48 protein-coding genes (1 of these 48 only partly in view) are annotated in these 54,300 nt (G+C 70.9%); 33 read left to right on the forward strand and 15 right to left on the reverse strand.

What is annotated here, in order from left to right:
* A protein-coding gene (mnmE, locus tag D9R14_RS16840; RefSeq protein WP_121624505.1) for a tRNA uridine-5-carboxymethylaminomethyl(34) synthesis GTPase MnmE crosses the window boundary here: on the reverse strand, window positions 1-29 show its beginning. 1,276 nt of this gene lie to the left of the window's left edge; only the first 29 of its 1,305 coding nucleotides appear in the window; its start codon is at window positions 27-29; its stop codon lies beyond the left edge, outside the window.
* 136 nt (window positions 30-165) lie between these two features.
* Between mnmE and D9R14_RS16845 the strand changes: the two genes are divergently transcribed.
* Window positions 166-2,181 (forward strand): thioredoxin domain-containing protein, encoded by a 2,016-nt coding sequence (locus D9R14_RS16845; protein ID WP_121624506.1) that lies wholly within the window; start codon window positions 166-168, stop codon window positions 2,179-2,181.
* Between the two features lie 188 nt (window positions 2,182-2,369).
* Here the strand turns inward: D9R14_RS16845 and dnaQ are convergent, their stop codons facing one another.
* From dnaQ to D9R14_RS16870, 5 genes are read right to left on the reverse strand one after another with little or no spacing between them, the layout of a single operon-like run.
* Window positions 2,370-3,101, reverse strand: a complete 732-nt coding sequence (gene dnaQ, locus D9R14_RS16850; protein WP_121624507.1) for a DNA polymerase III subunit epsilon — start codon at window positions 3,099-3,101, stop codon at window positions 2,370-2,372.
* Between the two features lie 12 nt (window positions 3,102-3,113).
* Window positions 3,114-3,710: a dephospho-CoA kinase gene (gene coaE, locus D9R14_RS16855; RefSeq protein ID WP_121624554.1), complete on the reverse strand. Its 597-nt coding sequence runs from the start codon at window positions 3,708-3,710 to the stop codon at window positions 3,114-3,116.
* Window positions 3,711-3,713: 3 nt separating this feature from the next.
* Window positions 3,714-4,562 carry a shikimate dehydrogenase gene (locus D9R14_RS16860; protein WP_121624508.1) on the reverse strand — a complete coding sequence of 283 codons (849 nt, stop codon included), beginning with the start codon at window positions 4,560-4,562 and terminating at the stop codon, window positions 3,714-3,716.
* 10 nt (window positions 4,563-4,572) lie between these two features.
* Window positions 4,573-5,178, reverse strand: a complete 606-nt coding sequence (locus tag D9R14_RS16865) for a Maf family protein (protein WP_121624509.1) — start codon at window positions 5,176-5,178, stop codon at window positions 4,573-4,575.
* A gap of 6 nt (window positions 5,179-5,184) precedes the next feature.
* Window positions 5,185-6,030: a pyruvate, water dikinase regulatory protein gene (locus tag D9R14_RS16870; protein ID WP_121624510.1), complete on the reverse strand. Its 846-nt coding sequence runs from the start codon at window positions 6,028-6,030 to the stop codon at window positions 5,185-5,187.
* A gap of 344 nt (window positions 6,031-6,374) precedes the next feature.
* On the opposite strand from D9R14_RS16870, the gene hemE reads away from it, so the two are divergent.
* From hemE to rho, 3 genes are all read left to right on the forward strand, one after another.
* Entirely contained in the window at window positions 6,375-7,421 is a 1,047-nt protein-coding gene (hemE, locus tag D9R14_RS16875; protein ID WP_121624511.1) for a uroporphyrinogen decarboxylase, read from the forward strand.
* 41 nt (window positions 7,422-7,462) lie between these two features.
* Window positions 7,463-7,888 (forward strand): protoporphyrinogen oxidase HemJ, encoded by a 426-nt coding sequence (hemJ, locus tag D9R14_RS16880; protein WP_121624512.1) that lies wholly within the window; start codon window positions 7,463-7,465, stop codon window positions 7,886-7,888.
* A gap of 442 nt (window positions 7,889-8,330) precedes the next feature.
* Window positions 8,331-9,602 carry a transcription termination factor Rho gene (rho, locus tag D9R14_RS16885; protein WP_121624513.1) on the forward strand — a complete coding sequence of 424 codons (1,272 nt, stop codon included), beginning with the start codon at window positions 8,331-8,333 and terminating at the stop codon, window positions 9,600-9,602.
* Window positions 9,603-9,680: 78 nt separating this feature from the next.
* Here the strand turns inward: rho and D9R14_RS16890 are convergent, their stop codons facing one another.
* Window positions 9,681-10,517: a helix-turn-helix transcriptional regulator gene (locus D9R14_RS16890; RefSeq protein ID WP_121624514.1), complete on the reverse strand. Its 837-nt coding sequence runs from the start codon at window positions 10,515-10,517 to the stop codon at window positions 9,681-9,683.
* A gap of 92 nt (window positions 10,518-10,609) precedes the next feature.
* Here D9R14_RS16890 and D9R14_RS16895 point away from each other — a divergent pair, with 92 nt between their 5' ends.
* The 6 genes from D9R14_RS16895 to olsA all read left to right on the forward strand — a co-directional run bounded on the left by D9R14_RS16895 (window position 10,610) and on the right by olsA (window position 15,049).
* Window positions 10,610-11,503: an SDR family oxidoreductase gene (locus tag D9R14_RS16895; RefSeq protein WP_121624515.1), complete on the forward strand. Its 894-nt coding sequence runs from the start codon at window positions 10,610-10,612 to the stop codon at window positions 11,501-11,503.
* Between the two features lie 234 nt (window positions 11,504-11,737).
* Entirely contained in the window at window positions 11,738-12,298 is a 561-nt protein-coding gene (locus D9R14_RS16900) for a NifU family protein (protein WP_121624516.1), read from the forward strand.
* Between the two features lie 130 nt (window positions 12,299-12,428).
* A complete protein-coding gene (gene tsaB, locus D9R14_RS16905; RefSeq protein ID WP_121624517.1) occupies window positions 12,429-13,112 on the forward strand; it encodes a tRNA (adenosine(37)-N6)-threonylcarbamoyltransferase complex dimerization subunit type 1 TsaB in 684 nt (227 codons plus the stop codon).
* Window positions 13,109-13,588: a ribosomal protein S18-alanine N-acetyltransferase gene (gene rimI / locus D9R14_RS16910; protein WP_121624518.1), complete on the forward strand. Its 480-nt coding sequence runs from the start codon at window positions 13,109-13,111 to the stop codon at window positions 13,586-13,588. The genes tsaB and rimI overlap by 4 nt, the downstream gene beginning before the upstream one ends.
* Before the next feature lie 145 nt (window positions 13,589-13,733).
* Window positions 13,734-14,108 carry a Fur family transcriptional regulator gene (locus tag D9R14_RS16915; RefSeq protein WP_121624555.1) on the forward strand — a complete coding sequence of 125 codons (375 nt, stop codon included), beginning with the start codon at window positions 13,734-13,736 and terminating at the stop codon, window positions 14,106-14,108.
* 56 nt (window positions 14,109-14,164) lie between these two features.
* Complete coding sequence (gene olsA, locus D9R14_RS16920; protein ID WP_184759622.1) at window positions 14,165-15,049, forward strand: lyso-ornithine lipid O-acyltransferase; 885 nt, start codon at window positions 14,165-14,167, stop codon at window positions 15,047-15,049.
* 54 nt (window positions 15,050-15,103) lie between these two features.
* Here olsA and D9R14_RS16925 read toward each other — a convergent pair whose 3' ends face one another.
* Window positions 15,104-16,012, reverse strand: coding sequence for an alpha/beta fold hydrolase (locus tag D9R14_RS16925; protein WP_245420853.1), 909 nt, complete (start codon window positions 16,010-16,012; stop codon window positions 15,104-15,106).
* Between the two features lie 129 nt (window positions 16,013-16,141).
* Here D9R14_RS16925 and pdxY point away from each other — a divergent pair, with 129 nt between their 5' ends.
* The 16 genes from pdxY to D9R14_RS17005 all read left to right on the forward strand — a co-directional run bounded on the left by pdxY (window position 16,142) and on the right by D9R14_RS17005 (window position 33,397).
* Window positions 16,142-16,993: a pyridoxal kinase PdxY gene (pdxY, locus tag D9R14_RS16930; protein WP_121624520.1), complete on the forward strand. Its 852-nt coding sequence runs from the start codon at window positions 16,142-16,144 to the stop codon at window positions 16,991-16,993.
* A 119-nt stretch (window positions 16,994-17,112) separates the two neighbouring features.
* Window positions 17,113-18,009: a PhzF family phenazine biosynthesis protein gene (locus D9R14_RS16935; RefSeq protein ID WP_121624521.1), complete on the forward strand. Its 897-nt coding sequence runs from the start codon at window positions 17,113-17,115 to the stop codon at window positions 18,007-18,009.
* A 173-nt stretch (window positions 18,010-18,182) separates the two neighbouring features.
* Window positions 18,183-19,283, forward strand: a complete 1,101-nt coding sequence (locus D9R14_RS16940; protein ID WP_121624522.1) for an alkene reductase — start codon at window positions 18,183-18,185, stop codon at window positions 19,281-19,283.
* A complete protein-coding gene (locus D9R14_RS16945; protein ID WP_121624523.1) occupies window positions 19,283-20,029 on the forward strand; it encodes an NUDIX hydrolase in 747 nt (248 codons plus the stop codon). Before D9R14_RS16940 ends, D9R14_RS16945 begins: the two co-directional genes overlap by 1 nt.
* Before the next feature lie 26 nt (window positions 20,030-20,055).
* Entirely contained in the window at window positions 20,056-20,982 is a 927-nt protein-coding gene (locus D9R14_RS16950) for a hypothetical protein (RefSeq protein WP_121624524.1), read from the forward strand.
* A gap of 111 nt (window positions 20,983-21,093) precedes the next feature.
* Window positions 21,094-21,939, forward strand: coding sequence for a helix-turn-helix domain-containing protein (locus D9R14_RS16955; RefSeq protein WP_121624525.1), 846 nt, complete (start codon window positions 21,094-21,096; stop codon window positions 21,937-21,939).
* A 119-nt stretch (window positions 21,940-22,058) separates the two neighbouring features.
* On the forward strand, window positions 22,059-25,010 hold the full coding sequence (locus D9R14_RS16960) for a xanthine dehydrogenase family protein molybdopterin-binding subunit (RefSeq protein ID WP_121624526.1): 2,952 nt from the start codon (window positions 22,059-22,061) through the stop codon (window positions 25,008-25,010).
* A complete protein-coding gene (locus D9R14_RS16965) occupies window positions 25,007-25,831 on the forward strand; it encodes an FAD binding domain-containing protein (RefSeq protein ID WP_121624527.1) in 825 nt (274 codons plus the stop codon). The genes D9R14_RS16960 and D9R14_RS16965 overlap by 4 nt, the downstream gene beginning before the upstream one ends.
* Window positions 25,819-26,328, forward strand: a complete 510-nt coding sequence (locus tag D9R14_RS16970) for a (2Fe-2S)-binding protein (protein ID WP_121624528.1) — start codon at window positions 25,819-25,821, stop codon at window positions 26,326-26,328. The genes D9R14_RS16965 and D9R14_RS16970 overlap by 13 nt, the downstream gene beginning before the upstream one ends.
* Window positions 26,321-27,853, forward strand: coding sequence for an AMP-binding protein (locus D9R14_RS16975; RefSeq protein WP_121624529.1), 1,533 nt, complete (start codon window positions 26,321-26,323; stop codon window positions 27,851-27,853). Before D9R14_RS16970 ends, D9R14_RS16975 begins: the two co-directional genes overlap by 8 nt.
* 31 nt (window positions 27,854-27,884) lie before the next feature.
* The gene (locus D9R14_RS16980; RefSeq protein WP_121624530.1) at window positions 27,885-28,688 is read left to right on the forward strand and encodes an enoyl-CoA hydratase/isomerase family protein; all 804 of its coding nucleotides are present in this window, start codon (window positions 27,885-27,887) and stop codon (window positions 28,686-28,688) included.
* Window positions 28,689-28,769: 81 nt separating this feature from the next.
* On the forward strand, window positions 28,770-29,948 hold the full coding sequence (locus D9R14_RS16985; RefSeq protein ID WP_121624531.1) for an ABC transporter substrate-binding protein: 1,179 nt from the start codon (window positions 28,770-28,772) through the stop codon (window positions 29,946-29,948).
* A 73-nt stretch (window positions 29,949-30,021) separates the two neighbouring features.
* Entirely contained in the window at window positions 30,022-30,912 is an 891-nt protein-coding gene (locus D9R14_RS16990) for a branched-chain amino acid ABC transporter permease (RefSeq protein ID WP_121624532.1), read from the forward strand.
* Window positions 30,905-31,948, forward strand: coding sequence for a branched-chain amino acid ABC transporter permease (locus D9R14_RS16995; RefSeq protein WP_121624533.1), 1,044 nt, complete (start codon window positions 30,905-30,907; stop codon window positions 31,946-31,948). Before D9R14_RS16990 ends, D9R14_RS16995 begins: the two co-directional genes overlap by 8 nt.
* A complete protein-coding gene (locus D9R14_RS17000) occupies window positions 31,945-32,688 on the forward strand; it encodes an ABC transporter ATP-binding protein (protein WP_121624534.1) in 744 nt (247 codons plus the stop codon). Before D9R14_RS16995 ends, D9R14_RS17000 begins: the two co-directional genes overlap by 4 nt.
* A gap of 1 nt (window position 32,689) precedes the next feature.
* Window positions 32,690-33,397 carry an ABC transporter ATP-binding protein gene (locus D9R14_RS17005; protein WP_121624535.1) on the forward strand — a complete coding sequence of 236 codons (708 nt, stop codon included), beginning with the start codon at window positions 32,690-32,692 and terminating at the stop codon, window positions 33,395-33,397.
* Window positions 33,398-33,479: 82 nt separating this feature from the next.
* Here D9R14_RS17005 and lysA read toward each other — a convergent pair whose 3' ends face one another.
* From lysA to argH, 3 genes are all read right to left on the reverse strand, one after another.
* Window positions 33,480-34,748, reverse strand: a complete 1,269-nt coding sequence (gene lysA, locus D9R14_RS17010; RefSeq protein ID WP_121624536.1) for a diaminopimelate decarboxylase — start codon at window positions 34,746-34,748, stop codon at window positions 33,480-33,482.
* A 126-nt stretch (window positions 34,749-34,874) separates the two neighbouring features.
* A complete protein-coding gene (lptM, locus tag D9R14_RS17015; RefSeq protein WP_245420854.1) occupies window positions 34,875-35,162 on the reverse strand; it encodes an LPS translocon maturation chaperone LptM in 288 nt (95 codons plus the stop codon).
* A gap of 187 nt (window positions 35,163-35,349) precedes the next feature.
* Window positions 35,350-36,741: an argininosuccinate lyase gene (argH, locus tag D9R14_RS17020; protein ID WP_121624537.1), complete on the reverse strand. Its 1,392-nt coding sequence runs from the start codon at window positions 36,739-36,741 to the stop codon at window positions 35,350-35,352.
* Between the two features lie 14 nt (window positions 36,742-36,755).
* On the opposite strand from argH, the gene tlpA reads away from it, so the two are divergent.
* The 5 genes from tlpA to D9R14_RS17045 all read left to right on the forward strand — a co-directional run bounded on the left by tlpA (window position 36,756) and on the right by D9R14_RS17045 (window position 44,810).
* Window positions 36,756-37,550: a thiol:disulfide interchange protein TlpA gene (tlpA, locus tag D9R14_RS17025; RefSeq protein WP_342634794.1), complete on the forward strand. Its 795-nt coding sequence runs from the start codon at window positions 36,756-36,758 to the stop codon at window positions 37,548-37,550.
* Between the two features lie 353 nt (window positions 37,551-37,903).
* The gene (gene wecB / locus D9R14_RS17030) at window positions 37,904-39,121 is read left to right on the forward strand and encodes a non-hydrolyzing UDP-N-acetylglucosamine 2-epimerase (RefSeq protein ID WP_342634795.1); all 1,218 of its coding nucleotides are present in this window, start codon (window positions 37,904-37,906) and stop codon (window positions 39,119-39,121) included.
* Between the two features lie 2 nt (window positions 39,122-39,123).
* Entirely contained in the window at window positions 39,124-41,502 is a 2,379-nt protein-coding gene (locus tag D9R14_RS17035; protein ID WP_121624539.1) for a cellulose biosynthesis cyclic di-GMP-binding regulatory protein BcsB, read from the forward strand.
* An 85-nt stretch (window positions 41,503-41,587) separates the two neighbouring features.
* On the forward strand, window positions 41,588-43,705 hold the full coding sequence (locus tag D9R14_RS17040; RefSeq protein WP_121624540.1) for a glycosyl transferase family protein: 2,118 nt from the start codon (window positions 41,588-41,590) through the stop codon (window positions 43,703-43,705).
* A gap of 175 nt (window positions 43,706-43,880) precedes the next feature.
* Entirely contained in the window at window positions 43,881-44,810 is a 930-nt protein-coding gene (locus D9R14_RS17045) for an alpha-amylase family protein (RefSeq protein ID WP_210210868.1), read from the forward strand.
* Window positions 44,811-44,896: 86 nt separating this feature from the next.
* Here D9R14_RS17045 and purH read toward each other — a convergent pair whose 3' ends face one another.
* The 3 genes from purH to D9R14_RS17060 form a co-directional block, all read right to left on the reverse strand.
* The gene (purH, locus tag D9R14_RS17050; RefSeq protein WP_121624541.1) at window positions 44,897-46,486 is read right to left on the reverse strand and encodes a bifunctional phosphoribosylaminoimidazolecarboxamide formyltransferase/IMP cyclohydrolase; all 1,590 of its coding nucleotides are present in this window, start codon (window positions 46,484-46,486) and stop codon (window positions 44,897-44,899) included.
* 142 nt (window positions 46,487-46,628) lie between these two features.
* Window positions 46,629-48,368, reverse strand: a complete 1,740-nt coding sequence (locus D9R14_RS17055; RefSeq protein ID WP_245420856.1) for a heparinase II/III family protein — start codon at window positions 48,366-48,368, stop codon at window positions 46,629-46,631.
* Between the two features lie 176 nt (window positions 48,369-48,544).
* A complete protein-coding gene (locus D9R14_RS17060) occupies window positions 48,545-49,942 on the reverse strand; it encodes an RsmB/NOP family class I SAM-dependent RNA methyltransferase (protein WP_121624543.1) in 1,398 nt (465 codons plus the stop codon).
* Window positions 49,943-50,159: 217 nt separating this feature from the next.
* Here D9R14_RS17060 and D9R14_RS17065 point away from each other — a divergent pair, with 217 nt between their 5' ends.
* Both D9R14_RS17065 and D9R14_RS17070 read left to right on the forward strand, forming a co-directional pair.
* Entirely contained in the window at window positions 50,160-51,455 is a 1,296-nt protein-coding gene (locus D9R14_RS17065) for an adenylosuccinate synthase (RefSeq protein WP_121624544.1), read from the forward strand.
* A 37-nt stretch (window positions 51,456-51,492) separates the two neighbouring features.
* On the forward strand, window positions 51,493-52,851 hold the full coding sequence (locus tag D9R14_RS17070; RefSeq protein WP_121624545.1) for a hypothetical protein: 1,359 nt from the start codon (window positions 51,493-51,495) through the stop codon (window positions 52,849-52,851).
* Between the two features lie 168 nt (window positions 52,852-53,019).
* On the opposite strand, the gene mutS is transcribed toward D9R14_RS17070, so the two are convergent.
* A partial coding sequence (mutS, locus tag D9R14_RS17075; RefSeq protein ID WP_121624546.1) for a DNA mismatch repair protein MutS occupies window positions 53,020-54,300 on the reverse strand: 1,281 nt, incomplete at its 5' end.

The raw sequence follows: 54,300 nt of genomic DNA on the forward strand, positions 1-54,300 counted from the left end.
GCGAAGATGGTGTCCTCGAACGTCGCCATGGGCGCCCCATTTCGGTCCGCCCGCGCGATTGCGGCGGCCGGTCGCGCCCTTATATCTGACGGACGGGCACCATCGCAGCCCGATGCATTCTTCCGCCGCCTTTCCCTTCATCCATTGCTGCCGGGGACCATTGCCATGAGCGCCAACCGCCTTGCCGCCGAGACCAGCCCCTATCTGCTCCAGCACAAGGACAATCCGGTGGAGTGGTGGGCCTGGGGGCCGGAGCCGTTCGCGGAGGCGAAGCGCACCGGCAAGCCGGTCCTGCTCTCGGTGGGCTATGCCGCCTGCCACTGGTGCCACGTGATGGCGCACGAGAGCTTCGAGGACGCGCAGATCGCCGGCGTCATGAACGCGCTGTTCGTGAACATCAAGGTGGACCGCGAGGAGCGGCCGGAGGTGGACCAGATCTACATGTCCGCCCTGCACCAATTGGGCGAGCAGGGCGGCTGGCCGCTGACCATGTTCCTCGACGCGGACGGCAATCCGTTCTGGGGCGGCACCTATTTCCCGCCCACCGCGCGCTATGGCCGGCCCGGCTTCGCCGAGGTGCTGCAGCAGATCTCCGAGGTCTATCGCGACACTCCGGACAAGATCCGCGCCAACACCGAGGCCATCGTCGCGCGCCTCCACAAGGCGGCGCAGCGCAAGGACGGGGTGGCCATCGGCCTCGCCGAGATGGACAAGGCCGCGACCCAGCTCATCGAGGTGTTCGACCGCGCGAACGGCGGCCTCAAGGGTGCGCCGAAATTCCCCAATTCAAGCCTGCTGGAGCTGATGTGGCGGGCCGGCGCGCGCACAGGCAACCCGCAGATGCGGGCGCTCGCCGCCTTCACGCTCAACCGCATGAGCGAGGGCGGCATCTACGACCATGTGGGCGGGGGCTTCGCGCGCTATTCGGTGGACGAGATCTGGTTCGTGCCCCACTTCGAAAAGATGCTCTACGACAACGCCCAGCTGCTGGAGCTGCTGGCGCTGGCCCATCGCGACACCGGCGACGCGCTGTTCCTTGACCGGGCCCGGCGCACCGTGGGCTGGCTGGAGCGGGAGATGCTGACGCAGAGCGGCGCCTTCGCGGCGAGCCTCGACGCCGACAGCGAGGGCCACGAGGGCAAGTTCTACGTCTGGCAGTTCCATGAGATCGAGACGCTGCTGGGCGCCGAGGACGCGGCCTTCTTCTGCCGGCTCTACGACGTGACGCCGGCCGGCAACTGGGAGGCCGGCAACATCCTCAACCGCACCGATGCGGGCGACGTGAGCCTTGAGGACGAGGCGCGGCTCGCCCCCATGCTCGACACGTTGCTCGAAGCCCGCGCCGCCCGCGTACGCCCGGGCCGCGACGACAAGGTGCTGGCGGACTGGAACGGCCTGATGATCGCGGCCCTCGCCCGCGCCGGCGCTTTCTTAAGCGAACCCGCCTGGGTGGCGCTGGCGCAGCGCGCCTTCGACGCGGTGGTGGCGCACCTCGCGCGCGGCGACCGGCTCGGCCATTCCTGGTGCGACGGCAAGGCGGTGCATCCCGGCCTTGCCTCGGACCTCGCCGCCATGGCGCGGGCGGGCATCGCCCTGCATGAGGCGACGGGCGCGGCCGAGCCCCTGGCGCGCGCCGGCGCTTGGCTGGCGACGCTGGAGCGGCATCATCTCGACGCAGGCACCGGGGCCTATTTCCTCACCGCCGACGATGCGGAAGACCTGATCCTGCGCCCGCGCTCCAGCCACGACGAGGCGAGCCCGAACTACAATGCGGTGGCCGCCGACGCCCTGATGCGGCTCGCGGCGCTGACCGGCGACGACACGCTGCGCGCCCGCGCGGACCGCATCGTCGCCGGCCTTTCGGGCGAGGCGGCGCGCAACGTGCTCTCCCACGCGGCGCTGCTGAACGCCATCGACACCCGCCTGCGGTTCGCCGAGATCGTGGTAACGGGGGAGACGCGCGAGGCCTTCGCGGCGGCCGCACTCAGGACGGAATTCCTCAACCGGGTGCTGGTTCGCGCCGCGGCTACCGCCGATCTGCCGCCGGGCAGCCTCGCGGCGGCCCGCGCCGCCGCCGCACCGGCGGAGGGGGCGGCCTTCGTGTGCGTCGGCGAGCGCTGCTCGCTGCCCGTGACGGCGCCGGAGGGGATTTCCGCGGCGCTGGCGGAATTTTCCGCCTGAGGCGCCCTGAGCGGGCGACACGCGAACGGCGCCCCCTCTCAGATCGGATCAGAGAGTCACCGGCGGGCATTTTTCGCCGGATGACCTTCGGCTCGGACGAAAGGCCGATCGGCCGTCCTCGGCCTTCCTACGCGATCGATTTTTTCGATGGTGGTCGGCGTTTCGACAACTTTTGATTGTTGGCCGCCTCAGCCGGCCTTGGTCTCCGCCGGCGCCGGATCGCGCGGCGTGTAGGTGAGCCAGATCGCCTTCTCGCCCAGGCCGTCGACGAAGGCGGCGTGGGCCTCGGCCTCGGCGGCGTTCACGCGGGAGGGCAGGGGGACGGGGCGGCTGCGCGCGGCAGCGATGGCGGCCGACACCAGGCGCGGCGCCTCTGACACTTCCTCCACCAGGCCGATGAGGCTCGCCTGACGCCCGCCGAGCAGCTCGCCATAGACCTCCGCCAGCAGCTCGGCATCGAGCAGAGCGCCGTGCTTCACCCGGCGCGAACTGTCGATGCCGTAGCGGTTCATCAGATCGTCGAGGCGGTTGCCGCCGCCGGGATGCTTGCGCCGCGCCAGCGCCAGCGTGTCGATCACCCGGTCGCGCGCGATCACCGGCCGGCCGGCGCGCTCCAACTCCGCGTTCAGGAAGCCGATGTCGAACGCTGCATTGTGGATCACCAAAGTATCGTTCTGGATGAATTCAATGAATTCATCGGCGATCTCCAGAAACTTCTTCTTGTCTGACAGAAATTCCGAGGAAAGCCCATGCACGTTGAAGGCTTCCACCGGCATGGCACGCTCGGGATTGATGTAGACGTGGAAAACGTTGCCCGTGAGGATGCGGTTCACCATCTCCACGCAGCCGATCTCCACCACCCGGTCGCCGCCATGGGCCTCCAGGCCTGTGGTCTCGGTGTCGAGCACGATCTCGCGCATGCCTATCCCCCCTCACGCCCGCCGGCCGGGCCCACCGAGCGCCCGCACCACGCCGGCCACCTGGCGGCGCGCCGCCTCGAAGCCGCGGCCGGTGTCGATGACGAAATGGGCGCGGCGGCGCTTCTCGGCGTCCGGCACCTGCCGCGCGAGGATGGCCTCGAAACGCGCCTGCGTCATCCCCGGCCGGTCGAGAACGCGGGCGCGCTGCACAGCTATCGGCGCGCTCACCACCGCGATGGCATCGACGCGCGCGGCGCCGCCGGTCTCGAACAGAAGCGGGATGTCGAGCACCGCGAGCCGCGCGCCGGCGCGCCGGGCGGCGTCGAGGAACGCCGTCTCCTCCGCCCGCACCAGAGGATGGACGATGGCCTCCAGCCGCTTCATCGCGTCGGCATCGTTCAGCACCCGCGCGGAGAGCGCCGGGCGGTCGATGGCGCCGTCGCGGGTCACGCCGGGAAACGCTGCCTCCACGGGCGCGACTGCCGCGCCTTCATAGAGCCGGTGCACCGCCGCGTCGGCATCGTGCACCGGCACGCCCATGGCGCGGAACATGGCCGCCGTGGCGGACTTGCCCATGCCGATGGAGCCGGTGAGGCCGAGGATCCACACCACTCAGGCCTCCAGCTGGCCCTTGGCGCGAAGGTCCTCGATGATGAAGGCCCGCAGCGCCTCGCTCACCTTGGGCCTGACGCCGAACCAGCGCTCGAAGCCCGGCACGCCCTGGTGCAGCAGCATGCCGAGCCCGTCCACGGTGCGCAGGCCGCGCGCGGTCGCGAGCTTCAGAAGCGGGGTGATGAGCGGCACATAGACCACGTCGCTCACCACCGCCTCGTCGCGCAGCGGCGAAAGGTCGATGGCCATCGGCTCGGCGCCCTTCATGCCGAGGCTGGTGGTGTTGACGAGGATGTCGGCTTCCGCGAGCGCCGCGGGCACCACCTCCCAGCCCTTGGGGTGGACCGTGCCGGGAAACGGCTTCGCCACCTCCTCGGCGCGCGCCAGCGTGCGGTTCACCAGAAGCACCCGGTCGAAGCCGCGCTCGACGAGGCCGCGCACCACCGCCCGCGAAGCGCCGCCCGCGCCGAGCACCAGAGCGAGCCGGCGCGCGCCCTCCCAGCCGGGCACGGTGGCATCGAGATTGGCGAGGAAGCCGTAGCCGTCGGTGTTCGCCCCGCACAGCCGGCCGTCCTCCAGCCACAGCGTATTGGCGGCGCCGAGCGCGACGGCGGAGGGGTCCGCCGCGTCGAGCACCGAGAAGGCGATCTCCTTGTTGGGCGCCGTCACGTTGCAGCCGGCATAGCCGCGGTCCGCAAGCGTCCGGTAGAAGTCGGCGGCGGTGTCGGGCGGCACCTCCTCGCGGCCGTAGAAGCCGTCGATGCCGTGCTCCTTCAGCCAGAAGCCGTGCAGCAGCGGCGAGCGGGAATAGCTGACCGGCTGGCCGGTGATGCAGACCCTCGTGGTCATGGTTCCGCCCTCACGGAAGAAGCCCCTGCTCGCGGAAGAAGGCGAGGAGTTGCAGCAGCGGCAGCCCCAATATGGTGAAGTGGTCGCCGTCCACCCGCGTGAACAGGTGCACGCCCACCGCTTCGAGCTGGTAGGCCCCCACGGAGGTGAGCACCCGCTGCCCGGCGGCGGAGAGATAAGTGTCGAGCGTGTCGTCGGAGAGCGCCCGCATGGTGAGGAAGGCGCTCACCACCGCGTCGAACACCACCGTGCCGTCGAACGCCACCGCCACCGCCGAATGCAGCGCGTGGGTGTGGCCCGACAGGCGCTTCAGCTGGTCGCGGGCGGCCTCGACGGTGCGCGGCTTGTGGAAGATCTCCGGCCCGAGCGCCAGGGTCTGGTCGGCGCCGACGACGATGCGGCCCGGCGCCGCCCGGGCGCCGCCGAGCGCCTTCGCCCGCGCCAGCAGCAGCGCGACCTTGGCCGGCTCGATGTCCCCCGCCTCGGCCTCCAGCGCGCGCTCGTCCACATCGGCAACCACCGTCTCCACCGGCAGGCCCGCATGGACGAGAAGGGTCAGCCGCGTCGCGCTCTTCGACGCCAGGATCAGCGGCTGCTCGCCGCGCCATAAGGTCATGGGAAATCAGGTCTCCGCGATGGCGCGGCGGCGCCGCTCCGCAAGCAAGGCGACGATGGTGGCGGCGGTCTCCTCGATGGAGCGCCGCGTCACGTCGATCAGCGGCCAGCCGTTGCGGGCGCACAGGCGCCGCGAGAAATTGATCTCCTCCGACACCGCCTCGCGGTCGGTATAGGAGGTGCTGCTGCCGCCGGCATTGAGGCCGAGCAGCCGGTTCTGCCGGATCTCGACGATGCGCTCGGCGCTGGCGACGAGACCCACCACCAAAGGCGCCTTCAGGCTCTCGATGTTGCTCGGCAGCGGCACGTTGGGCACCAGCGGGATGTTGGCGGTCTTGATGCCCCGGTTGGCGAGATAGATCGAGGTGGGCGTCTTCGAGGTGCGCGAGACGCCCAGCAGCACCACGTCGGCCGCCTCCAAATCCTCCGTCATGTGGCCGTCGTCGTGCATCACCGTGAAGTTCAGCGCGTCGATGCGCTTGAAATAGCTGGCGTCGAGCGAATGCTGGCCGCCGATGCGCGGCGTCGGCTCGCCGCCGAGATAGGACTGGAACAGCTGCACCACCGGCGCCAGCACCGACATGTAGGGCACGCCCAGCTCGCGGCAGCGCACCTTGAGGCGCTCGCGGATTTCCTTGTCCACCAGCGTGTAGAGCACGATGCCGGGATTGCTCTCGATCTCGGACAGCACCCGCTCCAGCTGCTTCATGGAACGCACGAGGGGGTAGACGTGTTCTATGGGCAGCACGTTGGCATATTGGGCGCAGGCGGCCCGGCCCACATTGATCAGCGTCTCGCCGGTGGCGTCGGAGACGAGGTGCAGGTGGAAGTAGCTCTCGCTCGGCGATTTCACTGCGCTCACGCTTGTCCACCGGTCCTGTGAAAGCCTGTTGAGAAGCCATGCCCGCTTGCGGCCGGGAAGGCAAGTGCGTGGACAGCGGGGACTGCCGTCCACAATGAAACCGCGCGGGACGGGTTTCACCGCCTGCCTGTGGGTAAATGTGGACGCCTATCGGGCCCTTCGCATTAACCCTTCATTAACCTGTGTTTCGCCGGCTTCGCAGCCGCCCCAAGTGGGGGTGCGCCGGCATGTCCGTCTGTGGATCGGTTGTCGACGGCCCTGCGAATGGTTAATCAACCCCTAAGACTCCAAAGACTCTCTTTTATAAATAGACTCTCTTTTTAGAAGGGATGGGGATGACCCTGCTGCGCGCCACGCAATCGCGCTTCCTGAAGGTGCTGGGCGGCGAGCCGCTCGACCCGCCGCCGTTCTGGATGATGCGTCAGGCCGGGCGCTATCTGCCCGAATACCGCGAGGTGCGGGCCCATGCCGGCGGCTTCCTGGACCTGTGCTACACCCCGAAGCTCGCCGCCGAGGTGACGCTGCAGCCGATCCGGCGCTTCGGCTTCGACGCGGCGATCATCTTCTCCGACATCCTCGTCATCCCGCATGCGCTCGGCGTCGACCTCACCTTCGAGGTGGGAGAGGGGCCGCGATTGGCGCCGGTGACGGACGAAGCCGGCTTCGCGGCCCTGGCGCCGGCGCTCGACCGCGCCAGGGTGGAACCGGTCTACGAGGCGATCGCGCTGACGCGGGCGGCGCTGCCCCACGAGACGGCGCTGATCGGCTTCTGCGGCGCGCCCTGGACGGTGGCGACCTACATGGTGGCCGGCCGCGGCACCGACGACCAGGCGCCCGCCCGCCTGCTGGCGCTGCGCGATGAAGAGCTGTTCCAACGCCTCATCGACCGGCTGGTGGAGGCCTCCATCACCCATCTGTGCGGGCAGATCGAGGCCGGCGCCGACGCGGTGCAGATCTTCGACACCTGGTCCGGCGTGCTCGATCCCATCTCGTTCGAGCGCTGGTGCGCCGCGCCCATGGCGCGCATCGTCGAGGCGCTCGCCGGCCGCCATCCGAGCGTGCCGGTGATCGCCTTTCCGAAGGGCGCGAACCTGGAGGCGCTGGAGCGCATGGCCGAGACCGGCATCGCCGCCATCGGCCTCGACTGGACCGCCGACCGCCGCGCGGCGCGCGGGCGCCTGTCCGACAAGGTGGCGCTCCAGGGCAATCTCGATCCGCTGCGGCTGATCGCCGGCGGCGCCGCTCTGGACGAGGAGATCGCCCGCATCCGCAACGATTTCCTGGGCGTGCGGCACATCTTCAACCTGGGCCACGGGATCCGCCCCGAAACCCCGGTCGAGCATGTGGAAAAGCTCGTCGCCGGCGTGCGCCGGGCGCTGTGAGCGCAAGGCTTTCCATCGGCCGGTGAATTGCGGGGACCGCGATGCTCTACGACTGGATCAAGGCGCTGCACGTGATCGCCGTCATCTCCTGGATGGCGGGCATGCTCTATCTGCCGCGCCTGATGGTCTATCACTGCGTGGCGGACAAGGGGTCGGTGCAGTCGGAGACCTTCAAGGTCATGGAGCGCCGGCTGCTCAAGGCCATCATCAACCCGGCGATGATCGTCACCTGGCTCGCCGGCCTATGGCTCGCTTATGAGGGCGGCTGGTACATGGCGCCGTGGTTCCACGCCAAGTTCGCGCTGGTGCTCGCCATGTCGGCGATGCACGGCTTCCTGAGCCGCTGGGTGCGCGACTTCGCCAACGACCGCAACACCCGCTCCCAGCGCTTCTTCCGCATCGCCAACGAGGTGCCGACCGTGCTCATGATCGGCATCGTGATCCTGGTGGTGGTCAAACCGTTCTGATGACGCATGCGACGCTAGAGCGCGATCCGGTCAAATTGATTCAATCTGATCGGTGAATCGCCCTGTGAATCAGTGCGGAGAAGGGGTTTCCCGGCCAGCTTCCTCGCGAGCCGATCGGATATCGTGTTTCATCATCGCCTTATGAGGGCTCTTCCCCGATCAAACTCATCCCGATTGAGCGGATCGCCCTTCGGAGGGCTTGCGCCGCGGAATTGAGCCCCCTATCTTCGCCCTGCTTTCCTCAACGCAGGCAAACGCGCGTCCCACAGCTGCGATCCCGTCACGGGTATGATCCCAGAAGGGGGCCGGCTCGCGCGTCAGGTGAAGGCCGAACACCGGCTCTCCCTGAAGACCTGCGATCTCCCGTCCATCCAGACCCACCGGCTGCGATCACACCCTGATCGGGCCGGGAAATCCCAAAGACATATCGAGGCTTTCCCATATGCGGGAAGTGAAACTTCAAGACCTCAAGTCCAAGACTCCGGTCGAGCTTCTGGCCTTCGCCGAAGAGAACGAGGTGGAGAACGCCAGCACCCTGCGCAAGCAGGAGCTGATGTTCGCGATCCTCAAGCAGCTCGCCGCCACCGAGACCGAGATCATCGGCGAGGGCGTGGTGGAGGTGCTCCAGGACGGCTTCGGCTTCCTGCGCTCGCCCGAGGCCAATTATCTGCCCGGTCCGGACGACATCTACGTCTCCCCCTCCCAGATCCGCCGCTTCGGGCTTCGCACCGGCGACACGGTCGAGGGCCAGATCCGCTCTCCCAAGGAGGGCGAACGCTATTTCGCGCTGCTCAAGGTCAACACGATCAATTTCGAGGAGCCGGAAAAGGCGCGTCACAAGATCAATTTCGACAACCTGACGCCGCTCTATCCGGACGAGCGCCTGAAGCTCGAGCACGACGAGCCGACGGGGACGAAGAAGGACTTCTCGCCGCGAATCATCGATATCGTGGCGCCCATCGGCAAGGGTCAGCGCGGCCTCATCGTCGCCCCGCCCCGCACCGGCAAGACGGTGCTGCTGCAGAACATCGCCAAGTCCATCACCGCCAACCATCCGGAATGCTTCCTGATCGTGCTGCTCATCGACGAGCGGCCGGAGGAAGTCACCGACATGCAGCGCTCGGTGAAGGGCGAGGTGGTCTCCTCCACCTTCGACGAGCCGGCCACGCGCCACGTCCAGGTCGCCGAGATGGTGATCGAGAAGGCCAAGCGCCTGGTGGAGCATGGCCGCGACGTTGTGATCCTGCTGGATTCCATCACTCGCCTGGGCCGCGCCTACAACACCGTCGTGCCGTCGTCCGGCAAGGTGCTGACCGGCGGTGTGGACGCCAACGCGCTCCAGCGCCCCAAGCGCTTCTTCGGCGCGGCGCGCAACATCGAGGAAGGCGGCTCCCTGACCATCATCGCGACCGCCCTCATCGAGACCGGCTCGCGCATGGACGAGGTGATCTTCGAGGAGTTCAAGGGCACGGGCAATTCCGAGGTCATCCTCGACCGCAAGGTGTCCGACAAGCGCGTGTTCCCGGCCATCGACATCACCCGCTCCGGCACCCGCAAGGAGGAGCTGCTGGTTCCGGCCGACACGCTCAAGAAGATGTACGTCCTGCGGCGCATCCTCAATCCCATGGGCACGGTGGACGCCATCGAGTTCCTTTTGGACAAGCTGCGCCAGACCAAGACCAACCAGGACTTCTTCGATTCCATGAACACCTGAGGCGGGCCCGCGCCCGCCGCACGGCTTCCGGCCGCCGCGCTGCGGCCGGGAGCCTGCGCCGCCCGGCCCTGGGTCTTGTCAGGTCTTGTCCGCGCCAATGATCGCGCGCACCGCCGCGGCGTCTGCGGCCGTCGCCGGATTGTAGATCACCATCTGCAGGTCGGGGCGAGCGTCCACCGCGAAGGCGGAGAATTCGAAGGCGATCTCGCCCGCCACGGGATGCCGCAGCTGCTTGAGGCCGCCGCCGTGGGTGCGCACGTCGTTGTCGCGCCAGATGGCCGCGAAATCGGCGCTGCGATCCGTCAGCTCCCGGACCAGCGTTTCCACCTGAGCCGAGGCCCCGGCCCGTGCGACGTCGGCACGAAACGCCGCCACCACGAACCGCGCGACGCCGTCCCAGTCCATTTGGGCCGCGCGCACGCGCGGATCGAGAAAGATGAGACGCAGGATGTTGCGCTGCTCCGGCGCCAGGGTTCCGTAGTCGGTGAGCACTGCGCTCGCCGCGCGGTTCCAGGCGACCACGTCCCAGACCGGCGTCTTCACCAGGGCCGGGCTCCATTCGAGGGTGTCGAGGACCCGCTGGAGCCGGGCCGTGATGCCCGCGTCCGCCGCCCGGTACTGCACCTCCGGCGGGCGCCCGAGACCCACCAGGAAGAGGTGCTCGCGTTCCGCGTCCGTCAGCGCGAGCGCCCGCGCGATCCGGTTCAGCACCTCGGCCGAGGGCGCGCCGCCGCGGCCTTGCTCCAGCCAAGTGTACCAGGTGACGCTGATATTCGCCCGCTGGGCCACTTCCTCACGCCGCAGCCCACGCGTCCGCCGCCGGCCGGAAAAGCCGAAGGCGGCGGCGTCGAGCCGCGCCCGGCGCTCCTTCAGGAAGGCGCCCAGGAGGTTTTCGTCAGTCGGAGGGTCAGACATCCTGTCAGTCATTATACCCTGATATAATCACGGCTTTAACAGGATAGCATTCCGCGCGAGAAGCGTCCCCATCGTCATCGGGAGCGTTTGTCATGCGTGTATTCGTGACCGGGGCCACCGGCTTTGTCGGCTCCGCCGTGGTTGAGAGCCTGCTGGAGGCCGGCCACCAGGTCGTCGGCCTCGTGCGATCGGAAGCCGGCGCAGATGCCCTGGCCGCCCGCGGCGCCGGCGTGCTGCGCGGCGACCTGGAAGACCACGACAGCCTGCGCCGTGGCGCGGATGGCGCCGACGCGGTGATCCATGCGGCGTTCATCCATGATTTCTCCGCCTTTGCGCGGAGCTGCGAGATCGATCGGCGTGCCATCGGCGCCATCGGCGCCGCGCTGCAGGGCACCGCGCGCCCGCTGCTGGTCACCTCCGGACTCGCGCTCGTCGCGCCCGGCCGCCCGGCCACCGAGGCCGACATGCCGCCGGCCGCCACCGCCGGCTACCCCCGCGCGTCGGAAGCCGCAGTGCTGGAGCTCGCGGCCGGGGGCGTGAACGCCGGGGTGGTGCGCCTGCCGGCGAGCGTCCATGGCGCCGGGGATCACGGCTTCGTGCCCTTCCTGATCGGCCTGGCACGCGAGAAGGGGGTGTCGGCCTATGTGGGCGACGGACAAAACCGCTGGCCCGCCGTGCACCGCCGGGATGCGGCGCAGCTCTATCGCCTCGGGATCGAAAACGCCGAGGCCGGCGCCACCTATCATGCCATCGCCGAGGACGGCATCCGGTTCCGGGACATTGCCGATGCGATCGGGCGCCGGCTCGGCGTTCCGGTCCGCGGGGTGACGCCGGAGGCTGCGCCCGCCCACTTTTCCTGGATGGCGCACTTCGCCGCCATGGATATGCCGGCGTCGAGCGCGCGCACGCGGGCGGCGCTCGGCTGGACGCCGCGGGAAATCGGTCTGTTCGCCGACATGGCGCATGCCGGCTATTTCCCGGCCTGAGCGCGCCACGGGCCCGGGCGAGGCAGAACGAACGGCCAACCGCGCCGGCGCAGCGATTCGCGCCGCTTTCGTTCCGGCCCCGTTTCGCCGCACGCCGAGGCGCGGCTCACTCACAGCGCCGGGGGCGTGTCAATCTGGGTCATCCCCGGAGGCGGCCTTTCCGTTTGGGTGCAGACCACCTATCTTTCGGGTAACGCGCGGGCGACGCCCGCGCCCCGTTTCGAGGACGCCCAGATGTTCATCCAGACCGAAGCGACGCCGAACCCGGCGACCCTGAAGTTCCTGCCCGGCCGCTCCGTGCTCGGCCAGGGCACGCTGGAGGTCCGCACGCCCGACGATGCGGGCCGCTCGCCGCTCGCCCAGCGCCTGTTCGAGGTGGACGGCGTCTCCGGCGTGTTCCTCGGCTCGGACTTCGTCACCGTCACCAAGGCCAAGGGCGAATGGCCGCAGATGAAGCCGGCCATCCTCGGCGCCATCATGGAGCACTTCCTCTCCGGCGCCCCCGTGGTGGCGGACGGCGTCGCCGCGACCCACGAGGACGACGACGAGTTCTTCGCCGCGGACGACGCCGAGATCGTCTCCACCATCAAGGAACTGCTGGAGACGCGGGTGCGCCCGGCGGTGGCCAATGACGGCGGCGACATCACCTTCCGCGGCTTCAAGGAGGGCGTCGTGTTCCTCAATATGAAGGGCTCGTGCTCCGGCTGCCCGTCCTCCACGGCGACGCTGAAGAACGGCATCGAGAACCTCTTGCGGCACTTCGTGCCCGAGGTGCAGGAGGTGCGCCCGGTCTGAGCGGTTCGCCGCCTGCGCGCACCGGCGCCCGCCCGCCCGCATTAACCTTGAGAAAGGGTAAGCACCGCCCAACCCCTTCCGCCGGCGCCGTTTCCGGTCAATCGTGAGGGGTGATGAAGGGCGTCCGTTAATGCTTGTGCTTGCCATAGATACCGCGCTCGCCGCCTGTTCGGTGGCCGTGCTCGACGCCGACGCCGACACGGTGGTGGCCGGCGACAGCGTGCTCATGGAGCGCGGCCATGCGGAGGCGCTGATCCCCATGGTGGAGCGCGTCATGGCTGCCGCCGGGCTCGACTTCGAGCAGATCGACCGGTTCGCCGTCACCGTCGGGCCGGGCAGCTTCACCGGGCTCCGGGTCGGCATCTCGGCCGCGCGCGGCTTCGGGCTTGCCTGCGACCGCCCGGTGGCGGGCATCACCACGCTCGCGGCGCTCGCCGCCCCTTTCCTCGCCACCGACGACACCTTGCCCGTGGTCGCCGCCATCGATGCGCGCCACGATAACGTCTTCCTCCAGATGTTCGGCGCCAGCGGGCGCACCCTCATCGCTCCGCGCGCCACCACGGTGCGCGACGCGGCGCGGGCGGTGGCGATCGGTCCGGCGCGCCTCGTCGGCTCCGGCGCGTCCCTGATCGCCGACGCCTGGCCCCCCGGCGAACAGCCCCCGGTCTCGGTGGATTTCGCCGCCGCCGCCGACATCGCCTGGGTGGCGCGCCTCGGCGCGGTCGCCGATCCCGCCGTGGCCGAGCCGCGGCCCTTCTATCTGCGCCCGCCCGACGCCAAGCCGCAGGACAAGGCGCGCATCGCCCGCCGATGAGGAGCCTGATCCAACTTCTGTTCCCGCCGCGCCCGCCGGCGGTGCGGGACGCGGGCGCCGCCGATGCCGGCCTGATGGCGCAGATCCATGCCCGCGCCTTCCGCCACGGCTGGGACGCCGAGGAATTCGAGCGCCTGATCGCCGAGCGCGCTGTGCGCGCCCACGTGGTGAGCGAGGGGCCGCGCGGCGCGCCCATGGGCTTCGTCGTCTCCCATGTGGTGGCGCCGGAAGCGGAAATCCTCTCGGTGGCCGTGCGCACCGATCGGCGCGGACGCGGCCTCGGCCGGGCGCTGCTGCGCCATCACCTCGCGCGGCTCGCGGCGGAGGGCGTCACCGTTTCGTTCCTGGAGGTGGAGGAGGGCAATTCCAGCGCGCTCGCGCTCTACCGCCGCCTCGGCTATGTCGAGGCGGGCCGGCGCAAGGGCTATTATGCCGGCGGCGCGGCCGACGCCTTGCTGCTGCGGCTGGATTTCTGACGCCGGCCGGGCCGCCCCCCGCGGCCCCGCGCCCCTTGCGGCGGGCCGGTGGGAAAGCGATAAGGCGGTCTGTCGCCGGCATGCGGAGGTGCCGCCCTTGAATGACAAAATCAGCGTGATCGAGGAGGCCTGCCTCGCCAAGGGCATGCGCATGACCGAGCAGCGCCGGGTCATCGCCCGCGTGCTGTCGGGCGCGGCCGACCATCCCGATGTGGAGGAGCTGTACCGGCGCGCCGCTGCCATCGACGACAAGATCTCCATCTCCACCGTCTACCGCACCGTGAAGATGCTGGAGGACGCCGGCATCATCGAGCGGCACGATTTTGGCGACGGCCGCGCCCGCTACGAGCAGATGCCGGACGAGCACCACGACCACCTGATCGACCTGCGCACCGGCCGCGTCATCGAGTTCCGCTCGGAGGAGATCGAGCGCCTGCAGGAGGAGATGGCGCGCCGGCTCGGCTTCAAGCTCGTTGGCCACCGGCTCGAACTCTATGCCGTGCCCCTGGACGAGGAGTGAGCGGCGCGCCGCCTCGCGATGACGCACCCCGGCCTGTGCCCCCCGATGGACCTGCGATGGTCGCGCCCGTGACCCCGGCCGCCGCCGATCCGCCGCCGCGCGGCATCGCGGCGTCCGCCATTTCCCCGCTCGGGCCGGACTGCCCGGCGCTCGCGCGCTGGCTCACGCGGCTGCGCCTGTGGGCGGTGCTCGCGGTGGTGCTGGCGGCGACCGCCGTGGGCCTGCCGGTCCAGTGGCTCGCCCTCAAGCTCGGTCTGCCGCTGCGGCGGTGGATTCCCGTTCTCTATCACCGCCTGCTGCTGCGTCTGCTCGGCGTCAGGGTGCACCTGAAGGGCGCGCCGGCGGCGGACCGGCCGCTGCTGCTGCTCTCAAACCATGCGTCCTGGCTCGACATCCCCGTCATCGGTTCGCTGACGCCGCTGTTCTTCGTGGCGAAGAGCGAGGTGGCGGCCTGGCCGCTGGTGGGACTTCTGGCCAAGTTCCAGCGCACCGTGTTCGTCGACCGCCAGCGCCGCCAGGCGACGGGCAGCGTCAACCGCGAGATCGCCGAGCGCCTGCATGCGGGCGATCCGGTGGTGCTGTTCGCCGAGGGCACCTCGTCCGACGGCAATCGCGTGCTGCCGTTCCGCACCGCTCTGGTGGGCGCGGTGCGCGAGGCAGTGGCCTCCGCCGAGGCCGTGACCGTCCAGCCGATGGCGATCGCCTATGTGCGGCTCCAGGGCCTGCCCATGGGGCGCCAGCACCGGCCGGCGGCTGCCTGGTTCGGCGACATGGAGCTGGCGGCCCATCTTCTCGACGTGCTGCGCCACGGCGCCATCGACGTGGAGGTGAGCTTCGGCGCGCCGCTGGTGCTCGACGCCGCCCACGACCGCAAGCAGGTCACGCGCGACACCGAGCGCGCCGTGCGCACGCTCGCCGCGGCGAGTCTGGCGGGGCGATAGTCTCCAGCGCTCCCACCTGGGGCTGATCCCTGGACGAAGGGCGCCGGCGCGGCCTCACCCGCCCGCCAGAAACGCGCCCACCGCCGCCAGCACCGCGTCCGGCGCCTCCTCGCAGACGAAATGGCCGCACGGAACTGCGGCGCCGGTGATGTCCGGCGCCAGCGCCTTCCACGCCTCCAGCGGGCTCGCGCCGCGGCTCGGGATGCCGACTTCGCCCCACACCGCGAAGGTGGGGCACAGCAGCGTGCGCCCGGCGGCGAGGTCCGCCTCGTCGTGGGCAAGGTCGATGGTGGCGCCGGCCCGGTAGTCCTCGCACATGGCGCGCAGGTGATCCGGCGCATTGATGGCGGCGCGGTAGTGGGCGAGCGCGCGCGGGTCGAATGCGGAGAGGTCCTTCTTCGCGGTCCAGCTCGCCAGCGTCCAGTCCAGGAACCAGGCCGCCTTCGGGCCGATCAGCGTCTCCGGCAAAGGATGCGGCTGGGCGAGGAAGGACCAGTGGTAGACCTGGAGCGCCCGCGCCCGGTCCATGCGGTGCCACATGACATAGGTCGGCACGATGTCGAGCAGCGCGAGGCGGTCGATGCGGCCGGGATGGTCGAGCCCCATGCGGTAGCCCACCCGTGCGCCGCGGTCGTGGCCCATGAGGGCGAAATGGGCGAAGCCCAGATCCTCCATCACCTTCACCAGCGCCGCGGCGGTGGCGCGCTTGGAATAGGGCGCATGGTCGGCGCGCGGGGCGGGCGCCGCGCTCCAGCCGTAGCCGGGCAGGTCCGGGATCACCAAGGTGTGGGTCTTCGCCAGCGCGGGCGCCACCTTGTGCCACATGGCGGAGCTCTGCGGGAAGCCGTGGAGCAGCAGCAGCGGCGGGCCCTCGCCGCCCTGGCGCACGAAGATGCGGCCGGCCTCGGTGTCGATATTGTGCGCGGCGAAGCCTGGGAAAAGGTCGGCAAGGTCGGTCGTCACGGCGTCCTCCGGGGCAGGGCCACTATTCATAAGCCGGGCGGAGAGGGTTCATGATGAAAATCGATTTGTGAAGGCACGCGCGCGGCGCTACGTCGCTCACCAGCCCGGCATGCGGGAAGAGGACGCATCGTGACGCAGATTCTCTCGATCCAGTCCCACGTCGCCTACGGGCACGTAGGCAACGCCTCCGCCGTGTTCCCGCTGCAGCGGCTCGGGGTCGAGGTCTGGGCCATCAACACGGTGGAGTTCTCCAACCACACCGGCTACGGCGCCTGGCGCGGCCAGGTGTTCGACGCTGCGCTGGTGTCGGACCTCGTCGCCGGCATCGCCGAGCGCGGCGTGCTCGGCCGCTGCGACGGCGTGCTGTCCGGCTATATGGGCGCGGCCGACATCGGCGCCGCCATCCTCGACGCGGTCGGGCAGGTGAAGGCCGCCAACCCCAAGGCGCTCTATTGCTGCGATCCGGTGATCGGCGACGTGGGCCGCGGCATCTTCGTGCGCCCCGGCATCCCCGAATTTATGCGGGAACGGGCGGTGCCTGCCGCCGACATCATCACCCCCAACCATTTCGAGCTGGAACTGCTCGCCGGCCGCACCGTGACGCGCCTCGACGAGGCGGTCGCGGCCTGCGACGCGCTGCACGCGGTCGGACCGAAGGTGATCCTCGTCACCAGCCTGCACACGCAGGAGACGCCGGACGGCTTCATCGACCTGATCGCCTCGGGGCCGGACGGCCGCTTCCTGGTGCGCACGCCGCGCCTCGACGTGAGCCTCAACGGCGCGGGCGACGCCATCGCCGCCATGTTCTTCGTCCACTGGCTGAGCACGAACAGCAGCGCCACCGCGCTCGCGCGCGCCGCGTCCTCCATTTTCGGGCTGCTGGAGCGGACCGAAAAAGCACAGTCGCGGGAATTGCTTCTGGTGGAGGCGCAGGACGAGTTCGTCGCCCCCTCGCGCCTCTTCACGGCTTCGGCGATTTAAGGCAAATTTGTGGCGCCGCGTCGTTCGGCGCGGTTCGTCCATCCTGTGCGCGGGGGCGCGGGGAGAGGAAGCTCGTTGCGCGGGGTCAGGCATGACCGCCCGCCGCCTGGGGACATGGGATGCCGCGCCGCTACGTGACGCTCGACGTCTTCACCACCCGTCCGTTCGGGGGCAATCCGCTGGCCGTGGTGCTCGACGCCCAGGGCATGGACGAGGCGGCGATGCAGCAGGTCGCCCGCGAGTTCAACGTCTCCGAGACGGTGTTCGTGCTGCCGCCGAAGAACCCCGCCAACAAGGCCCGCATCCGCATCTTCACGGTGGCGCACGAGATGCCGTTCGCCGGCCACCCCACGGTGGGGGCGGCGGTTCTGCTGGCGCTGGAAGGAAAGATGGAGAAGGGCAGCTTCACCATCGAGGAGCAGATCGGCACCATCAAGTGCGAGGTGGCGACCCAGGGTCCGGGCTCGCGCAAGGGCTCGGCGGTGTTCACTGCGCCGCGCAAGGGCGAGCTGGAGGAGGTCAACCTCTCCCGCGCCGCCTGCGCCGACGCGCTGAGCCTGGAGCCGAGCGACATCGGCTTCGACGCCCACCGCCCGGTGGTGGCCTCCGCCGGCGTGCCGTTCCTGTTCGTGCCGCTCTCGAACCTCACCGCGCTCGCCCGCGCCCGCCCGGATGAGGCAGCCTTCATCGCCGCGCTCGGCGCGTTCGGCGAGGCGCTCTACCTCTACACGCCCGACGAGGAAGGCGACGCCGATTTCCGCGCCCGCATGTTCTCCCCCGGCCTCGGCACCGAGGAGGACCCGGCGACCGGCGCTGCCGCCGCCGCCTTCCCCACCGTGCTGATGGACGCGGAGAACCGCGTCGACGGCCACCACAAGGTGCGCATCGACCAGGGCTTCGAGATGGGCCGCCCGAGCCGGCTCGACCTCGGCTTCACGGTGAAGGACGGGCAATTGGTGGAGGCGACCATCGGCGGCGGGGCGGTGGTGATCGCCGAGGGCGTGCTGCACGTGTGAGCCCGTCCGTGCGGGTGCCGCGCGGCCGATTTCACAGCTCCGGCAAGTCGTTCCCGAGCGGTATGTCACGCAAAATTCACGCCCGCGCCCTTGGCGCGCGGGCGGCGCGGCCTATCTTCTCCCCATCCCCAAGGCCGCGCTTCGGCCTTCCCCCTTTGCGAGAGCTTGCCCTCATGAGCGCCACGCACCCTTCCTTGTTCGACAGCTTCCGCCTCGGCGACGCCACCCTTGCCAACCGGGTCGTCATGGCCCCGCTCACCCGCAACCGCGCGGCGGCCGGCGCCGTGCCGGGGCCGTTCGCGCAGGAATACTACGCCCAGCGGGCGAGCGCCGGCCTCATCGTCACCGAGGGCTCGCCCATCTCCCAGGTGGGCCAGGGCTATCAGGACACGCCCGGCATCTACTCCGACGCCCAGGTGGAGGGCTGGAAGAAGATCACCGAGGCGGTGCACGCCAAGGGCGGCCACATCTACATCCAGATCTGGCACGTGGGCCGCGTCTCCCACGTCTCGCTCCAGCCGGGCGGCGCCGCGCCGGTCGCGCCCTCGGCCATCCGCGCCGCGGCCAAGACCTTCGTGAACAACGGCTTCTTCGAGACCTCCGAGCCGCGCGCGCTCGCGACCGACGAGGTCAAGCAGGTGGTCGACGAATATCGCCGCGCCGCGGCGAACGCGGTGCGCGCCGGCTTCGACGGCGTCGAGCTGCACGGCGCCAACGGCTATCTCATCGACCAGTTCTTGAAGGACGGCACCAACCAGCGCACCGACCAGTATGGCGGCTCGATCGAGAACCGCGCCCGCTTCCTGATGGAGGTGGTGGATGCCGTCTCGGCCGAGATCGGCGCCAAGCGGACCGGCCTGCGCCTGTCGCCCATCTCGCCGGCCAACGGCATTTCCGAGAGCAGCCCGCAGCCGCTCTTCAACCATGTGATGGACGAGCTGGAAAAGCGCCACCCGGTCTATGTCCACGTGGTGGAGGGCGCCACCGGCGGCCCGCGCGACATCGACCCGAACTTCTCGTTCGAGGAGCTGCGCAAGCGCTATTCCGGCGCCTGGATGGTCAATAACGGCTATGACGGCGCCATGGCGCAGAGCGTGGTGGCCGAGGGCAAGGCGGACCTCGTCGCGTTCGGCAAGCCGTTCATCTCCAACCCCGATCTGGTGGAGCGCCTGAAGCGCGGCGCGCCGCTCAACGAGCCGGTGCGCGAGACCTTCTATGGCGGCGGTGCCGAGGGTTATGTGGACTATCCCACGCTCGAGGGCGCGGCGGCCTGATGGCCGCCGGCTGGGGCGCGGACCAGAGCACCGGGCGGCGCATCGCGCCGGTCGCGGCGCTCGATTTCGTGCTCGAACCCGGCGGCTGGCCCGAGGCCGAGCCGCACCGGGCGGAGATCGCGGCGCACTTCGCCGCGCGCGCGGCCGAAAACCCTGCGCTTTGGAACGGCGCGCTGCTGCTGCTGCGCGCCGGTTCGCTCACCGAAGGGGACATGGTGCGCGGAGCCTTCCGCCAGACCGACTTCGCGAGCTTCCTGTGGTGGCGCGAGGCCATGGGCTGGCGCGACCTCGGCATGGTGAACGCCTTCGCGCTGGCGGCGATCGAGGGCGCGGACGGGGCGTTCGTGCTCGGCGTCATGGGCGCGCACACCTCGGTGCCGGGCAGCGCCTATTTTCCCGGCGGCACGCCGGACCCCGACGACGTGGTGGACGGCAGCCGGGTGGACCTGGCCGCCTCCGCCTTGCGCGAGCTTCAGGAGGAGACCGGCCTCACGGCCCGGGACGTGGCCCATGACGGCGGCTTCGTCGCGGTGCATGACGGCCCGCGCATCGCCTTCCTGCGCCGCCTGGTGTTCGCCGAGGGCGGGGAGGCGCTCGCCGCGCGCATCCGCGCCTTCCTCGCCTCCGAGCGCGAGCCGGAACTGGCGGACGTGATGGTGGTGCGCGACGCGCGAGACATTACGCCGCGTGTCGCGCCGTTCGCAGAGGCCTATATGCGCGCACGCTGGGCGGCGGACGGGCGCTGACGGCGAACACGCCTGGAGGGATGTCGATGATCCGCAACTGGTTGAAGGGCGCCTGCCCCATGGCGCTCGCGCTCGTCCTCGCGGCGCCCGGCGCGGCGCGCGCCGAGGGCTGGGCCGAGTATCGCCAGCCCGACCTCTCCGGCGCCATCTACGCCGCCGCCAACGGCGACCTCATGGTGCTCGTCGGCTGCAAGGAGGGTGGCCGGCCGGCGCTACAGGTGACGCTGCCGGAGGGCAGCAAGGCCCGCGCCGGGCGCCAGGGCAGCGTGTCGCTCGCCGTGGACGGGCGCAGCTTCGGCTTTTCCGGCGAGGTGATGGCTCTCGACGACGGCGCCGGCAAGGTCATCATCGCCACCATCAAGGCGAGCGACCCGCTGCTGAAGGCGCTCGGCGCCGGCACCGAGCTGAAAGTCGCCCAGGGCGGCGCCTCCTACGTGCTGCCGCTCGCCGGCGCCGGCCCCGCAGTAGCGAGTTTCCAGGCGGCCTGCGGGCCGAAGCCGCGCGGCGCAGCGGCCGAAGCCGCCGCCGCCCCGGCCCAGACCCCGCCGCCGCCCGACGACGAGGCGAAGCCCGCGCCCGCCGCCCCGGCGGATCGCGCCGAGCGCGCCAAGCCCCAGCCTTTGCCGTCCAACGCGGAGCTGGCGGATGCCATCTTCGTCGACAAGCAGGAGGGCCGCCGCGTCGCCGGCAAGCTCAAGGTGAGCGCGGTCGACCTCAACGGCGACGGCGCCAACGAGGCCATCGTCACCGTCACCGATCCCGGCTGGTGCGGCGAGAACGGCTGCACCATCCTGGTGGTGGACTTCACGGGCGGCCAGGTGCGCACCATCGGCGAGTTCATCGGCCAGAGCCTCACCCCCGGCAAGGGCCGCACCGGCGAATGGCGCGACCTGGTGCTGCGCGGCCCCACCGGCCAGGAGGTGCAGAACTACGTGGATGGCCGCTACCGCTGAGCGCGGGGCGGCAGGACCACCGGGCAAGGGCGTGGCTTGTCAAGCGCGTCCCGCGCCACCTAACATGTCCGGCTTTACCGGGGGTGCGGCAAAGACAGGCGGTTCTTCAGGATGTCCGACGCGTTGCGCATAGCCCATGGGGCATTCGGCCGGGTGGCCCTGCTCGACATGGACCGTTCGCTGGTGCGCCATGCCCACCCCCATTGCCACGTTCTCATCAAGGTGGGCGGCGACGACACGCAGTTCCTGGTGGGCGAGCGCGTCGCCCCGCTCACGGACGAGTGCGCGGTGCTGGTGAACGCCTGGGAGCCGCACGCTTATGTGCACGATCCGCGGCGCGAGAACGCGTTGATCCTCGCGCTCTATATCGAGCCGGACTGGCTGGTCTCGTTCCGCTCCAACTGGGGCGCGAGCGGAACCCTCGGCTTCTTCGACAAATCCGCCGGCGCCATCACCTCGCGCATCCGCGGCACGGCGCTGGACCTTGCGAGCGAGATGGTGCTCGACCCCGCCTCCGGCAGCCGGCAGGAGCGCCTGCTCTCCGATCTCATGATCGCGGTGATCGAGCGCTTCACGCCCTGGCGCACGGTGGGCTCCTCGCTGCGCGAGCTGGCGCGCTCCAGCGCCGTCGACTGGCGCGTGCGCAAGACCATCTCGCTGATGCGGCAGGACCCGACGGCGCCGCTCAGCATCGAGCGCCTGTGCCGCGAGGCCGGCATGTCGCGCTCGCACTTCTTCCGCGTGTTCGAGGACTCCACCGGGGTGACGCCCCACGTCTTCCTCAACGTGCTGAAGGTGGAGATGGCGGTGGGGGCGGTGATCGATTCCGAGGAATCCTTCACCACCATCGGCGACCGGCTGGGCTTCAGCGCGCCGACCCACTTCACGCGCTTCTTCCGCGATCACTGCTCGGTCTCGCCGCGCGAATTCCGGACGGTTGCGCGCCTCGGTCGGTGATCGCCGCGCTTTATGGGACTATTTGGTCAAAGATGGGACCGCGGGCTCTAGTCCCTCGCGGCCGCTCCTGATTGTTTGCCTTCCAAGGCGCCGCACGAGCGCCAGGGGAGGGTTGACGATTGCGCGCTGAGAGCGTCGCCTATACGGGCCAGTCATTGCCGAGGGTCGAGGACGCGGCGCTCCTGTCGGGGCGCGGGCGCTTCATCGACGATCTCGGGGTGCGCCCAGGCACGCTGGAGGCGGCGATCCTGCGCTCGCCGCACGCGCACGCGGACATTCTCTCCATCGACACCTCCGCCGCCCTGGCGCTGCCCGGCGTGGTGGCGGTGGTCACCGGGCGCGACCTCGCGGCCCTCACTCTGCCCATGGTGGCGGGGCTGAAGGTGAACGTCGAGAACTGGCCCATGGCGGTCGAGCGGGTGCGCTATGTGGGCGAGCCCGTCGCCATCGTTGTGGCGCAGACGCGCTACCTCGCGGAAGACGCGCTCGACGCCATCGCGGTGGACTACGCGCCGAAGCCGGCGCTGCTCGATCCCGTGGCGAGCATCGAACCCGGCGCGGCGCTGCTGCACGACACGTCCGGCGGCAATCTGGTCAGCGACCGGCGCTTCTCCTACGGCGACCCGGAAGGCGCGTTCGCCGCGGCAGAGCGGGTGTTCGAGATCACCGTGCGCTACCCGCGCAACACCGGCGCGCCCATGGAGACGTTCGGCATCGTCGCCGACTACGACCCGCACGAGGGCGTCTACGACATCCTCGCCAACTTCCAGGGCCCGTTCTCCATCCACACGGTGCTGGCGCGCACCCTCAAGGTTCCGGGCAACCGGCTGCGCATGCGCATGCCGCCGGATTCCGGCGGCAGCTTCGGCGTCAAGCAGGGCGTCGCGCCCTATGCGGCGCTGATCGCCGTGGCGGCGCGCATCGCCGGGCGGCCGGTGAAGTGGATCGAGGACCGGCTGGAGCACCTCGTCGGCGCGGTGGCGGCGACCAACCGCGTCACCACCCTGAGGGCCGCCGTGACCGCCGAGGGCCGCATTACCGCCCTCGACTTCGACCAGATCGAGGATTGCGGCGCCTATCCCCGCGCGCCCGAGCCGGCCACCCTCTACCGCATGCACGGCAACATGACGGGGGCGTACGACATCGCCAACGTCGCGATCCGCAACCGCGTCGCGCTCACCAATAAGGCGCCCACCGGCCTCGTGCGCGGCTTCGGCGGGCCGCAGGTCTATTTCGCGCTGGAGCGCCTCGTCCAGAGCATCGCCGTGGGCCTCGGCCGCGATCCGCTCGACGTGATCCACCGCAACCTGATCCCCGCCGGCGCCTTCCCGTATCGCACCGCCACCGGGGCGCTCTACGATTCCGGAGACTTCCCGGCGGCGGTCGAGACGGCCGCCGGCGCAGGCCGCTACGCCGAATTGGCCGCCCGGCGCGACAAGGCCCGGGCGGAAGGCCGGCGCTACGGCATCGGCCTTGCGGCTGTGGTGGAGCCCTCGGTCTCCAACATGGGCTACATCACCGCGGTGCTCACGCCGCAGGAGCGCGCCAAGGCCGGGCCGAAGAACGGCGCCCAGGCCTCGGCTACCGTCTCCATCGATCCCACCGGCACGGTGAGCGTCACCACCGCCTCCACGCCCCAGGGCCAGGGCCACCGCACGGTGCTGGCGCAGGTGGTGGCCGACGTGTTCGGCCTCGCGCCGTCCGACGTCCGCGTGATCTGCGAGCTGGACACCGGCAAGGACGCCTGGTCCATCGCCTCGGGCAATTATTCGAGCCGCTTCGCCGCCGCGGTGGCGGGCGCCGCGCACATGGCCGCGACCCGCCTCCGGGACCGCCTCGCGCGGGTCGCGGCGGCCCAGTTCCAGGCGCAGGCGGGCGACATCTCCTTCGCCGACGGCAAGATCGTCGCGGTCGGCGGTGCCTCCGCCCCGTTCGCGCGCATCTCCGCGCTCAGCCACTGGTCGCCCGGCGTGCTGCCCGAGGGCGTCGAGCAGACCATCCGCGAGACCGCCTTCTGGACCCCGCCGGAGCTGACCGCGCCGGACGCCGCCGACCTGGTGAATTCCTCGCTCTGCCACGGCTTCATCTTCGACATGTGCGGCGTCGAGGTCGACGAGGTGTCGGGCGCGGTGCGCATCGACCGCTACGTCACCATGCACGACTGCGGGCGGGTGCTGCATCCCGGCATGGTGGAAGGCCAGATCCGCGGCGCCTTTGCCCAGGCGCTGGGGGCGAGCTTCTTCGAGGAGCTGGCCTATGCCGAGGACGGCGCGTTCCTGACCGGCACGTTCGCCGACTATCTCCTGCCCACCGCCACCGAGGTGCCCGACCTCGACATCCTGCACCTGGAGACGCCGTCGCCCTTCACGCCGCTCGGCGCCAAGGGCGTGGGCGAGGGCAATTGCATGTCCACCCCGGTGTGCATCGCCAATGCGGTGGCGGACGCGCTCGGCGTTGCCGACATCACCCTGCCGCTGACGCCGGCACGCGTGGCCGCCCTGGTGGAGCGCCCCGAGCCGGCCCCGCCGGAGGGCGCGGGCGCCACGGCGAAGCCTGCGGGCCGCCCCGGCGACCGCACCTTGCGCGGCGAGGGTTCGGCCTTCGTGCCGGCGCCGCGCGAGCAGGTGTGGGCCACCCTGCTCGATGCCGACGCGCTCGCCTCCATCATCCCCGGCTGCCACGGGGTGAAGAAGCTCTCGCCCACCCATTTCACCGCCGACGTCACGCTGGGCATCGGCCCGGTGAAGGGCCGCTACAAGGCCGACGTGATGCTCTCCGATCTCGACGCGCCCAACGCCGCCACCCTCTCCGGCAACGTCTCCGGCGCGCTCGGCACCGGCGGCGGCGCCGGCCGCGTCACGCTCACGGAGGCGGAGGGCGGCACGCGCGTCGCCTATGTCTACGAGGCGGCGGTGGGCGGAAAGGTGGCGGCCATCGGCGGGCGCCTGCTCGACGGCGCGGCCAAAGCCATCATCGGCCAGTTCTTCGCCGCCTTGGCGCGCCGCGCCGCACCCGACCGGGCCGGCCTTTTCGCCCGGCTCCTCGGGATGCTGACCGGGGGGCACAAATGAAGCCCGCCGCCTTCGACTTCGTGCGCGCCGAGACCCTGGAGGAGGCGCTGGAGACGCTCGCTTCCCATGGCGGCGACGCCCGCGTGATCGCCGGCGGCCAGTCGCTTTTGCCGATGCTGAACATGCGGCTCGCCAAGCCCGCCGTGCTGGTGGACATCATGGGGCTTCCGGCGCTGCGGGCCATCCGCCGCGAGGGCGACGCCATCGTCGTGCCGGCGGGCGTGCGGCAGGCGGAACTGCTCGCCTCGGCCGAGATCGCCGCGCAGCCGCTGCTGGCGGCGGCCCTGCCGTTCCTCGGCCACTACCAGACGCGCAGCCGCGGCACGGTGTGCGGCTCCGCCGCCCATGCGGACCCGAGCGCGGAAATCCCCCTGTGCCTCGTGGCGCTCGGCGGCGAGGTGCGCCTCAGGACCCGCCGCAAGGCGCGGCGCGTGAAGGCGGCGGACTTCTTCACCGGCATGATGACCACCGCGAAGGCCGACGACGAGATGATCGAGGCGGTCGCCTTCCCCGTGGCCCAGCCGGGCAGCGCCTATGCGTTCAAGGAATATTCCCGCCGGCATGGCGACTTCGCCATCGTCGGCTGCGCCGCGCGCGTCGCTTCGGATGCCATCGACCTCGCGGTGTGCGGCGTCGCCGACACGCCCGAGCGGCGGAGCTTCCCGCGCCTTGCGGGCAGCGCGCTCGACGACGCGCTCAACGCCTTTGCCTGGGCGCTCGACGCCCGCGACGATCTGCACGCCAGCGCGCGCCTGCGGCGCGATCTGGTGCGCGCCATGGGCCGCGCCGTGATCGAGGAGGCCGAACGATGCCTCGCCTGAGCGCGACTGCGCTGCACGACGTGCGTTTCACGCTCAACGGCCGGCCGGCCCGCGTCGCCGCCGAGCCGCGTCTGCTCGCCACCGACGCCTTGCGCCACGGTTTGGGGCTCACCGGCACCCATGTGGGTTGCGAGCATGGCGTGTGCGGCGCCTGCACCATCCTGATCGACGGCGTGCCCGCCCGCGCCTGCCTCACGCTCGCCGTGCAGTTCGAAGGCCGCGACGTGCGCACCGTGGAGGGCCTCGCGCCGTCGCCCGACCGGCTGTCGGTGCTGCAGGAGGCGTTCCGCCGCCACCACGCCTTGCACTGCGGCTTCTGCACCGCCGGCATCCTGATGTCGGTGGACGCGTTCCTGAAGACCACGCCCGACCCGGACGAGCACCTCGTGCGCGAGGTCGTCGGCGGGCACCTGTGCCGGTGCACCGGCTATTCCGCCATCGTCGCCGCGGTGCTCGACGCCGCGGCCATCCTGAGGGGGGATGGAAGCAATGTTTGATCTCGGCACGAGCTTCCTGGCGAGCGTCGAGCGCGACCCCGGCGCGCTGGCGGTGGTGGACGGCGACGTCCGCCTCACCTACGCCCAATGGCTCGAAAAGATCGCCGCCGTCGCCGACGGGCTCGGCGCGCTCGGCCTGAAGCACGGCGACCACCTCGTCACCGTGCTGCAGAACCGCTGGGAAGCGGCGACGCTGCACTGGGCCTGCCAGTTCGCGGGCATCGTCATGACCCCGGTCAACTGGCGCGCCACGCCGGACGAGCTCGATTTCGTGCTGGAGAATTCCGAGGCCAAGGCGCTCGCCTTCGAGCCGGTGGCGCAGGCGTCGGTGGCCGCCTCAGCGGCGGCGCAGCGCCTGCCGCGCATCGGTGTCGGCGTGGCGGCGGACGCCGCCTTCGAGGCGCTTGCGGCGGGACGCGCCACGCCATCGCCGCGCGCCGTCGCCGACGACTGGTCCCTGATGCTCTACACTTCCGGCACCACCGCCAAGCCGAAGGGCGTGCCGCGGCGCCAGCGCGCCGAACGCATGGGCGCGGTGGCGCACGTGGCGCAGAACCTCTACGGCCGGGGCGAGGTCACGCTCGGCGTCATGCCGCTCTACCACACCATGGGGGTGCGCTCGCTGCTCGCCATGTCGCTGATCGGCGGCACCTTCGTCTGCCTGCCGCGGTTCGACGTGGCGCGGGCGCTGGAGCTGATCGAAGCCGAGCGCATCACCAACCTCTATCTGGTGCCGACCCTCTATCACGACCTCGTCCACCACGCGCGCTTCGCCGAAACCGACACGGCGAGCGTGCGCAAGCTGGGCTTCGCCGGCGCGCCGATGACGGACGGGCTCTTGAAGACGCTGACCGAGGCGTTCCATCCCGAGCTGTTCGTGAACCATTACGGCTCCTCGGAGATCTACACCTTCACCATCAACCAGAAGGCGGCGGAAAAGCCCGGCTCGGCCGGCAAGTCCGGCCTCAACCAGCTGATCCGCGTGGCGAAGCTCGGCGCCGCCTCGCCCACCGAGCGCGCCGCGCCGGGCGAGGAGGGCGAGATCATCGCGCTCGCAGCCTCCGACGAGGCCTTCGAGGGCTATTGGCGCCGCCCGGATTCGGATGCGAAATCCCTGCGCGACGGCTGGTACTTCACCGGCGACACCGGCTATTTCGACGCCGACGGCGACCTCTATGTCACCGGGCGCGTGGACGACATGATCATCACCGGCGGCGAGAACGTCTCGCCGGTTGAGATCGAGAGCTGCCTGTCCATGCATCCCGGCGTCGCCGAGGTCGCGGTGGTGGGCCTGCCGGAGCCGCGCTGGGGCAAGATCGTGGTGGCCTTCATCCAGCGCCGCGGCGACGTCACGCCGGAGGAGCTGGACGCCCATTGCCGCACCTCCGGGCTTGCCAACTTCAAGCGCCCGCGGCGCTACGAGTTCGTCGCCGCGATCCCGAAATCCCCCGTCGGCAAGCTGCTGCGCCGCCAGCTGGTGGCCGGCGAGTACGAGCCCGAGCACAGCGGCGAAAGCGCTGCCTGATCCCCCTTCATCGACCACAGGACCCTGACGCATGAACGCCTACGTCCCCGCCCCGCCGCTGCCGACCGATCTCGACGGCTACCGCATCGACATCGACGCCGCCCGCGAGCGCGCCGACATCGTGCTGGCCCGTCCGCCCATGAACACCATCTCCATGCGCCAGCGCGAGCAGCTGCGGCAGACCTTCGAGGCGCTGGACGAGGACGACCGCGTGCGCGTGATCGTGCTGCGCGCCGAGGGCGAGCACTTCTCCTCCGGCGGCTTCATCAAGGGCTTCCTGGAGGCCTCCCCCGAGCACGTCTCCAAGCTCGCCTGGAACATCGCCGCCCCGGCGCGCTGCTCCAAGCCGGTGATCGTGGCGAACCGCGGCTACACGTTCGGCGTCGGCTTCGAGATCTCGCTCGCCTGCGACTTCCGCATCGTCTCCGAGACGTGCCAGTATGCTCTGCCGGAGCAGAAGCTCGGCCAGATCCCCGGATCGGGCGGCTCGGCGCGGCTGCAGAAGATCGTCGGCATCACCCGCACCAAGGACATCGTGATGCGCTCGAAGCGCATTCCTGGCCGCCAGGCGCTGGACTGGGGCATCGCCACCGAGTGCGTGCCGGACGCCGAGCTTGAGGCCGCCACCGACCGCCTGGTGGACGAGCTGCGCGGTTTCTCGCCCATGGCCCAGCGCACGGCGAAGAAGCTGTTGAACGACACCGAGGATTCCACCCTCTCCATCGCCATCGAGCTGGAAGGGCACTGCTACAGCCGCCTGCGCCAGTCGGACGACTTCAAGGAGGGCGTGCTCGCCTTCCACGAGAAGCGCGCGCCGAACTTCAAGGGCAGCTGAGCCGGAACGGAATGGGCGCCGGGCAGGTCGGCCCGGCGTCGGGGAGCGAAGACCACCAAACCGCAACGAAGGGGAAACGTCATGAAGATCAGAGGTTACAAGGTCGTTCTCGCGGCGGCGCTGGCCGCGACCGCGCTGTCGGGACCGGCGTTCGCCGCCGACCCGATCAAGGTCGGCGTGGTAACGCCGAGCACGGGCACGTTCGCGCCCATCGGCCAGCAGGTGCGCTGGGCGCTGGAGCTGGCGGCCAAGGAAATCAACGCCGCCGGCGGCATCATGGGCCGTCCGGTCACGCTCATCGTCGAGGACGAGGAGACCACCCCGGCCGCCGCGGTGCAGAAGGCCGAGAAGCTGTTCCAGGTGGACAATGTGGACTTCCTCACCGGCACGGTGAACTCGGGCGCGACCCTCGCGGTCGGCCAGCTCGCCGAGCGCAACAAGAAGCTCGCCACCACCTCGGTGTCGTTCGCCGATTCCATCACCGCCGACAAGTGCTCGCCCAACGTGTTCCGGGTGAATGCGCGCGCCGGCCAGCAGTCGGCCGCGCTCGCGGCGTGGCTGCTCAAGCAGAAGCCGAAGGCCAAGATCTACTATCTCGGCCCCGACTACGAGATGGGCCGCTCCACCGTCGCCGCCTTCAAGGCCAATGCCGAGAAGCTCGGCGCGCAGTCGGTGGGCGAGGTGTTCGCGCCGAACGACTCGAAGGACTACACCCAGTTCTTCGGCCAGATCCGCGCGGCGCGTCCCGAGGTGATGTACATCTCGGTGGCGGGCAACGACACCGCCCGCCTGCTGACCCAGATGCAGGACTTCGGCCTGCTCAATTCGCTGCAGGTGGTCGGCGCCTCGGGCACCATCACCTCGGCCAACATGGGCGCGCTGGGCGCGGCCGCCAACGGCTTCGCCACCGGTGCCGGCTACTCGCCGCAGATCGACACGCCGGAGAACAAGAAGTTCGTCGCCGACTTCCGCGCCGCCTACAAGGTGGACCCGGACCTCTACGGCGCCGACAGCTACGGCACGCTGTACGCCTACAAGGCGGCGGTGGAGAAGGCGGGCTCGACCGACACCGACAAGGTGCGCGCCGCGCTCGAAGGCCTGACCTGGAACACGCCGCAGGGTCCGAAGACGATCCGCGCCGGCGACCACCAGGCGATGCAGCCCATGTATGTGGTGCGCATCAACAACGGCAAGTTCGACATCATCGACAAGGTCTCGGCCGAGGACGCCATCGGCCCCGACACCTGCACCCGCTTCTGAGCCGGACCGGACCGCCGCGGCCCCCGACCGGGGCCGCGGCGGTTCCATTGCTTCCAGGGGAGACATAAAGGCGATGAACGCCCTCGACTACTTACAGTTCGTGCTGGCGCCGCAGGTGGTGAACGGGCTTGCGCTGGGCGTCGCCGTGGTGCTGGTGGCGCTCGGGCTGACGATCATCTTCGGCCTGCTCGACGTCATCAACATGAGCCACGGCGAGTTCTATGCCGTGGGCGCCTATCTGGCGCTGGCGCTCGGCGCCGCGCACATCGACTTCTGGCTGCTCATCGTGCTGGTTCCAGTGCTGATGCTGCCGCTCGGCATGGTCACGGAGCGCCTGCTCATCAGGCCGGTGTTCAACACCAAGGACCGGCACGTGACGACGCTGCTCGTCACCTTCGGCCTCGCGCTGATCGCCGAGGACGTGCTGAAGCTGATCTTCGGCCCCAACACCCAGCGCCCGCCGACGCCCATCCCCGGCGCCAGCGAGATCTTCGGCATCATCCTGCCCAACTACCGCCTGTTCCTGATCGCCATCGGCGCGGTGATCGTGGCCGGGGTGGCCTTCGTGGTCTACCGCACGCGCCTTGGCGCCATGGTGCGGGCCGCCGCCTACGACCGCAACATGGCCGCCTCGCTCGGCGTGCCGGTGTCGCTGGTCTATTCCGGCACCTTCGCGTTCGGCGTGGCGCTCGCGGGCCTTGCCGGGGTGCTGCTCGCCCCGATCTATTCCATCTTTCCCACCATGGGGCGGGACTTCATCCTGCTCGCCTTCACGGTGGTGATCGTCGGCGGCATGGGCTCCATCTGGGGCGCGGTGGTCGCCGGCCTGCTCCTGACCCAGGTGCAGGCGCTGGCGAGCCTCGTGATCTCGCCGGTCTGGACCGACCCGATCGTGTTCGGGACCATGGTGGCCTTCCTCGTGTTCCGCCCGCAGGGCCTGTTCGGGAGGCTCGGACATGCTTGACCGTCTCACGCTCTCCATGCGGGCGAGCCACGTTCTGGCGGCGCTCCTGGTGGTGGCGGCCCTGGTGCTCGCCGTGGTGGGGTCCGCCATCGGCGACACCTTCTACCTGCGGCTCGCCACCGAGGCGCTGATCTTCGCCGGGCTCGCGCTGTCGGTGGACCTGCTGCTCGGCTATTCCGGCGCGCTTTCGCTCGGCCAGGCGCTCTATTTCGGCATCGGCGCCTACACCTCGGCGCTGGTGCTGATGAAGGTGCCGTCGTTCTGGCTCGCCATGGGCGCGGCGGCGGGGATGACCTTCGTGTGCGCCATCATCGGCGGGCTGATCGCCAACCGGGTGCGCGGGGTCTATTTCGCCCTCATCACCTTCGGTCTCGCCCAGGTGGTCGCCAAGGTGGTCTACAATATCCGCGACCTCGGCGCCTCCGACGGCATGATCGGCATCCCCGTGATCGACATCGGCATCGGCCCGTTCTCGGTTTCGGCGGGCAATCCGGTGGGCTTCTTCCTGGTGGTGCTGGTCATCATCATGGCGCTCTATGCCGCCACCGCCTACCTGCTCGACACGCCGTTCGGCCGGGTGCTGACCGCGCTCAAGGCCAATGAGAAGCGGGTGCCGTTCCTCGGCTACTCGGTGTGGCGCGCGCGCATGGTGTGCTACCTCGCGGCGGCGCTGATCGCCGGCCTGTCGGGCGCGCTCTACCCCATGCTGCGCGGCTTCGTCTCGCCGGAGCTGATGTTCTTCATGACCTCCGGCAACGCGGTGATCTCGGTGATCCTCGGCGGCGTCGGCACGCTGGTGGGCGCGCTCTACGGCAGCGTGTTCCTGGTTATCATCAAGTCGGTAATCGGCAGTTGGACCGACCACTACCTCATTATCATCGGCCTCCTGTTCATGGCCGGCGTGCTGTTCATGCCGAAGGGCCTGATCGGCTTCGTGCGGCCCCACGTGGAGCGGATGATCGCCCCGCGCCACCTGCGCGAGACCAGGGCGCCGGAGCAGGACGCGCCCCTGAAGGCCGAGGAGGTGAAGCCATGAGCCGTCCGGTTCTCGAGGTCAGCGACCTCTCCATCGCCTTCGGCGGCCTGCGCGCCGTGGACCAGGTGACGTTCGCGGCCGAGCGCCACCGCATCACCACGGTGATCGGGCCGAACGGGGCGGGCAAGTCGACCCTGTTCAACATGATCTCCGGCGCGCTGAAGCCGCTCTCCGGAACGGTGCTCATCGACGGCGTCGACATGACTGGCGCCGCCCCCGAGCGCCTGAAGGGCGCGGGCCTCTCGCGCTCGTTCCAGATCACCAACCTGTTCTTCGAGCTGACGGTGGCCGAGAACCTGCGCCTCGCCGCGCAGGTGCTGGAGCCCGCCAAGCGGGCGCTCCTGCCGATCCGCTGCTCCACGCGGGCGCAGGCGAAGACGCAGGCGATGCTGGAGCGCTTCGAGCTCACCCACAAGCGCGACGAACTGGCCGGCAACCTCTCCCACGGCGACCAGCGCCGCCTGGAGATTGCCGTGTGCCTCGCCTCGGAACCCAAGATCCTGCTGCTCGACGAGCCCACCCAGGGCATGAGCCACCAGGACACGGCCGACACGGCGAAGCTGGTGCGCTCCCTGACGCAGGACGTCAGCGTGCTCCTGATCGAGCACGACATCGGCCTCGTCATGGAACTTTCCGACCACGTGGTGGTGATGCACCAGGGCCGCAAGCTCGCCGAGGGTCCCCCCGCGGCGGTGCGCGCGGACCCGCAGGTGCAGGCCGCCTATTTCGGACACGCCTGACATGCTGAAGATCGAAGGCCTCAACAGCCATTACGGCCGCAGCCACATCATCCAGGGCATCGACCTTTCCGCCGCGCCCGGCGAGGTGATCGGCATCTTCGGCCGCAACGGGGTCGGCAAGACCACGCTGCTCAAGACCATCGCCGGCTGGGTGAAGCCCAGCTCCGGCACCATCCGGCTCGGCGACGTCTCGCTCGCGGGGCTGGAGCCGGACCGCATCACGCGCTCGGGCGTCGGGCTCGTACCCGAGGACCGGCGCATCTTCCCCGGCCTCACGGTGGAGGAGAACCTGACGCTCGGCCTGATGCAGGTGCGCGGGCGGTCCGCCAGCGCGGGCCGGGCGGTGATCTCCGAGATCTACGACCGCTTCCCGCGCCTGCGCGAGCGGCGGCACCAGCTCGGCACCACGCTCTCGGGCGGCGAGCAGCAGATGCTGGCCATGGCCCGCGTGCTGGTGGGCGAGCCGCAGCTCGTCCTGGTGGACGAGCCCTCCGAGGGCCTCGCCCCCATGATCGTCGCCGAGGTGTTCGCCATCGTGCGCGAGCTCAAGGAGCGCGGCGCCATGGTCCTGCTGGTGGAGCAGAACGTCCACGAGGCGCTGGCGGTGACCGACCGCTTCGTGGTGATCGAGCGCGGCCGCATCGTCCTCACCGGCGAGGCCGAGGACGCCAAGGACCGCGAGCGCCTCATGGAAGCGCTGGCGGTGTGAGCCCCCCGCGGTCCCGGCTTCGGCCGGGATCGCGCCTTCATTGAAGCGGTCCGTTCAGCCGGGCCCGCTCAGTCGAGCCTGGTCAATCGAGCCACGGCGCCATGCGGTCGAGCGCGATCAGCGCCTGTGCGTCGAGCCGCGGGCGCACCACCGCGGCCGCCGCGCCGCGCACCAGCACCTCGGGCACCAGCGGGCGGGTGTTGTAGAAGCCAGACTGCACCGCGCCATAGGCGCCGGCGGTCATCACCGCCAGCAGGTCGCCCGCCTTCAGCTCCGGCAGCGGCCGGTCGAGGGCGAGGAAGTCGCCGGTCTCGCACACCGGCCCCACCACGTCCGCCAGCACCAATGCCGCATCCGGCGCCGGCTCGGCGACCGGGATGATGTCGTGGTGCGCCTCGTAGAGGGTCGGGCGGATCAGGTCGTTCATGGCCGCGTCGACGATGACGAAGGTCTTGCCCTCGCCCTGCTTCACCCGGATCACGCGCGTGACCAGGATGCCGGCATTGGCGACGATCATGCGCCCCATCTCGAACACCAGCGGCAGATCGAGCCCGCCGAGCGCGCGCTCCACCACCCGCGCATAGGCGTCGGGCGCGGGCGGCACCGGGTCGGAGGCGGCGTAGGGCACGCCGAGGCCGCCGCCGAGGTCGAGATGGTGCAGCCGGTGGCCGGCGGCCATCAAGTCGCGCGCCAGCTCGGCCAGCAGGGTCACGGCATTGTCGAACGGCGCCATGTCGGTGATCTGGCTGCCGATATGCATGTCCACGCCGGTGATGGCGAGGCCGGGCAGGCGCGCGGCGACGTCGTAGACCTCCCGCGCGCGGGAGATCGGAATGCCGAACTTGGTGGCCGACTTGCCGGTGGAGATCTTCTTGTGGGTCTTCGCGTCCACGTCCGGATTGACGCGGATGGAGACCGGCGCGGCGCGCCCGAGGCCCGAGGCCACCTGCGAGAGCAGCAGCAGCTCCGGCTCGCTCTCCACGTTGAAGCACAGGATGCCGGCGGCGAGGGCCTGCGCCATCTCCTCCTGCGTCTTGCCGACGCCGGAGAAGACGATGCGCTGGGCCGGAACGCCCGCCTCCAGGGCGCGCATGAGCTCGCCCGCGGAGACGATGTCCGCCCCCGCGCCGAGGCGGGCGAGGGTGGCGATCACCGACTGGTTCGAATTGGCCTTCAGCGCGTAGCAGAGCGTCACGTCGCGGTGCGCGAACGCCTCCATGAACACGCGGTAGTGCCGCTCCAGCGTGGCGGTGGAATAGCAGTAGAAGGGCGTTCCCAGCGCGTCGGCGAGGGACGTGAGATTGACGTCCTCCGCATGGAGGCTGGAGTCACGATAGGAAAAGTGGTGCATCGGCGGCGGCTGGCTGGGCGCTTTCGGGCGCGGACAAAAGTGGCGTTGCGAAAACGCGCGGAGCACCTTCTGGCGGACCACCGGCCGCCGGTCGAGCCGGCGGCGTGTCCGGCCCGCCGGCGCGGCTCAGAGCAGGCCGTCGAGGATGAAGGGTGTCTTGGGCCGGCTCGCGCCCTTGAGCTGCTCGGGCGTGGCGGAGGGATTCTTGGTCGAGGTGCCGGATTGCCAGCCGGTGCTGCCGCCGGAGGCGCCGAGAAGGGACTGGTTCGCAGCGGCGCCACTCTTGCCTGAGCCGCTCTCAGCAGCCGCGGTCGCTGTCGCGGCCGGGGGCGCGGCGTGAGCGCCCGGCGGCAGCTCCAATGGCCCCTTCACGCCGCAGCCGGCGAGCGCCAGCGCCCCGGCGAGCGCCAGCACAACGCGAACCGCTCCCGCGGGCGTAGGTCCGGCAGGGGTTCGGGCGCGCCGCGCAGCGGCGGCAGGGTCAAACGATCTGAGGCGGGCCATCACGCTCCGTGCCATCCGAATGAATTTGCCGCCACTATAGTCCGTGCCGCGCCAAAGGCGAGCGGGAAGAGCGGCGGCGCGCCGGCCGGGCGTCGGTTCACGCCGGCGTGTCACCCAGACGCTTCAGCCAGCGCTTGGCCTGGGCGCGCACGCGCGCCGGGGCCGTGCCGCCATAGCTCACGCGGCTGCGCACCGAGCGGACCACGGACAGCACCGAGAACACGTCGTCCGTGATCCTCGGCTCCACCGCCTGCATGTCGGCGAGCGGCACCTTGTGCAGCGCGATACCCCGCTCGGAGGCGAGCGCGACGATCCGCCCGGTTACGTGGTGCGCCTCGCGGAACGGCATGTTGAGCGCGCGCACCAGCCAGTCGGCGAGGTCGGTGGCGGTAGAATAGCCCTGGCCGGCGGCCTTCTCCATGCGCTTTTCGTCCGGCACCAGGTCCCGCACCATGCCGGCGGTGGCGGCGATCACCAGCGAGAGGGCCGAGAAGGCGTCGAAGGTGCCTTCCTTGTCCTCCTGCATGTCCTTGGCATAAGCGAGCGGCAGGCCCTTCATCACCACCAGGATGGCGGTGAGCGCGCCGACGATGCGCCCGGCCTTGGCGCGCACCAGTTCGGCGGCGTCCGGGTTGCGCTTCTGCGGCATGATGGACGAGCCGGTGGTGAAGGCGTCCGAGAGCTTCACCAGCGCGAACGAGGGCGAGGTCCAGATCACCACTTCCTCGGCGAAGCGCGAGAGGTGGATGGCGCAGATGGACGCGGCCGAGAGCGTCTCCATCACGAAGTCGCGGTCGGAGACGGCGTCGAGCGAGTTGGCGGTGGGCCGGTCGAAGCCGAGCGCGCGGGCGGTCGCCTCGCGGTCGATTGGGAAGGAGGTGCCGGCGAGCGCTGCGGAGCCCAGCGGGCATTCGTTGAGGCGCCTGCGGGCATCGGCGAGGCGCCCGCGGTCGCGCGCCACCATCTCCACATAGGCCATCAGGTGGTGGCCGAAGGTCACCGGCTGCGCGGTCTGCAGGTGGGTGAAGCCGGGCATCACGGTGGCCGCGTGCGCCAGCGCCTTTTCCGCCAGCGCGCGCTGGAGGTCGGCGAGCTGGGCGTCGAGCGCATCCACCGTGTCGCGCACATAGAGGCGGAAGTCGGTCGCCACCTGGTCGTTGCGCGAGCGCGCGGTGTGGAGCCGGCCGGCAGGTGCGCCGATGATCTCGGCGAGCCGGCTCTCCACGTTCATATGGATGTCCTCCAGCTCGCGCCGGAAGGTGAACCTGCCCTGTTCGATCTCTGACAGGATCGTGTCTAGACCCTGGGCGATGGTCTCGGCATCTTGCGCCGCCACGATGCCCCGGGCGCCCAGCATGGCGGCGTGGGCCTTGGAACCGGCGATGTCCTGCGCGTAAAGACGCTGGTCGAAGCCGATGGAGGCGTTGATCTCCTCCATGATGGCGTCGGGGGCGGAGGTGAAACGGCCGCCCCACATCTTGTTGCTCATTTTGGACCTCCGGTATGGTGACGCCCGACCCCTCGAAACCGCAGATGGAAGACCCCGGCCGGACGGCGGGGGAACCCGCGTCCGGCGCGGCGTCCGGATCGGGGAGCCGCGCGCCGTCCTTTCGCGCCATCGGCGTCGTGGCGCTGGCCACCGTGGCGGGCGCCGTGGTCGGCGCGCTCGCCCTATACGGGATGAACCGCCTTCCCGGCAATGCGCCAGCGCCTGCGGCCCCGCCGCCCGCCGCCGAAGTCGCGAGCGTGAACGATCCCGCCTGCGCGCCGGCGGTGGCCCGCGCCAGGGCGCTGGAGCCGCTGGTCACGGGCGAGATCGCCGCGCTCAAGCTCGCCACCGAGCCGCGCCGCCTGCCCGCGCTGACGTTCGCCGATGCCTCGGGCAAGGCCATGAGCCTGAAGGACTTCGAGGGCCGCACCGTGCTCGTGAACCTGTGGGCCACCTGGTGCGTGCCGTGCCGCAAGGAGATGCCGGCCCTGGACACGCTCCAGAGCACGCTCGGCGGCCCGGACTTCGAAGTGGTGGCGATCAACCTCGACACCCGTGATCCCGAGAAGCCCAAGACCTTCCTCGGCGAGATCGGCGTGAAGAGCCTGCGCTACTTCGCCGATCCGGCCACCAAGTCGTTCCAGGCGCTGCGCAGCGCGGGCCGGGGCTTCGGCCTGCCGACCACGCTGATCGTCGACGGCAAGGGCTGCGAGATCGGCTATCTCGCCGGCCCGGCCGAATGGGCCGGACCCGAGGCGGTGGCGCTGCTGCGGGCCGCCATCGCCGACCGCCGCGCCGCCGCGCGCTGAGTGCCGCGCGCTGAACCGGTGCGCCGTCCGGCGCGGGGTTAACGCGCCGTTAACCCTGTTTGTTAACCACGTTCGTTAACCACGCATTCATTTCTCGGGCGCAGGCAAGGCAGGGACGCGGCCGGCCGGGGGCGCTCCGCCTCCATTTAGGTAAGCGCAGCTTAAGCTTCCAGCAACCTTCAGCCGCCACACTGCTCACCGCGACACCGCTCCGGTATCCTGGTATCTTGTTTCCATTGCGGACGAGGCTCCTGCAAGCCGTGCCGAGTCTATCTCGGCGCGCCGCGTGCCGGATTCTTTGTCTTGACAATCATTTGTCGTGCCTTCATCGAATTTTGCTGAGATGCTGAGTGGTGGGAACATTGAAAATTCTCTCAATCTTCGGCACACGGCCGGAGGCCATCAAGATGGCCCCGATGGTTCAGGCGCTTGCGCGTGAACCCGGGATCGTCTCGCTCGTCTGCGTGACGGGTCAGCATCGCGAAATGCTAGACCAGGTGCTCGACTTCTTCGGCATCGAGCCCGATTTCGATCTGAAGCTCATGGTGCGCAACCAGAGCCTCAACGCGCTGACCGGCGCCATCTTCTCAGCCCTCGACCCGATCCTCGACGCGCAGAACCCGGACCTGGTCCTGGTCCATGGCGACACCACAACCGCCATGGCGTCCGCGCTCGCCGCATTCCACCGCCGCATCCGCGTGGGTCACGTGGAGGCGGGGCTGCGCACCTACCGCATGGACCGGCCGTTCCCCGAGGAGATGAACCGCCGGGTGGTGGACGCGACGGGAACGCTGCTGTTCGCGCCCACCGCGGGCTCCAAGGCCAACCTCCTCACCGAGCACGTGGAAGGCGAGATCGTCGTCACGGGCAATACGGTGATCGACGCGCTCCAGGCGACACAGGCCCGCATTGCCGCCGACACGGCGCTGCGCGCGCGGCTCGACGCGCCGTTCGCGGCCCTCGATCCTGCGCGGCGCCTGATCCTCGTCACCGGCCACCGCCGTGAGAGCTTCGGCGAGGGCTTCCGCAACATCTGCGAGGCCCTGCGCACGCTCTCGGAGCGCGACGACGTGGAAATCGTCTATCCGGTGCACCTCAACCCCAACGTCCAGGGCCCGGTGCGCGAGGCGCTGGGCGGGCGGGCGAACGTCCATCTGCCCGGCCCGCTGGACTATCTCTCCTTCCAGCGTCTGCTGGGCCGCGCGCACATCGTGCTGACCGATTCCGGCGGCGTGCAGGAGGAGGCGCCGGCGCTCGGCAAGCCGGTCCTCGTCATGCGCGAGGTGACGGAGCGCCCCGAGGCTGTCGATGCGGGAACCGTCCTGCTGGTCGGCACCGACGTGGCGAAGATCCTCGGTGCCGCCCGGCTTCTGCTGGACGACGCGGCGGCCTATGCGCGCGTCGCCGGCGCCATCAACCCCTATGGCGATGGCTGCGCCAGCCGCCGCATCGTCGACCGCATCTGCGGCCGGCCGTTCACCGAGTTTTCCGCCGACGCCACCAAGTCCACGGCGGCGCCCACCCTCCGGCCGGCCAACGGCCTCCCTATGACGATGGTCGCGAGAGACTAGAGATGGCATCGCATCACACCCGGCGCGCAGCGCGCATCCTGCCCCTTGCCTTGGCGGCGGCCCTCGGGCTCGCCGGAACGGCAGCGGCCCAGTATCCGGTCCAGGCCCAGTATCCGGGGCAGCCACAGCAACTCCAGGCGCAGTATCCCGGCCAGCCCGCGCCGGTCCAGGCGCAGCCGGCCCCGGCCCAGTTGCCGGCGCCGGGCCAGCTGCCCGCCCCCGGGGCCTATCCGGGCGGCTACGTCACGCAGGCGCCTCCGGCGCCCAACGATGCGATCTCGGCCGCGCTCAGCGAGCGCGCCCGCGATAGCCGCGTGACGCGCCGCATCGCCCTCTCCGATCTCGGCGTGGAAGGACCGATCGTGCTCCAGGGCCTCGACGCCCGGCGCGACATCTACCTGCCGGTGCCCGCCCGCGTGCCGCTCTACGACGCGCGCATGGTGGTGGACGCGGACTATCTGCGCGGCGACGGCGGTCGCACCACGCTGGTGCTGATCGTCGACGGCAATCCCGTCTTCTCGCGCCGCCTGGAGGGCGAAAGCGGCTCCACCACCGCCAATCTCGCGGTCGACGGCAATCCGCGCGACAGCGGCTTCGTGCGGCTGGGCCTCGCCTGGTCGTCGGTGATCGGCGAGGACCTGTGCGCCGACGAGCGCGCCATCGGCAACGCCGCCAAGATCCGTCCGGCCAGCCACTTCACCTATTCGTTCGACGCCAGTTCCGTGCGCGACCTCTCCACCGCCTGGAGCGCCCTGCCGGGCGTCGGCGTGATGCTGGTGGCGGGCGGCACGCTCGCCAAGGAGAGCTACGACACCGCCTGGCGGCTCGGCCTCGCGCTCGAAGGCTCGGGCAAGCGCCTCAAGGTGAAGACCCTGCCGGTGGTGGGCGACGAGGTGAACCTCAACGGCCTAGAGGTTCCCGCCACGCTGCGCGCCATCGCCCCATTCTCCTCGTTCGTCGGCGGCGGCCGCTACAAGATCAAGGACCTGTCCGAGGTCGGCGCCCTGCTGCTGCTCGGCGGCTCGCCGCTGGCGGCGGACGTGGCTGTGGCGGACAGCGCGCTCCTGACCGGCCTGCGCACCGCGCTCGACGCAGTGGCGGCGCGGCTCGGCGGCGGCAGCCCGGCTCTGGCGGAATGGCGCCAGCGCGCCGCGAGCCTCACCGCGGCCGTGGTCTCGCCCGACGAGGTGAGCCTCCAGTCGCTCGCCGGCCAGCCGATCATCGCCGTCGGCATCAATGCCGGCGCCAAGGCGGCCGACCTGTTCGACGGCTTCTGGCGCAACACGCTGTCCGGCGGCACCGTGAGCGTGCGCACCGCCGCCTCCCCGCCGCTGACCGGCGACAAGCTGCCCTTGTCCAGCCTCGGCGCGGCGGCGGGCAACATCGACGTGCTCTCGCGCGGCGACTGGGTGGTGAACTTCGACCTCGCCGCCGCCACCGGCGGCACCAGCCTGCCGAACCGGGTCAACCTGGAAGTGGCCGCCGCCCCCGGCGCCTCCACCTCCGACCCGATCGCGGCGGTGTTCCTCAACGACGTGCTGCTCGCCGCCAAGCGCCTGAAGGCCAATGGCGAGCCGGAGCAGATCAGCGCCGCCATCCCGGCCTACGCGCTGGCCGCCCGCAACGTGCTGCGGGTCTCCTTCCAGCGCCAGCCGGTGAGCGACCGCTGCCGCGAGACGCCGCAGGCGTTCCCGGTCTCGGTGCTGCCCTCCAGCAATTTCGAGCTGGGCGGCACCTCGCCCGGCGCGGACTTCCTCGGCGTGATCTCGGCCATGGCGGGCGGCGGCAAGCTGGTGGTGCCCGATACCTATCTGTCGACCCAGAGCCAGAGCCTGCCGCGGGTGGTGCGCGCCGCTGCCGCCGCGGGTCTGCCGGCCGGCACCAGCACCTTCGACGTCGCCCCGGTGGGCTCGCCCTACCGCGTCGGCGGCACCTTCCTCGCCATGGACGTGCCCACCCAGGGCGCCAATCTGAAGGCGCGGGTGGAGGGCGACCGCCTGGTGGTCGGCACCGACGAGCAGTCCCGGCTGCTCGACATCTCCGGCCTCAAGAACGTGGCCCTGGTGCAGGCCCTGCGCGCCGACGCCTATCGTGGTATCCTCTGGCAGAGCGTCGGCTCGGTGGCGGTGACGCCGCAGAAGCCGGTGCGCCTGTCGCGCGGCGACGTGGCCCTGGTGGGCATCGACGGAACCCTGGTGGAGATGTCCGCGAGCGGCGCCGCCCCGGGCACGATCCGACTGCCCGACACCGAGGGCGCCGCCGCCACGCTGCAGCGCCTGTGGCAGAGCTCCGCCGACTGGGGCCTGCCGCTCGGCATCGGCGCCGCGGCGCTGTTCTTCCTCCTGCTGGTGCGCGCCACCCAAGTGCGCCGCAGGGGCTGACGAGACCGGACGCCGGCTCTGAGCCGGCGTCCCTCCTGTACTCCGTTCGAGCCGCCGCGGTCGGCGGCTCCCGAGGATCGCAGCGATGGAGCTGTACTGGCCCTACCTTCTGGCGGAATACATCCGCGTCGTCGAATACGTGGCGGCGGTGGTGGCCGTACTGATCCTGATCTCGTCGCTCGACGATCTGTTCGTGGACTTCTGGTACTGGACCCGCCGGGTCTGGCGGCGCATCACGGTGGAGCCCTACATCCGGCCGCTCACCGCCAACGCCTTGTACGAGAAGGACGAGCAGCCGATCGCCATCATCATCCCCGCCTGGCACGAGGCGGACGTGATCGCGGCCATGATCGAGAACGCGGTGAGCGTGCTCGACTACCGGCGCTACATGATCTTCGTCGGCACCTATCCCAACGACCCGGAGACCATCGCCGAGGTCGAGCGCATGCGCCGGCGCTACAAGCAGCTGGTGCGCGTGGAGACGCGCCATCCCGGCCCCACCAACAAGGCGGACTGCCTGAACGCGGTCATCCAGTCGGTGTTCCAGCACGAGATGATGACCGGCACCCAGTTCGCCGGCGTGGTGCAGCACGATTGCGAGGACGTGCTGCATCCCCTCGAACTGCGCTTCTTCAACTACCTGCTGCCGCGCAAGGACCTGATCCAGATCCCGGTGGTGTCGCTGGAGCGCCACTGGTCGGAGGTGGTCGCCGGCATCTACATGGACGAGTTCGCCGAGTGGCACGCCAAGGACCTGATCGTGCGCGAGAGCGTCGCCGGTTCGGTGCCGTCCGCGGGCGTGGGCACCTGCTTCTCGCGGCGCGCGCTGATGGCGCTGCGCGGCGACGGCACCGGCGAGGTGTTCAACACCGAGAGCCTCACCGAGGACTACGACGTCTCCAACCGCCTCGCGCGCGAGCACATGCACTGCATCATCGCGCGCTTCCCGGTGGAATTCCGCGTGCGCCGCCGAACCCTGTTCGGCTACGGCCCGGAAAAGGAGATGCAGCTCGTCATGCCTTTGTGCGTGCGCGAGTTCTTCCCCGACACGTTCCGCACCTCCTACCGCCAGAAGGCGCGGTGGGTGCTGGGCATCGCGCTCCAGGGCTGGCGCCAGATCGGCTGGAAGGGCACCTGGCAGTCGAAATACTTCCTGTTCCGCGACCGCAAGGGCATCGTCACCTCGATCGTGGCGGTGATGGCCTATGTGCTGGCCGCGCACTTCCTGCTGATCTACTTCGCCGAGCAGTTCAACCTGCTGCCCGCCCGCTTCCCCTCCATCTTCGCCACCGAGGGCTGGCTGCTGGCGGTGCTCGCGGCGAACGCGCTGTGCTTCGCGCTGCGCATGGTCCAGCGCTTCTACTTCGTCACCGCGGTGTACGGCTGGGAGCAGGGGCTGATGTCCATCCCGCGCCTGGTGATGGGCAACTTCGTGAACTTCGCCGCCACCGTGCGCGCCTGGCGCATCTTCATCTCGCACCTGATCTTCGGCACGCGCATCGTCTGGGACAAGACCATGCACGACTTCCCGGAGGCCTCCGCCTTCGACCAGCGCCACCAGCGCCTGGGCGAGCTGCTGCTGACCTGGCAGGCGGTGACGCCGGAGCACCTGGAGAACGCGCTCGAAGTGCAGGGCAAGCGCCAGCAGCCGCTCGGCCGCATCCTGGTGGCCGAAGGCTGGCTCGACGAGGAGACGCTCGCCGAGGCCATCGCCTTCCAGGCCAACCTGCCGCGCACCCACGTGACCGAGCAGATGGTGCGCACGTTCCAGGACCTGCTGCCGCTCGACGTCATGGTGCGCTGGCGCATCGTGCCCATCGGCCGCGACGAGACCGGCCGCCTGGTGGTGGCCACCACCTCGCCGCTGGGGGCGCGCGCCAAGGAGGAGCTGCGCGCGGCGGTGGGCGACGTGCCCGAGCAGCGCATCGCCCGCGAGAGCGAGATCAATGACGGCCTGCGCCTGCTGCGCGGCGTCGGCGACACCATCGAGGGCCAGCAGTCCGCGCCGCTGCTCGGCGACATCCTGCTGGAGCGCGGCCTGATGCGCCGCGAGGCCTTCGAGGCCGCCATGGACCAGTACCGCCCGGAAGAGGACGGCCGAATCGGCGAGTACCTCGTGCGCTGCGGCGTGGTGCAGGCCGAGGCCCTCGAAGCCACCCTCAAGGAGCAGGAACAGCGCGTCACGCCGCTGGTGCCGGCATAAATTTATCGCCAGCGGCGCGGCCCGGCCGCGCCGGCGTTCCGGCGGTAAGACATTGAGGCGGCGCGTCCTTCGCCGCAGTCCTGCTGCCGCTGCGGGACGCTGCGCCGCCTAACGAGCCAAATCGCGCCAAGCCGGGCCTTGCGGGGGCGCCGCAACCCAACATATGCATGGCGCCATGGATCGCCGCACCCTCATCATCGCCGGAGGCGCCGCCGCGCTCGGCGCGCTCGGCGCCGACCTCGTCCTGCGCGACAGGCGGTCGGCGGCCCCGCAACCGCCCGCCGCGCCGCCGGCGAGCCCGCCCGCGAGCCCGATCGAGACCACCGCCAGCATCGACCTGCCCACGCGGGATCTGATCGACGGCATCGTCTGGCAGCCGCTCGCCTCCATGTTGGACCCGCACGGCGAATGGCAGCGGCTCGGCGCCCAGACGCTGATGATGCAGTGGACGGTGCTGGACGGGGTGTCCTTCATCCCCAATCTGCTCGACCTGCCCACCATCGAGGACGCGCCCAACTGGCGCCGCATCCAGCGCGAGCCGTGGGCCAGGAAGATCATCATGGGCCTCGCCTCCTACGGCAACGAGCCCAATGCCCGGCGCGACGTGGCCCAGCTCGCCGCGCTGTCGGCCAAGGTCGCGCGCGCCCGGCTGCCGTTCAAGCCGTCGGCCTACTACTTCCCGGTGGAGATCGACCCCACATGGCAGGGCGCGGCCCAGATCGGCCCGCTGCTCGCCGACATCCCGCGTCCGCTGTGGGTGAGCTGCTACGACAATTCCAATGTCGGCGGCGCGGCGCTCGGCGACTGGCTGGCCAGCTTCCTGCCGAAGGACGTGGGCGTGATGCTCCAGGACGGTCTCGGCGGCCACATGCGCACCGCCGAATCCGCCCGCCAGTATGTGGAGGCGCTCAGGGTGCGGCTCGGGCCAGAGCGCGTGGCGCTGATACCCGAGGCGTTCCGCCCGGACGGCTCCGGCGGCCTCCGCGCCGCCACGGCGCAGGAGCTGCGGCCCCAGCTCGACACCTATCGCGGCATCGAGACCTACGTGTTCGAGGGCCCGCATTATCTGACGCGGCGCATCATCCGCCAGCTCACCGAAGGCTGAGCTGGCCGGGAACGGGCGGGCTCCATCGGGCCGCGCGCGGGGCGTGGCGGCCCGGCACGAGGGCCGGGCCTGATGTCGGGTCGCCCTCAGTGGCGGAAGTGGCGCACGCCGGTGAACACCATGGCGAGGCCGGCCGCGTCGGCGGCGTCGATCACCTCCTGGTCGCGCATGGAGCCGCCCGGCTGGATCACCGCCGTCGCGCCCGCGGCCACCGCAGCGAGCAGACCATCCGCGAACGGGAAGAAGGCGTCGGACGCCACCACCGATCCCTTGGTGAGCGGCGCGGCAAGGCCCGCCGCCTCGGCCGCGTCCTCGGCCTTTCGGGCGGCGATGCGGGCCGAGTCCACCCGGCTCATCTGCCCGGCGCCGATGCCCACCGTGGCGCCGTCCTTGGCATAGACGATGGTGTTCGACTTCACGTGCTTGGCGACGCGGAAGGCGAAGCGCAGGTCGGCAAGCTCCTGCGCCGTGGGCGCGCGCTTCGTCACCACCTTCAGCGCCACGTCGTCGGCGCTGGCATTGTCGCGGCCCTGCACCAAGAGGCCGCCCGCCACCGTGCGCACGTCGAGGCCGGCGGCGCGCGGGTCCGGCAGGCCGCCGGTGATGAGCAGGCGCAGGTTCTTCTTGGCGCCCACCACGGCGATCGCCTCCTCGGTGGCATCGGGGGCGACGATCACCTCGGTGAAGATCTCAACCATCGCCCGCGCCGCCTCGGCGTCCAGCGTGCGGTTGACCGCGATGATGCCGCCGAACGCCGACACCGGGTCGCAGGCGAGCGCCTTGCGGTAGGCCTCAGCGAGCGAGGCGCCCTCGGCGACGCCGCAGGGATTGGCGTGCTTGACGATCACCACCGCCGCCGTGCGCGCGGCCGGGAACTCCGCCACCGCCTCGAAGGCGGCGTTGGTGTCGTTGATGTTGTTGAAGGAGAGCTGCTTGCCCTGCACCTGCCGCGCGGTGGCGACGCCCGGCCGGTTCTCGCCGGAGGCATAGAAGGCGGCGCTCTGGTGCGGGTTCTCGCCATAGCGCAGCGCCTCCAGCAGCTTGCCGCCGAAGGCGCGGAAAGGCGGGGCGTCGAGCTTCAGCTCGCCCGCGAACCAGTTGGAGATGGCGGCGTCATAGGCGGCGGTGCGGGCATAGGCCGCCTGGGCGAGGCGTCGGCGCAAGGCGAGCGTGGTGCCGCCATGCGCGGCGATCTCGGCGAGCACCGCCTCGTAGTCGGCGGCGTCCACCACCACCGCCACGTCGTGGTGGTTCTTGGCGGCGCCGCGGATCAGGGCCGGGCCGCCGATGTCGATGTTCTCGATGGTCTCGTCGAAATCGGCCCCGCGCGCGACCGTCGCCTCGAACGGGTAGAGGTTCACCACCACGAGATCGATCGGGGCGATGGCGTGCTCGGCGAGCGAGGCCTGGTGGCCGGCGTCGGCGCGGATGGCGAGGATGCCGCCGTGGATCTTCGGATGCAGGGTCTTCACCCGTCCGTCCATCATCTCCGGGAAGCCGGTGAGATCGGACACGTCCTTCACGTCGAGGCCAGCCTCGGCCAGCGCCTTGCGGGTGCCGCCGGTGGACACCAGCTCCACGCCGCCCTTGGCGAGGGCCGTGGCGAACGGCACCAGCCCGGCCTTGTCCGACACCGAGATCAAAGCGCGGGTGACGGGGCGGATATCGGCGGACATGAGCGGCTCCGGCTGCTGGCGCGCCCGACCGGGGCCGGAGACCGGCCGGGGCGGCGGACGGGCGCGAACGACGTTGCGGCGCGCCAGGGCACGCCGGTTCGCCGCTCGCCTATCACCATTGGGGCCGGGGCGGAAGCGTCCGTCAGCGGGCGGGACGCTGGGGTGCGCCGGGCGCGGGGGTCGCCTCGCGGGTGCGCACGAAGGTCCAGATCAGGCGCGGCGTGCGCTGGGTCGTGCCGGCGAGCACCAGCTGCGCCGTGCGGCGCGGCCCGCCTGGCGCCGCGAGATAGACGCTCTCCTCCACCGCCAGGGTCACGTGCGGCGCGGCGAACGCCCACGCCTCGCCGTTGGGCAGGCTGAGCAGAGCGGTATGGGGATCGTCGAGCCGCTCCACCCGGACCGTCGGATGGAGATGGAAGCGCACCGCGAACGGCGCGTCCGGCACCGCGGCGCCCTCGGTGCCGGCGCGGAACACGTCCTCGCCGTCGAGCCGGCCGCCGTCCACCGCGAGGCGGAACGAGCGCTGGTGGACGATGCCGAAGCCGGCGAGATAGCCGTCATGGCTCGCCCGCATCACCACCGCGCCGGCCCGTGCGCCGCGCTGCACGTCCACATGGCGCGGCCCGGCGACGATGGGCACGCCCATGATGCGGCTCGCATGCGCGCTCTGCAGGAAGCGGCACGAGGAGGTATCGGCGATCACCGCCGTGGAATGGGCGGCGGTGGCGCGTGCCACCTGGCGCCAGGTGTCGCGGCCGGTGGCCGGCACGCCGCAATTGACCACCATCCGGCAGCGGCCGGAGGAGAATTCGAACGAGAGGCAGCTGGCATGCGCCTCCCAGCTCGCGGGAACCGGCGGCGGCGGGCCGGTGTCGGCGATCAGCACGCAGCCCTTGCCCTCCAGGCGCTGGTAGCCGCTATAGGGGGCGTTTGCCACCGGCGCGCCGCGGGCGTCGTCGAAGGCGAGGATGGTGGCGAGCTGGTCCGCCGCCGTGTGGCCCATGCCGTTGAAGTGGGCGAATGCGCCGTCGCCGTGCCGGAAGAAGCGCAGCATGGGCATCATGCGGTCGACCGCGTTCATCATCTCCGGCGGCGCCGGCAGGTTGCGGGCGGCGAACGCCTGGCGCAGCGGCAGAAGGTCCAGCAGCAGGTCGATCAGCATGCCGGGATTGCGCGAGAGCGGGCCGCCGTCGGGCAGGATCTGGCGCTCCAGCTCCTCGGCGAGGCGCCGCTCGGCCGCCTTCATCAGGCGCCCCTGGTCGGACATGCACAGGCCGGCGAAGGTGAGGGCGAGGAGCGCCAGCAGGCGCGGATAGCCGTCGGGCGCCTCGCCCGCCGCGCGGCGCAATTGGCGCACTTGCCGGGCCAAAGAGCGCATGAAGCGGCGGTAGAAATCGTGGTCGGCGTCCTGCAGCAGGAAGGTCGCCTGGGTAAGCCAGGAGATCACCCGGCGCGCAGTCACGTCGGAGCGCGCCGCGACGGCGCGCGCGGCGCCAGGGTCGCGCATCCAGTCGCCCACCAGCGCGCGGGCATTGGCGCGGGCGATGGTGGTGCCGGCGGCACGCAGGTGGCGCAGCCAGCCGAAGCCGTGCAACGTCTCGGCCCATTCGATGGAGGGCGGCACCAGCTCGAACGGGGTGCGGCCGTCGAGGCTCACCACCTTGCCGGCGAAGGCGAAGCGGCCGGCATAGAACTCGCTCGCGAGGGTGGCGTCGCCGGTGCGCAGGTCCTGCGGCGCGATCAGCAGGCGCTCGGGCACCGGGACCGGAACGTAGGAGAGCGCCACATCGCCGCCGCCGGCCCGCGCGATGAGCGCGCGCACCCAGGCTCCGGCGACGATGCCGGCAAGTCGTGCGCGCTCTGCCACGCTGCTCCGGGCCACCCTGCCCCCCGCTCCCTTCTGGCCGCCGCGAAAGGCGCCCGGCAGGCTTAGGCCGCCGAGCCCGCGCAAGGGCCCAAGCACGCCACCCGTCCTCCCGCCGCTCTCGTCCATCTGCACCCATCCCTCTGGCGTATCGGGCGAAATTCGCCCGCCGCGAACTTGGATGGGCGCCGCCCCTACCGGAGCCGGCGCAGCCGCGTCGCGAAGAAGCCGTCGAGCCCCGAGCGCTCCGGCTCGCCGCGCACCCATCCGCTCGGCAGTGTGCGCAATTCACCTTGCGGAGTTATGAACGGATCGATGCCGGCGATCTCCCCCGGCGCGAGCGGCGCGCGGGCGAAGTCGGGGCGCGCGGCCAGCAGGCGCTCCACCTGCGCCTCGCCCTCCTCCGGCTCCAGCGAGCAGGTGGAGAAGACCAGCGTTCCGCCGGGCCGCACCAGGTCCGCCGCATGGGCCAGGAGCCGGCCCTGCAGCTCGGCGAGGGACGCCACGTCGCCCGGCCGCTTGGTGATCGCGATGTCCGGATGGCGCCGCAGCGTGCCGGTGGCGCTGCACGGCGCGTCGAGCAGCACCGCGTCGAACGGCCCGTCGCGGAACTCCAGCACGTCGCGCGCCACCACCTGCGCCGAGAGCTTGAGCCGCGCGAGGTTCTCCTTCAGCCGGCCGATGCGCGCGCCGGAGCGGTCCACCGCGGTCACCTGCGCCCCCGCGGCGGCGAGCTGCGCGGTCTTGCCGCCGGGCGCGGCGCACAGGTCCGCCACCTTGAGGCCCTTGACGTCGCCGAGCAGGCGGGCAGGCAAAGCGGCGGCGGCGTCCTGCACCCACCATTCACCTTCGGCGAAGCCGGGCAGAGCGCGCACCGGCCCGGCCTGGACGACGCGCACGGAGCCGGTCGGCAGCACCTCGCCGCTGAGCGCCTGCGCCCAGCGCTCGGGGTCCGACTTCACGGTGATGTCGAGCGGCGGCTCCACCGCATTGATGGCGCAGATGGCGCGCGCCGCCTCGGCGCCGTAGGCCGTGCGCCAGCGCGCCCTGAGCCAGTCGGGCGTGTCGGCCTCAAGCGGGTCGATGCCGGCGAGCAGCGCCTCCTTCTCGCGCGTCAGGCGCCGCAGCACCGCATTGGCGAGGGCGGCGAAACCCGCGGTCGAGCGGTCGGTGCGGGCGAGGTCGACGCTGAGGCCCACCGCCGCATGGTCCGGCACGTCCATGAACAGCACCTGCGTCGCCCCGGCGAGCAGGATCGCCTCCAGGCGCGGCGCGGATTTCGGCAGGCCGCGCTCCAGCAGCTTGCCGAGCACCAGGCGCAGCGTGCCGAGCCGGCGCACCGCGGTGGCCATGATGCGGAACGCCAGGGCCCGGTCGCGCGGCTCCAGCGCCGGGTCGAAGCCCTCGGCCGCCTCCTCGAGCGGGGCGCCATGGCGCAGCACCTTCTCCAGCCCGTCCACCGCCAGGGCGCGGGCGGCGAGGCCCGGCGCGGCGGGCGGGCGCGGCGGCGTGCCGGACGGGCGGCGCGGCGCCCCGGTTCCGGAGGGCGGACGGGCGGAGGAGCGGACGGGCGGACGGGAAGGAGGTCTCATCGCCGCAGATAGAGCATGAAGCGCGGTGCAATCCAAATTCGGCGCCGCCCGGCGCCCCGGGTCCCGGCCGGACGCCGTCGCGGACCCCTGCCAACCTTGCCTCCCGCGCGGCGATCCCTTAAGACGCCAGCTAAACGCCCCGGACCAGCGCCGGGGCTTTGTTTTGTCGCGCGGGCCGCCAGGCGATCCCCGCGCCGCTTCGAGGAGGCTCCACCCCGTGGCCAACGTGGTCGTGGTCGGCTCGCAATGGGGCGACGAAGGCAAGGGAAAGATCGTCGACTGGCTCTCCGAGCAGGCTGACGTGGTGGTCCGCTTCCAGGGCGGCCACAATGCCGGCCATACGCTGGTGGTGGGCGGCAACACCTACAAGCTGTCGCTGCTGCCCTCGGGCGTGGTGCGCCCCGGCAAGCTGTCGGTGATCGGCAACGGCGTGGTGCTCGATCCCCAGGCGCTGCTGGACGAGCTGGCGCGCCTCGCCGCGCAGGGCGTCGTCGTCGGCCCCGAGCGCCTGCGCATCGCCGAGAACACCCCCCTCATCCTGCCGCTGCACCGCGAGCTCGACGCCCTGCGCGAGAACGCCACCGTCGAGAGCGCGCGCATCGGCACCACCAAGCGCGGCATCGGCCCGGCCTATGAGGACAAGGTGGGCCGCCGCGCTATCCGCCTCGTGGACCTCGCCGAGCCGGCGACGCTGCCGGGCAAGGTGGAGCGCCTTCTGGCGCACCACAACCTGATCCGCCGCGGCCTCGGCGTGCCCGAGGTCGACGCCACCACTTTGGTGTGCGAGCTGAACGCCATCGCCCCGAAGGTGCTGCCCTTCATGGACCGGGTGTGGGACCTCCTGGACCGCGCCCGGCGCGAGGGCAAGAAGATCCTGTTCGAGGGCGCCCAGGGCGCGCTGCTGGACATCGACCACGGCACCTATCCGTTCGTGACGTCCTCCAATACCGTTGCCGGCGCGGCCTCCAGCGGCTCGGGCATCGGGCCTGGCGCGCTCGACTACGTGCTCGGCATCACCAAGGCCTACACCACGCGCGTCGGCGGCGGCCCGTTCCCCACCGAGCTGACCGACGCGGTCGGCAAGACGCTGGGCGAGAAGGGCCGCGAGTTCGGCGTCGTCACCGGCCGGGCGCGCCGCTGCGGCTGGTTCGACGCGGTGCTGGTGCGCCAGACCGTGCGCACCTGCGGCATCCACGGCATCGCGCTGACCAAGCTCGACGTGCTGGACGGGTTTACCGAGCTGAAGGTTTGTGTCGGCTACAAGGTCGACGGCAAGCAGATCGATTACCTGCCGGCGGAGAGCGGCGCGCAGGCGCGCGCCGAGCCGATCTACGAGACCATGGAGGGCTGGCAGGATTCCACCGCCGGGGCGCGATCCTGGGCGGACCTGCCGGCGGAGGCCGTGAAATATGTGCGCCGGGTGGAAGAGCTGATCGGCTGCCCGGTTGCGGTTTTGTCCACAAGCCCGGAGCGCGACGACACCATACTGGTGCATAATCCTTTCCTGGCCTGATCGAAGGGCCGCCCACGGAACGCGAAGCAAAGTCCCGATGGCCGATTATTTCCCGCTTCTCGCTCGCGCGATCGCGAGCCTGCCGCAGAAGAGCGCCGAGAGCCGGCGCGCGGTCTATGACCGTGCCCGCGCGACGCTGCTGCGTCAGCTGCGCAGCGTCGACCCGCCGCTGCCGGAGGGGGAGATCACCCGGGAGCGCATGTCGCTGGAGGACGCGATCCGCCGCGTGGAGGCGGAATTCCCGCCGCCGCCCGACGCTGGGGTGACGGAGGAGAGCCCGCCGGAGGCGCCGGAACCCGCGCCGCCCCCGGCCCCGCCGGCCGCCCCGCCCGCCTTGCGCCCGCCGGCCCAAGGCGAGCCGCGCCGCATCGCCCCGCGCGCGCTGCCGGCCAACGATGCGGACACCGGCGAAGCGGCCGCGGACGCCCGTCGCTCCTCGCCCGTGCGTCCGCGCGGCGAGGAGGCCGAGGCTGACCCCGAGGCGGCGGAAGCCGGCACCGACCCGCGCCCCGGCCTGCGCCGCGGCGAGGTGCGCAGCCGCGGCGCCGCCAACGGCGCCAAGCGCAAGCCGCGCAAGAGCGAGCGCGGCGGCTCCTGGCAGAAGCTGATCCTGTGGACGCTGGTGGCGTGCGTGGTGCTGGGCGGCGTCGCCCTCGCCGTGGTCAACCGGCATCTCATCCTCGGCGGCGACAGCGCCGGCACCACCCCGGCCGCCGATGCCCAGAAGTCCGCGGACCGGGTCGCGCCGACCACCGAAAATGCCCGGCGCACCCCCGCCCCGCGCCCCGCCGGAACCTCGGGCACGGCCCAGCGGGCGGTGCTGCTGGAGGAGACCCCCGGCGGCGGCCAGCCGCAGAGCTTCGACGGCACCGTGACCTGGAAGACCGAGACCGTGAGCGCCGGTCCGGGCCTGCCGCCGGACATCGGCGTGCGCGGGGATGTCACCATTCCCGAGCGCCAGATCAGCATGAGCTTCGTGCTCCGGCGCAACACCGACCCGACCCTGCCCGCCTCCCACACGGTGGAGGTGGGCTTCACCCTGCCCAAGGACTTCCCCTTCGGCGACGTGGCAAGCGTGCCGCTGATCGCCGCCAAGCCCAATCCGCAGGCGCGCGGCACGCCGCTGGCCGGCCTCTCGGTGAAGGTCAACCCGACCTTGTTCCTGGTGGGCCTCTCGCCCGGCGCTTCGGAGAAGCAGCGCAACCTCGCGCTGCTCCAGTTCTCGCCGTGGATCGACGTGCCGATCGTGTTCTCGAACAGCAAGCGCGCGCTCATCACTTTGGAGAAGGGCGAGCCCGGCGACCAGGCGTTCAACGACGCCTTCTCCGCCTGGGGCGAACTGCTCCAGCGGCCGGATCCGCCACCGCAACAGCAGCAGCAACCGGCCGCGCAATAGCCGCGCGGCATCGCGCGGACGGCATGTTCCGGAAAACGCGCCTCATGGCCGGGCTTGTCCCGGCCATTCCCGCCCCGCGGGAAAAACGGCGGTTCTCATTCCCAGATCGCGTTCCAGGATCGCGTCCAGGGCAAAATTCCGGCGCGCCGCGCCGGTCCCCAGCGCCCCCTAATCCGCCAGCCCCTTGAGCCGGTAGAGCGCCTCCAGCGCGTCGCGTGGGCTCATCGCATCGGGATCGAGCCCCTCCAGCGCCGCCCGTAGCGGGTCCGGCCCCGCTGGGGCCGCCGGCGCCGTGGCCACCGGCCGGGCGGCGGCGAACAAGGGCAGGTCGTCCACCAGCTTCTGCGCCGGCGATGCGCGCTCGGCCGCCTCCAGCTCGGCCAGCACGGCGCGGGCGCGGGCGATCACGGCGTCCGGCAGGCCGGCGAGCTTGGCCACCTGGATGCCGTAGGAGCGGTCCGCGGCCCCCGGCACCACCTCGTGCAGGAAGATCACGTCGCCCTGCCATTCGGTGACCTTCACCGTGGCGTTGACGAGGCGCCGGCAGCGCTGGGAGAGCGCGGTCAATTCGTGGAAATGGGTGGCGAACAGCGCCCGGCAGCGGTTCACCTCGTGCAGGTGTTCGAGGCTCGCCCAGGCGATGGACATGCCGTCGAAGGTGGCGGTGCCGCGGCCGATCTCGTCCAGGATGACCAGCGAGCGATGGGTGGCCTGGTTCAGGATGGCGGCGGTCTCCACCATCTCCACCATGAAGGTGGAGCGTCCGCGCGCGAGGTCGTCGGCGGCGCCGACGCGGGAGAACAGGCGGTCCACCACGCCGATGCGCGCGGCGCGCGCCGGCACGAAGGCGCCGGCCTGCGCCAGCACGCAGATCAGCGCGTTCTGCCGCAGGAAGGTGGACTTGCCCGCCATGTTCGGCCCGGTGACCAGCACGATGCGCCCGTCATCCTGCCCCTCCGGCGGGGAGAGGTCGCAGTCGTTGGGCACGAACGGTCCGCCGTCGCGGGCGAGCGCCTGCTCCACCACCGGGTGGCGCCCGCCCGCGATCAGGAAGGCGGCGCCCGCCTCCATGCGCGGTCGCACATGGCGCTCGCTGACCGCGAGCTCGGCGAGGCCCGCCGCAACGTCCAGCTCGGCGAGCGCCTCGGCGGCGGCCCGGATGGCAGGCGCCGAGGCCACCACCTCGGCCGCGAGGCGATCGAAGATCGCCTGCTCCAGGCCTAGCGCCCGCTCTCCGGCGGAGGCGATGCGGCTTTCCAGCTCGCCCAGCTCGACGCTGGAGAAGCGCACCGCCCCCGCCATGGTCTGGCGGTGCACGAACACGGCGGCGAACGGCGGCTCGCGCAGCCGGTCGGCGTTCTGCGCGGTCACCTCGACGAAATAGCCGAGAACCGCATTGTGCCGGATCTTCAGCGACTTGACCCCGGTCTCCTCGACATAGCGGCGCTC

The sequence above is a fragment of the Xanthobacter tagetidis genome, assembly GCF_003667445.1.
Classification (GTDB): Bacteria; Pseudomonadota; Alphaproteobacteria; order Rhizobiales; family Xanthobacteraceae; genus Xanthobacter; species Xanthobacter tagetidis.

Bases quoted from the DNA above. Each gene is read 5' to 3' on its own strand.
- D9R14_RS16845 (WP_121624506.1), top strand. From the start codon at position 166: ATGAGCGCCAACCGCCTTGCCGCCGAGACCAGCCCCTATCTGCTCCAG.
- dnaQ (WP_121624507.1), bottom strand. From the start codon at position 3,101: ATGCGCGAGATCGTGCTCGACACCGAGACCACAGGCCTGGAGGCCCAT.
- D9R14_RS16860 (WP_121624508.1), bottom strand. From the start codon at position 4,562: ATGACCACGAGGGTCTGCATCACCGGCCAGCCGGTCAGCTATTCCCGC.
- D9R14_RS16865 (WP_121624509.1), bottom strand. From the start codon at position 5,178: ATGACCTTATGGCGCGGCGAGCAGCCGCTGATCCTGGCGTCGAAGAGC.
- hemE (WP_121624511.1), top strand. From the start codon at position 6,375: ATGACCCTGCTGCGCGCCACGCAATCGCGCTTCCTGAAGGTGCTGGGC.
- hemJ (WP_121624512.1), top strand. From the start codon at position 7,463: ATGCTCTACGACTGGATCAAGGCGCTGCACGTGATCGCCGTCATCTCC.
- rho (WP_121624513.1), top strand. From the start codon at position 8,331: ATGCGGGAAGTGAAACTTCAAGACCTCAAGTCCAAGACTCCGGTCGAG.
- D9R14_RS16890 (WP_121624514.1), bottom strand. From the start codon at position 10,517: ATGTCTGACCCTCCGACTGACGAAAACCTCCTGGGCGCCTTCCTGAAG.
- D9R14_RS16895 (WP_121624515.1), top strand. From the start codon at position 10,610: ATGCGTGTATTCGTGACCGGGGCCACCGGCTTTGTCGGCTCCGCCGTG.
- D9R14_RS16900 (WP_121624516.1), top strand. From the start codon at position 11,738: ATGTTCATCCAGACCGAAGCGACGCCGAACCCGGCGACCCTGAAGTTC.
- tsaB (WP_121624517.1), top strand. From the start codon at position 12,429: ATGCTTGTGCTTGCCATAGATACCGCGCTCGCCGCCTGTTCGGTGGCC.
- rimI (WP_121624518.1), top strand. From the start codon at position 13,109: ATGAGGAGCCTGATCCAACTTCTGTTCCCGCCGCGCCCGCCGGCGGTG.
- D9R14_RS16915 (WP_121624555.1), top strand. From the start codon at position 13,734: ATGCGCATGACCGAGCAGCGCCGGGTCATCGCCCGCGTGCTGTCGGGC.
- olsA (WP_184759622.1), top strand. From the start codon at position 14,165: ATGGTCGCGCCCGTGACCCCGGCCGCCGCCGATCCGCCGCCGCGCGGC.
- D9R14_RS16935 (WP_121624521.1), top strand. From the start codon at position 17,113: ATGCCGCGCCGCTACGTGACGCTCGACGTCTTCACCACCCGTCCGTTC.
- D9R14_RS16940 (WP_121624522.1), top strand. From the start codon at position 18,183: ATGAGCGCCACGCACCCTTCCTTGTTCGACAGCTTCCGCCTCGGCGAC.
- D9R14_RS16945 (WP_121624523.1), top strand. From the start codon at position 19,283: ATGGCCGCCGGCTGGGGCGCGGACCAGAGCACCGGGCGGCGCATCGCG.
- D9R14_RS16950 (WP_121624524.1), top strand. From the start codon at position 20,056: ATGATCCGCAACTGGTTGAAGGGCGCCTGCCCCATGGCGCTCGCGCTC.
- D9R14_RS16955 (WP_121624525.1), top strand. From the start codon at position 21,094: ATGTCCGACGCGTTGCGCATAGCCCATGGGGCATTCGGCCGGGTGGCC.
- D9R14_RS16965 (WP_121624527.1), top strand. From the start codon at position 25,007: ATGAAGCCCGCCGCCTTCGACTTCGTGCGCGCCGAGACCCTGGAGGAG.
- D9R14_RS16970 (WP_121624528.1), top strand. From the start codon at position 25,819: ATGCCTCGCCTGAGCGCGACTGCGCTGCACGACGTGCGTTTCACGCTC.
- D9R14_RS16975 (WP_121624529.1), top strand. From the start codon at position 26,321: ATGTTTGATCTCGGCACGAGCTTCCTGGCGAGCGTCGAGCGCGACCCC.
- D9R14_RS16980 (WP_121624530.1), top strand. From the start codon at position 27,885: ATGAACGCCTACGTCCCCGCCCCGCCGCTGCCGACCGATCTCGACGGC.
- D9R14_RS16985 (WP_121624531.1), top strand. From the start codon at position 28,770: ATGAAGATCAGAGGTTACAAGGTCGTTCTCGCGGCGGCGCTGGCCGCG.
- D9R14_RS16990 (WP_121624532.1), top strand. From the start codon at position 30,022: ATGAACGCCCTCGACTACTTACAGTTCGTGCTGGCGCCGCAGGTGGTG.
- D9R14_RS16995 (WP_121624533.1), top strand. From the start codon at position 30,905: ATGCTTGACCGTCTCACGCTCTCCATGCGGGCGAGCCACGTTCTGGCG.
- D9R14_RS17000 (WP_121624534.1), top strand. From the start codon at position 31,945: ATGAGCCGTCCGGTTCTCGAGGTCAGCGACCTCTCCATCGCCTTCGGC.
- D9R14_RS17005 (WP_121624535.1), top strand. From the start codon at position 32,690: ATGCTGAAGATCGAAGGCCTCAACAGCCATTACGGCCGCAGCCACATC.
- lysA (WP_121624536.1), bottom strand. From the start codon at position 34,748: ATGCACCACTTTTCCTATCGTGACTCCAGCCTCCATGCGGAGGACGTC.
- argH (WP_121624537.1), bottom strand. From the start codon at position 36,741: ATGAGCAACAAGATGTGGGGCGGCCGTTTCACCTCCGCCCCCGACGCC.
- tlpA (WP_342634794.1), top strand. From the start codon at position 36,756: ATGGTGACGCCCGACCCCTCGAAACCGCAGATGGAAGACCCCGGCCGG.
- D9R14_RS17035 (WP_121624539.1), top strand. From the start codon at position 39,124: ATGGCATCGCATCACACCCGGCGCGCAGCGCGCATCCTGCCCCTTGCC.
- D9R14_RS17040 (WP_121624540.1), top strand. From the start codon at position 41,588: ATGGAGCTGTACTGGCCCTACCTTCTGGCGGAATACATCCGCGTCGTC.
- D9R14_RS17045 (WP_210210868.1), top strand. From the start codon at position 43,881: ATGGATCGCCGCACCCTCATCATCGCCGGAGGCGCCGCCGCGCTCGGC.
- purH (WP_121624541.1), bottom strand. From the start codon at position 46,486: ATGTCCGCCGATATCCGCCCCGTCACCCGCGCTTTGATCTCGGTGTCG.
- D9R14_RS17060 (WP_121624543.1), bottom strand. From the start codon at position 49,942: ATGAGACCTCCTTCCCGTCCGCCCGTCCGCTCCTCCGCCCGTCCGCCC.
- D9R14_RS17070 (WP_121624545.1), top strand. From the start codon at position 51,493: ATGGCCGATTATTTCCCGCTTCTCGCTCGCGCGATCGCGAGCCTGCCG.